At 70.2% G+C, this 56,761-nt stretch carries 50 protein-coding genes and 1 pseudogene; 29 read left to right on the top strand and 22 right to left on the bottom strand.

Annotated features, from left to right (window positions below):
- Positions 1 to 77: 77 nt before the first annotated feature.
- Complete coding sequence (locus tag AB0N06_RS17870) at positions 78 to 665, bottom strand: 2-oxo-4-hydroxy-4-carboxy-5-ureidoimidazoline decarboxylase (protein WP_366135661.1); 588 nt, start codon at positions 663 to 665, stop codon at positions 78 to 80.
- 257 nt (positions 666 to 922) lie between these two features.
- On the opposite strand from AB0N06_RS17870, the gene AB0N06_RS17865 reads away from it, so the two are divergent.
- Entirely contained in the window at positions 923 to 2,533 is a 1,611-nt protein-coding gene (locus tag AB0N06_RS17865) for a glycoside hydrolase family 20 protein (RefSeq protein ID WP_366135626.1), read from the top strand.
- 314 nt (positions 2,534 to 2,847) lie between these two features.
- On the opposite strand, the gene AB0N06_RS17860 is transcribed toward AB0N06_RS17865, so the two are convergent.
- Together AB0N06_RS17860 and AB0N06_RS17855 are read right to left on the bottom strand one after the other, a co-directional pair.
- Positions 2,848 to 3,069 carry a DUF397 domain-containing protein gene (locus AB0N06_RS17860; protein ID WP_366135625.1) on the bottom strand — a complete coding sequence of 74 codons (222 nt, stop codon included), beginning with the start codon at positions 3,067 to 3,069 and terminating at the stop codon, positions 2,848 to 2,850.
- On the bottom strand, positions 3,050 to 3,904 hold the full coding sequence (locus AB0N06_RS17855) for a helix-turn-helix transcriptional regulator (RefSeq protein ID WP_366135624.1): 855 nt from the start codon (positions 3,902 to 3,904) through the stop codon (positions 3,050 to 3,052). Before AB0N06_RS17855 ends, AB0N06_RS17860 begins: the two co-directional genes overlap by 20 nt.
- Before the next feature lie 199 nt (positions 3,905 to 4,103).
- On the opposite strand from AB0N06_RS17855, the gene AB0N06_RS17850 reads away from it, so the two are divergent.
- The gene (locus tag AB0N06_RS17850) at positions 4,104 to 4,331 is read left to right on the top strand and encodes a hypothetical protein (protein ID WP_366135623.1); all 228 of its coding nucleotides are present in this window, start codon (positions 4,104 to 4,106) and stop codon (positions 4,329 to 4,331) included.
- Entirely contained in the window at positions 4,331 to 4,777 is a 447-nt protein-coding gene (locus tag AB0N06_RS17845) for an ATP-binding protein (RefSeq protein WP_366135622.1), read from the top strand. Before AB0N06_RS17850 ends, AB0N06_RS17845 begins: the two co-directional genes overlap by 1 nt.
- A 258-nt stretch (positions 4,778 to 5,035) precedes the next feature.
- Here AB0N06_RS17845 and AB0N06_RS17840 read toward each other — a convergent pair whose 3' ends face one another.
- Entirely contained in the window at positions 5,036 to 5,440 is a 405-nt protein-coding gene (locus AB0N06_RS17840) for a PIN domain nuclease (RefSeq protein ID WP_366135621.1), read from the bottom strand.
- Entirely contained in the window at positions 5,437 to 5,673 is a 237-nt protein-coding gene (locus AB0N06_RS17835) for a type II toxin-antitoxin system VapB family antitoxin (protein WP_366135620.1), read from the bottom strand. Before AB0N06_RS17835 ends, AB0N06_RS17840 begins: the two co-directional genes overlap by 4 nt.
- A 598-nt stretch (positions 5,674 to 6,271) precedes the next feature.
- Between AB0N06_RS17835 and AB0N06_RS17830 the strand changes: the two genes are divergently transcribed.
- Together AB0N06_RS17830 and AB0N06_RS17825 are read left to right on the top strand one after the other, a co-directional pair.
- The gene (locus AB0N06_RS17830; protein ID WP_366135619.1) at positions 6,272 to 7,003 is read left to right on the top strand and encodes an RNA polymerase sigma factor; all 732 of its coding nucleotides are present in this window, start codon (positions 6,272 to 6,274) and stop codon (positions 7,001 to 7,003) included.
- Positions 6,982 to 8,109, top strand: coding sequence for a hypothetical protein (locus AB0N06_RS17825; RefSeq protein WP_366135618.1), 1,128 nt, complete (start codon positions 6,982 to 6,984; stop codon positions 8,107 to 8,109). Before AB0N06_RS17830 ends, AB0N06_RS17825 begins: the two co-directional genes overlap by 22 nt.
- Positions 8,110 to 8,297: 188 nt before the next feature.
- Here AB0N06_RS17825 and AB0N06_RS17820 read toward each other — a convergent pair whose 3' ends face one another.
- Positions 8,298 to 9,149 (bottom strand): L,D-transpeptidase family protein, encoded by an 852-nt coding sequence (locus AB0N06_RS17820; RefSeq protein WP_366135616.1) that lies wholly within the window; start codon positions 9,147 to 9,149, stop codon positions 8,298 to 8,300.
- A 284-nt stretch (positions 9,150 to 9,433) separates the two neighbouring features.
- On the opposite strand from AB0N06_RS17820, the gene AB0N06_RS17815 reads away from it, so the two are divergent.
- Both AB0N06_RS17815 and leuE read left to right on the top strand, forming a co-directional pair.
- Positions 9,434 to 11,014 carry a methylmalonyl-CoA mutase family protein gene (locus AB0N06_RS17815; protein WP_366135615.1) on the top strand — a complete coding sequence of 527 codons (1,581 nt, stop codon included), beginning with the start codon at positions 9,434 to 9,436 and terminating at the stop codon, positions 11,012 to 11,014.
- 115 nt (positions 11,015 to 11,129) lie between these two features.
- Positions 11,130 to 11,825, top strand: a complete 696-nt coding sequence (gene leuE / locus AB0N06_RS17810) for a leucine efflux protein LeuE (protein WP_366135614.1) — start codon at positions 11,130 to 11,132, stop codon at positions 11,823 to 11,825.
- A 90-nt stretch (positions 11,826 to 11,915) separates the two neighbouring features.
- Here leuE and AB0N06_RS17805 read toward each other — a convergent pair whose 3' ends face one another.
- Complete coding sequence (locus tag AB0N06_RS17805) at positions 11,916 to 13,073, bottom strand: acyltransferase (RefSeq protein ID WP_366135613.1); 1,158 nt, start codon at positions 13,071 to 13,073, stop codon at positions 11,916 to 11,918.
- Positions 13,074 to 13,285: 212 nt separating this feature from the next.
- On the opposite strand from AB0N06_RS17805, the gene AB0N06_RS17800 reads away from it, so the two are divergent.
- On the top strand, positions 13,286 to 14,833 hold the full coding sequence (locus tag AB0N06_RS17800; protein ID WP_366135612.1) for a hypothetical protein: 1,548 nt from the start codon (positions 13,286 to 13,288) through the stop codon (positions 14,831 to 14,833).
- Complete coding sequence (locus AB0N06_RS17795) at positions 14,830 to 17,187, top strand: glycosyltransferase (protein WP_366135611.1); 2,358 nt, start codon at positions 14,830 to 14,832, stop codon at positions 17,185 to 17,187. The genes AB0N06_RS17800 and AB0N06_RS17795 overlap by 4 nt, the downstream gene beginning before the upstream one ends.
- Positions 17,188 to 17,290: 103 nt before the next feature.
- Here the strand turns inward: AB0N06_RS17795 and AB0N06_RS17790 are convergent, their stop codons facing one another.
- Positions 17,291 to 18,664, bottom strand: coding sequence for a polysialyltransferase family glycosyltransferase (locus AB0N06_RS17790; RefSeq protein WP_366135610.1), 1,374 nt, complete (start codon positions 18,662 to 18,664; stop codon positions 17,291 to 17,293).
- Positions 18,661 to 19,644 (bottom strand): glycosyltransferase family 2 protein, encoded by a 984-nt coding sequence (locus tag AB0N06_RS17785; RefSeq protein ID WP_366135609.1) that lies wholly within the window; start codon positions 19,642 to 19,644, stop codon positions 18,661 to 18,663. The genes AB0N06_RS17790 and AB0N06_RS17785 overlap by 4 nt, the downstream gene beginning before the upstream one ends.
- A gap of 209 nt (positions 19,645 to 19,853) precedes the next feature.
- On the opposite strand from AB0N06_RS17785, the gene AB0N06_RS17780 reads away from it, so the two are divergent.
- The 12 genes from AB0N06_RS17780 (at position 19,854) to AB0N06_RS17725 (ending at position 33,987) form a co-directional block, all read left to right on the top strand.
- Positions 19,854 to 21,212, top strand: coding sequence for a DUF6716 putative glycosyltransferase (locus AB0N06_RS17780; protein WP_366135608.1), 1,359 nt, complete (start codon positions 19,854 to 19,856; stop codon positions 21,210 to 21,212).
- A 20-nt stretch (positions 21,213 to 21,232) separates the two neighbouring features.
- The gene (locus AB0N06_RS17775; RefSeq protein ID WP_366135607.1) at positions 21,233 to 22,495 is read left to right on the top strand and encodes an acylneuraminate cytidylyltransferase; all 1,263 of its coding nucleotides are present in this window, start codon (positions 21,233 to 21,235) and stop codon (positions 22,493 to 22,495) included.
- A 12-nt stretch (positions 22,496 to 22,507) separates the two neighbouring features.
- Entirely contained in the window at positions 22,508 to 23,443 is a 936-nt protein-coding gene (locus AB0N06_RS17770; protein ID WP_366135606.1) for an N-acetylneuraminate synthase family protein, read from the top strand.
- Between the two features lie 11 nt (positions 23,444 to 23,454).
- Complete coding sequence (locus AB0N06_RS17765; protein WP_366135605.1) at positions 23,455 to 24,510, top strand: hypothetical protein; 1,056 nt, start codon at positions 23,455 to 23,457, stop codon at positions 24,508 to 24,510.
- A 148-nt stretch (positions 24,511 to 24,658) separates the two neighbouring features.
- A complete protein-coding gene (locus tag AB0N06_RS17760) occupies positions 24,659 to 25,075 on the top strand; it encodes an SgcJ/EcaC family oxidoreductase (protein WP_366135604.1) in 417 nt (138 codons plus the stop codon).
- Positions 25,076 to 25,401: 326 nt separating this feature from the next.
- A complete protein-coding gene (locus AB0N06_RS17755; protein WP_366135660.1) occupies positions 25,402 to 26,673 on the top strand; it encodes an amidohydrolase in 1,272 nt (423 codons plus the stop codon).
- 138 nt (positions 26,674 to 26,811) lie between these two features.
- On the top strand, positions 26,812 to 27,855 hold the full coding sequence (locus AB0N06_RS17750; RefSeq protein ID WP_366135603.1) for a BMP family ABC transporter substrate-binding protein: 1,044 nt from the start codon (positions 26,812 to 26,814) through the stop codon (positions 27,853 to 27,855).
- A gap of 352 nt (positions 27,856 to 28,207) precedes the next feature.
- Positions 28,208 to 29,800 (top strand): ABC transporter ATP-binding protein, encoded by a 1,593-nt coding sequence (locus AB0N06_RS17745; protein ID WP_366135602.1) that lies wholly within the window; start codon positions 28,208 to 28,210, stop codon positions 29,798 to 29,800.
- On the top strand, positions 29,797 to 30,912 hold the full coding sequence (locus AB0N06_RS17740; RefSeq protein ID WP_037688347.1) for an ABC transporter permease: 1,116 nt from the start codon (positions 29,797 to 29,799) through the stop codon (positions 30,910 to 30,912). Before AB0N06_RS17745 ends, AB0N06_RS17740 begins: the two co-directional genes overlap by 4 nt.
- Positions 30,909 to 32,198, top strand: coding sequence for an ABC transporter permease (locus AB0N06_RS17735; RefSeq protein WP_366135601.1), 1,290 nt, complete (start codon positions 30,909 to 30,911; stop codon positions 32,196 to 32,198). The genes AB0N06_RS17740 and AB0N06_RS17735 overlap by 4 nt, the downstream gene beginning before the upstream one ends.
- The gene (locus AB0N06_RS17730; protein ID WP_114246244.1) at positions 32,195 to 32,593 is read left to right on the top strand and encodes a cytidine deaminase; all 399 of its coding nucleotides are present in this window, start codon (positions 32,195 to 32,197) and stop codon (positions 32,591 to 32,593) included. Before AB0N06_RS17735 ends, AB0N06_RS17730 begins: the two co-directional genes overlap by 4 nt.
- Before the next feature lie 116 nt (positions 32,594 to 32,709).
- Positions 32,710 to 33,987, top strand: a complete 1,278-nt coding sequence (locus tag AB0N06_RS17725) for a thymidine phosphorylase (RefSeq protein ID WP_366135600.1) — start codon at positions 32,710 to 32,712, stop codon at positions 33,985 to 33,987.
- Between the two features lie 114 nt (positions 33,988 to 34,101).
- On the opposite strand, the gene AB0N06_RS17720 is transcribed toward AB0N06_RS17725, so the two are convergent.
- On the bottom strand, positions 34,102 to 35,082 hold the full coding sequence (locus AB0N06_RS17720; protein ID WP_366135659.1) for a hydroxyacid dehydrogenase: 981 nt from the start codon (positions 35,080 to 35,082) through the stop codon (positions 34,102 to 34,104).
- Between the two features lie 122 nt (positions 35,083 to 35,204).
- Positions 35,205 to 35,339 (bottom strand): annotated as a pseudogene (locus AB0N06_RS17715) (carbohydrate ABC transporter permease); the annotation flags it as partial.
- 293 nt (positions 35,340 to 35,632) lie between these two features.
- Here AB0N06_RS17715 and AB0N06_RS17710 point away from each other — a divergent pair.
- Positions 35,633 to 37,585, top strand: a complete 1,953-nt coding sequence (locus tag AB0N06_RS17710) for a DUF2264 domain-containing protein (protein WP_366135599.1) — start codon at positions 35,633 to 35,635, stop codon at positions 37,583 to 37,585.
- A gap of 111 nt (positions 37,586 to 37,696) precedes the next feature.
- Here the strand turns inward: AB0N06_RS17710 and AB0N06_RS17705 are convergent, their stop codons facing one another.
- Positions 37,697 to 38,755, bottom strand: a complete 1,059-nt coding sequence (locus tag AB0N06_RS17705) for a substrate-binding domain-containing protein (protein WP_366135598.1) — start codon at positions 38,753 to 38,755, stop codon at positions 37,697 to 37,699.
- A gap of 485 nt (positions 38,756 to 39,240) precedes the next feature.
- The gene (locus AB0N06_RS17700; RefSeq protein WP_366135658.1) at positions 39,241 to 42,507 is read right to left on the bottom strand and encodes a S8 family peptidase; all 3,267 of its coding nucleotides are present in this window, start codon (positions 42,505 to 42,507) and stop codon (positions 39,241 to 39,243) included.
- Positions 42,508 to 42,847: 340 nt separating this feature from the next.
- Here AB0N06_RS17700 and AB0N06_RS17695 point away from each other — a divergent pair, with 340 nt between their 5' ends.
- On the top strand, positions 42,848 to 43,201 hold the full coding sequence (locus AB0N06_RS17695) for an STAS domain-containing protein (RefSeq protein WP_366135597.1): 354 nt from the start codon (positions 42,848 to 42,850) through the stop codon (positions 43,199 to 43,201).
- Positions 43,202 to 43,270: 69 nt separating this feature from the next.
- On the opposite strand, the gene AB0N06_RS17690 is transcribed toward AB0N06_RS17695, so the two are convergent.
- The 3 genes from AB0N06_RS17690 to AB0N06_RS17680 form a co-directional block, all read right to left on the bottom strand.
- Entirely contained in the window at positions 43,271 to 44,260 is a 990-nt protein-coding gene (locus AB0N06_RS17690; RefSeq protein ID WP_366135596.1) for a sigma-70 family RNA polymerase sigma factor, read from the bottom strand.
- Between the two features lie 124 nt (positions 44,261 to 44,384).
- The gene (locus AB0N06_RS17685) at positions 44,385 to 45,104 is read right to left on the bottom strand and encodes a L,D-transpeptidase (protein WP_366135595.1); all 720 of its coding nucleotides are present in this window, start codon (positions 45,102 to 45,104) and stop codon (positions 44,385 to 44,387) included.
- Positions 45,105 to 45,190: 86 nt separating this feature from the next.
- The gene (locus tag AB0N06_RS17680; protein WP_366135594.1) at positions 45,191 to 46,495 is read right to left on the bottom strand and encodes an MFS transporter; all 1,305 of its coding nucleotides are present in this window, start codon (positions 46,493 to 46,495) and stop codon (positions 45,191 to 45,193) included.
- A gap of 62 nt (positions 46,496 to 46,557) precedes the next feature.
- On the opposite strand from AB0N06_RS17680, the gene AB0N06_RS17675 reads away from it, so the two are divergent.
- From AB0N06_RS17675 to AB0N06_RS17665, 3 genes are all read left to right on the top strand, one after another.
- Complete coding sequence (locus tag AB0N06_RS17675) at positions 46,558 to 47,511, top strand: LysR family transcriptional regulator (protein ID WP_366135593.1); 954 nt, start codon at positions 46,558 to 46,560, stop codon at positions 47,509 to 47,511.
- A 255-nt stretch (positions 47,512 to 47,766) separates the two neighbouring features.
- Entirely contained in the window at positions 47,767 to 48,075 is a 309-nt protein-coding gene (locus AB0N06_RS17670; protein ID WP_366135592.1) for a hypothetical protein, read from the top strand.
- 193 nt (positions 48,076 to 48,268) lie between these two features.
- The gene (locus AB0N06_RS17665) at positions 48,269 to 49,060 is read left to right on the top strand and encodes a hypothetical protein (protein ID WP_366135591.1); all 792 of its coding nucleotides are present in this window, start codon (positions 48,269 to 48,271) and stop codon (positions 49,058 to 49,060) included.
- A 137-nt stretch (positions 49,061 to 49,197) separates the two neighbouring features.
- Here AB0N06_RS17665 and AB0N06_RS17660 read toward each other — a convergent pair whose 3' ends face one another.
- Positions 49,198 to 49,959 carry an alpha/beta hydrolase gene (locus AB0N06_RS17660; protein ID WP_366135590.1) on the bottom strand — a complete coding sequence of 254 codons (762 nt, stop codon included), beginning with the start codon at positions 49,957 to 49,959 and terminating at the stop codon, positions 49,198 to 49,200.
- A 103-nt stretch (positions 49,960 to 50,062) separates the two neighbouring features.
- Between AB0N06_RS17660 and AB0N06_RS17655 the strand changes: the two genes are divergently transcribed.
- On the top strand, positions 50,063 to 51,217 hold the full coding sequence (locus tag AB0N06_RS17655; protein ID WP_366135589.1) for an adenosine deaminase: 1,155 nt from the start codon (positions 50,063 to 50,065) through the stop codon (positions 51,215 to 51,217).
- A gap of 134 nt (positions 51,218 to 51,351) precedes the next feature.
- Positions 51,352 to 51,642, top strand: a complete 291-nt coding sequence (locus AB0N06_RS17650) for a hypothetical protein (protein ID WP_366135588.1) — start codon at positions 51,352 to 51,354, stop codon at positions 51,640 to 51,642.
- Positions 51,643 to 51,749: 107 nt separating this feature from the next.
- Here the strand turns inward: AB0N06_RS17650 and AB0N06_RS17645 are convergent, their stop codons facing one another.
- From AB0N06_RS17645 to afsQ1, 5 genes are all read right to left on the bottom strand, one after another.
- On the bottom strand, positions 51,750 to 51,953 hold the full coding sequence (locus AB0N06_RS17645; RefSeq protein ID WP_366135587.1) for a PspC domain-containing protein: 204 nt from the start codon (positions 51,951 to 51,953) through the stop codon (positions 51,750 to 51,752).
- A gap of 94 nt (positions 51,954 to 52,047) precedes the next feature.
- Positions 52,048 to 52,602, bottom strand: coding sequence for a VanZ family protein (locus AB0N06_RS17640; protein ID WP_366135586.1), 555 nt, complete (start codon positions 52,600 to 52,602; stop codon positions 52,048 to 52,050).
- Between the two features lie 196 nt (positions 52,603 to 52,798).
- A complete protein-coding gene (locus AB0N06_RS17635) occupies positions 52,799 to 53,422 on the bottom strand; it encodes a hypothetical protein (RefSeq protein ID WP_366135585.1) in 624 nt (207 codons plus the stop codon).
- Positions 53,422 to 54,960 carry a HAMP domain-containing sensor histidine kinase gene (locus tag AB0N06_RS17630; RefSeq protein ID WP_366135584.1) on the bottom strand — a complete coding sequence of 513 codons (1,539 nt, stop codon included), beginning with the start codon at positions 54,958 to 54,960 and terminating at the stop codon, positions 53,422 to 53,424. The genes AB0N06_RS17635 and AB0N06_RS17630 overlap by 1 nt, the downstream gene beginning before the upstream one ends.
- Positions 54,957 to 55,634, bottom strand: a complete 678-nt coding sequence (gene afsQ1 / locus AB0N06_RS17625; RefSeq protein WP_208857454.1) for a two-component system response regulator AfsQ1 — start codon at positions 55,632 to 55,634, stop codon at positions 54,957 to 54,959. The genes AB0N06_RS17630 and afsQ1 overlap by 4 nt, the downstream gene beginning before the upstream one ends.
- 181 nt (positions 55,635 to 55,815) lie before the next feature.
- On the opposite strand from afsQ1, the gene AB0N06_RS17620 reads away from it, so the two are divergent.
- Positions 55,816 to 56,604, top strand: a complete 789-nt coding sequence (locus AB0N06_RS17620; protein WP_366135583.1) for a SigE family RNA polymerase sigma factor — start codon at positions 55,816 to 55,818, stop codon at positions 56,602 to 56,604.
- Positions 56,605 to 56,761: the final 157 nt, after the last annotated feature.

Genomic DNA, 56,761 nt, shown 5'->3' with positions numbered 1-56,761 from the left:
GCACCAGACGCCTCCTGGCCCGCCCTACGGGCGGACGACGCTCCTTTCGAAACACGCCCTGGGGCCTCTCGTTCGGATCATGCCGGCCCGGCGCCCGTCACCAGCTCGATGATGCGGCCCCGGGCGAGCCGGCGCATCTCGTCCGCCGTGACCACCCGCTCCTCGTCGGGGTCGTGGCCCAGCCTGGCCCGGATGCCTGCCAGTACCTGGTCCGGGTGCTCGGCGGGGCGGAAGGCGTCGAGGCAGATCACGAAGACATGGCCGAAGCGGCTCTCGTACGCGGCATGCGCGGCGCTCAGCGCGAGGTGCGCGGAGTGCGGTGCGGCGTGGTGCAGTCCCGGGGAGACCTCGGCGGCGAGCGCCTCGGCGAGATCCGCGGGCGCCATGTCGTACCCCGCCTCGTCTGCGGCGGCGAGGAGGGCGTCCAGATCGGGGTACGGGCGGTGAGCGGCCAGCCGCTGCGCCCAGCGGGCACTGCCGCAGCAGCCGAGCAGCGCGGCTTCGGCGTCGGCGGTGGGTGTGGTGTTGAACCGGTCGAGGCCGAGGGCGCGGGCACTGACGCAGGCCCGGGCCGGGCCGCGGCTCTGGGCGGGGAGCGCGGGCGGGCCGACCCGCCGCTGCGGTGGTTCCGGGAGGCCGGCGTGGGACTCGCTGGGCCTGGACAGCGTGGGACTCCTCGAAACATTGGCATCCCTGTGAGCCTGGTGCGGTGAGGGGCCCGGAAACCAGGGAGACGCAGGGTGAAGGGAGGGACGAATGTGCCCCCACGCTATCGGGGCCAGGCGACGGTCGTGCGACGGATGCACGAATTTCACCCGGAAGGGAGAGTTTCGGAACGTCTGATGGACGACTCGTCGAGGAGAATGCCCGGCTATCTCCTTATTTCTTCCCTTTACTCGTCACCACCGGAGGATTCTGACCGATGTCGCCCTCACGCGGAGCCCTCGCGGCCGGTGCGGCCCTCGTCGCGGCAGCCGCCGTGACGATCACCGTCGTCGTCTGGCCGGAAGGTGCGGACACCGGACGCACGGGGGAGGCGTCCGTGGCCGGCGTCTCCTCGAACGCCTCCCTCTCCCCCTCGCCGACCCGCAGCTACCCGCTCTCCAGGGCGCCCCGGACCATCCCCGCCGTACGCGAGCACATTGCCGCCCGCGGCCCCGGCTGGCGGCCGGGCCCGACCAGCGGCGTCGTGATCGCCGGGGGCAGCGGATCGCTCGCGGACGAGGCGCAGCTGCTCGCCAAGGAGCTGAAGATCCGTTACCGGGGCGCCGTCCCGGCCCGTGCAGGCGACGTCGAGCTCGCCCTCGGCGCCCCCGGTGACGGGGCCCCGGAGTCGTACACCCTGAAGACCCACGACCGGCGGGTCGTCATCACCGGACCCGACCAGGCGGGTGTCTTCTACGGAACCCGCACGCTGAAGCAGTCGCTGCGGGCCGACGGCATGATGCCCGAGGGCGAGGTGCGTGACCGTCCCGACCGGCCGCAGCGCGGACTCAACCTCGACATCGCGCGCAAGTACTACACGGTCGGCTGGATCGAGGACCGGTTGCGCGACATGGCCGACCTCAAGCTCAACCAGCTCGGCCTGCACTTCTCCGACGACCAGGCGTTCCGGATCCAGTCCGACGCCCACCCCGAGGTGGTGTCGCCCCAGCACCTCACCAAGGCGGAGGTCCGTCAGATCCTCGCCCTCGCGGGCCGGCTGCACATCGACGTGGTTCCCGAGATCGACTCCCCGGGCCATCTGGGCGCCGTCCTGCGCGCCCATCCGGACCTCCAGCTGCGCAACACGGCGGGCGTGCGCTCGATCGGATCGCTCGACATCTCCAATCCGGGCGCGGCGAAACTCATCGACCAGTTGATCGGCGAGTTCGCGGAGCTCTTCGGCGGTGCGTTCTGGCACCTGGGCGGGGACGAGTACCGCGCGCTGATGGTGAAGGACCCGGCCGCCTCGTACCCGCAGCTCCAGCGCGCAGCCCAGCAGAAGTACGGACCGGCGGCCGGGATCAAGGACCTCGCCACCGGCTGGCTCAACGACCGCGCGGCGGTGGTGCGCCCGCACGGGCAGCAGCCCAAGGCCTGGAACGACGGCTTCTTCCGCGGCGGAACCGTCCAGGCCGACAAGAACATCGAGGTCGAGTACTGGACGGGCAAGGAGTACGGTGCCCGGCCGCCGGAGGAGTATCTGGGCGAGGGCCGGCGCGTGGTGAACCTGAACGACGAGTTCCTCTATTACGTGCTCGGTCAGCCCCATGCGTTCGTCTACCCGACCGGGAAGCGGATCTACGAACAGTGGACCCCGCTCGTCCTGCGGGGCACGCAGCCGGTAGCGGCCCGCTACTCGAAGCAGATCCTGGGCGGCCGGTTCGCGGTCTGGGGCGACCTGCCGCAGGCGCAGACCCCGGCGCAGGTGGCGGCGGGGATCCGGATGCCGCTGCGGGCCACGGCCCAGAAGCTGTGGGATCCGAGGAGGCCGACGCTGAGCTGGGGTCAGTTCCAGGCGCTCGCCGCGAAGATCGACAAGGCGGGCTGAGCGGGCCGGACCGGTAACGGCTCGGTGGTGCGCACGGGTCCACAAGCTCGATCGATTGACGCAGTGAACTGCGCGTAGTCGTTGTGCATGGTTGTCGTCCGGGGCCGTAAGCGAACCCCGGACGGTAGGAGAGAAGCCCGGCCGGTCCCCGGCGGGGGTGCAAGCGGCATGACGGCCTGTGGAGTCAGATGAGCGCAGATCGTATGGCTGAACGCCGAGGCGATCCTTGAACGTAGTCAGTACTCCTGAGGCCGTACCCATGACCAGGGGGCATGGGTACGGATCCCCGGGCGACGCGGCGTTTCGGGCTGGTCCTACGCAGTTTGGCGGTCGGGTGCGTCCTTGAGGGACGTGACGAACGACGTCCAGGCGGGGGCCGTGACCGTGAGGACCGGGCCGTGGGTGAGCTTGGAGTCGCGGACGGGGACGATGCCCGCGAGGCCGTCGGCGACCTCCACGCAGTCCCCGCCGCTGCCGTTGCTGTAGCTGCTCTTGCGCCAGACAGCCGTGTTCAAGTCAATCCCGATGCTTGCCATTTCGACCATCCTCAGCCGCTTGCTCGATCAGGGCGAGGGACGCCTTCGGCGGCAGTGCGGCGGCCCTGAGCAGATCGTACGACCTGCGGTACTCCTTCACGAGAGCCGGATCGTCGATGGTGTCGCCACTGTGCAGAGCCTCCGTGTAGACCAGAGGCGGGGCGTCAGGAAAGGTCATGAGCTTGGCCGTGCCCAGCATGAAGGGGTGTGGCCCGCAATTCCACGGAAGGATCTGGGGAACGATCCGGCGGCGCGTTGCCAGCGCCGCGATGCGCTCCAGCTGTTCGGTCGCCTGAGCAGGTGGCAGAATCGGCTGGCGCAGCAGCGACTCGGGCAGGATCGCCCAGTATTCCGGGGTCTTGTGGTCATCCTCGAAGAGGCTGGCCCGTGCCATCCGGGCGGTGACCTTCTCCTCCACATGGTCGTCGGGCGCCAGCGGGTGCGTAGCCCGGACCACCGCCCGCGCGTACGCGTCCGTCTGCAGCAGACCGGGAATCAGAGTCGGGCACCACTCCTCGATGGTCTCCGCGTGCTTCTCAGCCTCCAGCACGCGCTCGAAGTAGCTGGCATGGCCGCGCCTCTTCGCCTTTCGTACGTCCTCGCAGCGGCGCCGGAAAAAACCGTCGGTACCCAGCGCCCGGTCCACGTGCTCGGCCAGTTCGGCCGGCATGCGGCGCTGTCCGCGTTCGATCTCGCTCAGGTGGCTGGGGCCGTAGAAACTGCCCTCCACCAGCTGCTGGAGGGTCAGTCCGGCCTCTTCCCGTTTCCAGCGCAACTCCTTGCCGTAGAAGGTGGGGACGCTTGCCGACCCGTCGATGTCCTTGCGCTGTCCCATCGTTCACCGCCATTGGTGTCGTTGCCGCCCGTTTCACGGCGTGTCCGCCCGAGTTCCGGGGATTCCCGCGCCGATGCCAACACGCGAGGGCATACGCGCAGTTCACGGCCGGGAGCCCGAAGCTCTTTCACGGTAGGCCGCGGCGCTTCAGAGTGTGAGTGATTCGTCACAGAGCGCACTGGAAGGTGTGACACCCCCCATGAACGACCACCCCCACGACGACACGGATACGGATGCCGATGTGCAGGACTGCGTGAACGACCTGCGGGCCGCCCTCGCCGCCCACGGCGTCACGCTGCCCTCCCTCGGCATCGACCTGCTGACCTTCGCCGCCCGCTACCGCACTCCGCCGCTCGTCACGCTGGGCAAGTGCAACCTGCCCACCGCACGCGCTCTGGTCGCCGCGCTGCGTAAGGGAGTCGCGTGATGCGAGAACCGCTGATCCTGGAGCTTCTCGCCACCCCCGAGGCTGTGTCCGAGGTGCGCCGCGCCTTGCGCGCGTACCTGGGCGGCCCCTGTGCCGACCTCGAGTTGTGTGCCACCGAGCTGATCACCAACGTCATCCGCCACCTCGGCGAGGGCGTCCCCGTAACGGTCCGCGCCTCGTGCGACCAGGGCCGTACGCGAGTGGAGGTCACCGACCCCGACCCCCGGGCCCTGCCCGTCCTGTGCAGGGCGGCCGGCGACGACGAGACCGGCCGCGGCCTCACCCTGCTCGATGCCCTGGCGCTGCGCTGGGGCGTGGAGCAGGGCCCCGGCACCAAGACGGTGTGGTGCGAGCTGCCAGGCGGCGACCGCACGCCTCCCGGTGAGCCCTCCGCGGGCATTCGGGTCGATTCGACAGGGATGTCCGTGGGCGTGATCGCAAGGTGAATGCTGCTGTACAGTCCGCCTGGTTCGGCGTGGCATGGCGGCGGAGGCGCTGCACTCGCAGGGCGTCAGTACCAGCAGCAAGGGCGCCAAGGAGAACGAGGAAATCTACGTCGTCGACGGCACGGCGTACCTCAGGAGAGCGGGTGCACCGTGGAACAGGGCACGTTCAACGGGAAGATCGAGCTTCCCGCCGACCTGCGCTGACCCGGTGGTCTGCTGGTGCGACGTGGTCGGCCGGCTGAATCCGGCGGGTGACTGCTACCCGCCGATGCGGCGCACCGGCTGGCCCGTGACACGGGCAATCGTCTCGAAGTCGGCATCCTGGTGGAGGACTGTGAATTTGTGATGTCGGGCAGTGACGGCGACGAGTAGGTCAACGGGGCTGGCGCACTGATGCCACCCGCTGTCCGCGAGGCGTTGCTGCAGATCTGCGGAGTCGTCCCATGCGGAGTCGCGCATCGAGTAGTAGGGGAACGTCTCGCGGAGCAGACCAGCGGCTTCGTAGTACGCCGCACGGCCGCCGACTGCCCGCAGATATTCCTGCCGTACCGGCTCGCAGAGCCCTACCAGCCCTGCGGTGACGAGCTCGTCCCAAGCGGGACTCGCCTGACGCCGGTAGAAGCGCACCAGGGCGCTGGTGTCGATCAGAAACAGCTCGCTCACGCGGCGGACCGTCCGCCGTCGTCGGGGCTTTCATGGCCGGGGTCGATGACCGAGAAGTCGATCTCGCCATCGGCGACCATCTGCCGCATCCGCTCCACCGCTGCCGCGCGACGCCGCCGATCAGCGATTTCGCGCAGGGCCGCGTTCACGGTGTCCTTCTTGGTGGTGGTACCCAAATGTCGTGCAGCCTCTTGCAGGGCTTCGTCGTCCAAGTCGATCACGGTGCGGGACATGGGCACCCCCAGGATTCGTATATACGTTTCGAAAAGAAGATATCACGAGCGGGTGTCGCGGCGCTCAGCTGCAAGAGGGTGCCGCCCTGATCACCCGCCACCGTGCGTTCGACCACGCGCCCAGGACAACCGGGACGCGAACGGGAAGGCGGAGAAGGCCGTGCGCGGGGAGAAGAAGGGTGTGCCGTCGCCGCCGAAAGGAAGCGGGTCCCGGACCGGGAGCGGTGGCAAGGACGGGACTGCCGACGACTGAATCGCCGCGGCGCCGGACGGGTCTTCAACAACGGCCGGACCATCGGGCCGTACCGCAGAGGGAAATCCCGAGGATGACCGAAAAGCCGGGGAGAACGAGGACGACCGGGGCCGCCACCCCCCACAGGAGAGGCCCCGGTCGTCTTCCGCGGGGCCGCAGGACGACCCCGTACTCTTCTCAGCGCCGTGAGTGCGTTTTCTGTCACACCTCACTGTGTCCGAGGACGTTGCGGGTTGTACAAGTCATGGACGTGGCCCCTGCGAAGGACGTAGCGTGCGGAGTCGCGCAGGGTGGCGCGGTAGTGGTGACCAGCTGTGATTCAGGACAGCAGGGTGGGTTGAGGGAGTGCTGGGGGACGACGCGGAGCTGACCGCCGCGGTGCTCGCGGCGCAGGACGGGGACGAGGACGCCTTCCGTTCTGTGTACCGCGCTGTGCAGCCGCGGCTGCTGGGCTACATACGAACGCTGGTGGGGGAGCCGGACGCCGAGGACGTGGCGTCCGAGTCCTGGCTGCAGATAGCGCGCGACCTCGACCGGTTCAGCGGAGACGCCGACCGGTTCCGCGGCTGGGCGGCGCGGATTGCCCGTAACCGGGCTCTGGACCATCTGCGAATGCGCGGCAGGCGCCCCGCGATCGGCGGCGACGAGACCGAACTGTCGGAGAAACCAGCCGAGTCCGACACCGCCGACGAGGCGATCGAGGCCCTCGCCACCGGTCGTACCATGTCCCTCATCGCCCAACTGCCGCAGGATCAGGCCGAGGCCGTCGTGCTGCGCGTGGTGGTCGGCCTGGATGCGAAGAGCGCGGCCCAGACGCTGGGCAAGCGGCCGGGAGCGGTACGTACCGCCGCGCACCGTGGACTGAAACGGCTGGCGGAGCTGCTCCGCGTGGACAGCGACGACGGCGACGACGACGGCGGCGAGGAGGGCGCGGCGCGGGGAATTCCGCCGCACGGGAGCGCGTCAGGGCATGCGGCGGAACTCGGCGCCGTACCCGCGCAGCGCCCTTCCCGGACCGGTCTGGCGACCTCCGCCGGTGTGACGGATTCGCGTCCGTGGACGCAGAGGGACATGTGATGGCCGACGAGCAGGACGCATGGCTTGACAGGGACGCGACGGAGCGACTGCTCCGCGGCGAACCGGTCGATCCCGGCGAGGGCCATGCGCGCGCCGCCGCCGAACGGCTCGCGGCCGCGCTGGGCGCGGCTGCCCGCAGTGCCCGCCCGGCCACCGGTGAACTGCCGGGCGAGGCCGCCGCGCTGGCCGCGTTCCGGGCGGTCCCGCGCACCGCGCGTACAGGGACGCGGGCGACGGCATCGGCGGACGTCCGGTCGGCGGGACACGCCGCGAAGGGCAGCGGGCCGCAGACGCTCGGACCGGTGCGTATCGGCCCTTCGTCCTCCCGGGACGGCAGCACGCGTGCGCCGCGCTGGAGCCGTCCCGTCCGATTCGGTCTTGCCGCCTCCCTCGCCGGCTGCGCGCTCGGCGGGGTGGCCGTCGCGGCAGGTACGGGCGTGCTTCCCGGTCCGTTCGGCAAACACGCCAACCCGCTGCCGGCATCCTCGGTGTCGGCGTCCGCGTTTCCGCAGGAACGGGGCTCCGGGGACGCGTCCGGCAGGACGACCGCCCCGCCGTCGGGATCGCCGGACGGGAACCCGTCCCCGGATTACTCCGGTGGAACCCACCAGGGCGAGGACGAACGGGACGGCACGTCCGGCCCGGTCGGAACGCCGGACGGGGGCGGAGCCCGGAACGGCGGGAGCACCGACCCGAGTTCCCCGGACGCGACCGGCAGCAAGGGCACGCCCGGCGGCCAGGACGACACGTCGGGTGTCTGGTTCGCCCGGACCCTCAAGGCGTGCCGCGACTACCGCGACGGCAAGCTCGACGACGCCCGCAGGCGCCGCCTCGCAGAGTTGGCCGACGGCGCCGACAACCTGGACCGGTTCTGTCAGCAGATGTTCGACAAGGCCGGTGACGAGGACGACCAGGGGAACGGGAAGAGCGGCGCAGGCGAGCAGAACGATGCCGGCGCCGACGCGGCGGACCGGGCCGACGGCAGTGCGAACGCGCGCCAGTCGCTCTGGTTCGAGCCCGGTACCCCGGCCCCGTCGGCCTCGGTGTCCCCGACCGGTGTCGCCTCCCCGGAGGCCACGGCTCCGACTGTCCCGGTCGACGGCTGAGCCGTTCCGGCCGCTCCGCCGGCACCGGGTGTGACACTTTTCGACCCGTCGACGCTGTACAGAGTGAGCCGACTGGTCATCGGCAGCGCACAGAGCCGGGGTTCCCCCCGTACCTTCGGCTCAGCGCACCTGGCGCGGGCGGGACACGTTCCCCCGGTCCCGCCCGCGCCCCCTTTCCTCGCCTCCGCTCACCAGTAGATGACGACCTTGTCGCCGTTGCGGACCTGGTCGAAGAGGGCGGCGATCTTTCCCTCGTCCCGGACGTTCACGCAGCCGTGCGACGCGCCGTTGTAGCCGCGGGCCGCGAAGTCCGCCGAGTAGTGCACCGCCTGACCACCGCTGAAGAACATCGCGTACGGCATGGCCGTGTGGTAGATCGTCGACACGTGGTGCCTGGACTTCCAGTAGATGGAGAAGGTGCCTTCGCGGGTCGGCGTGTACTGCGAGCCGAACCGCACATCCATCGAGGAGACGACCCGGCCGTCGATCATCCACGACAGGGTCCGGCTGTTCTTGCTGATACAGAGCACCCGCCCGGTCATGCAGCGCTTGTCGGGTCTGGCGGCGGGCCGGGAGGTCGGCGGGTTCAGCTCGGCGGCCGTCGGCTTCCGCGTCATGGCGATCAGCTTCTGCCAGGTGACGGTATCCGTTCGGCCGGTACGGGACAGACCGCGCTTGCCCTGGAAGGACTGCACGGCGGCGACGGTGAGCGTCCCGTAGTAGCCCGTCGGGCTGCGGTCGAAGTGGCCGATCTGACGGAGCCGGGCCTGCAGCTCCCGAACCTGCTTGCCCTCGGAGCCGGTGGCCATCAGCGTCCTGCCCTGCGGAGCGGGCTTCGGTGCGGCGGTCGCCGACGGCGAGGGCGCGGCGGTCGGCGGCAAGGAGGTCGGCGGCGAGGAGGTCGCGGCGGGCTTGGCGTCGTCGGCCGCCGGGGCCGAGGTCTTCGGCGGGGACGAGGGCTTTGCCGCAGAACCGCCGGAGGCATGCGTCTGGCAGCCCGCGGTCGTGGCGGCCAGCGTCAGGACGGTTACGGCGGTCACCGCCGTAGTGGCTGCCCGGTGTGCCGTTCCTCCGCCGTGCTGGGTTCTGGGTATCCGCATCAGCCTCGGCCCCCTCATTCCTTCGTTGTCTCTTGGGACGGATTCCCGCTCTGCCCGGTTGCGAAAGCCCGCGCATGATGGTGAGTGCGGTGGCGAAGGCCGTAGGACGCACCCTGTGAGCAAGGTCCCAGCCGGTGCCCCTCCACCGGTCGCGCGCCCGCCGCTACAGTCCGTCGCGAGGGCCGTTGGTTACCAGTCAGTAGCTTCAGTGGGAGGCACAGCAGATGACGCGCGAGTCGGAGTCGGGACTGCCCATCGAGCCGGTGTACGGGCCGGACGCACTCGACGGATGGGACGCCGACGACAAGCTGGGAGAGCCCGGTGTCTACCCCTTCACGCGTGGCGTGTACCCCACGATGTACACCGGCCGGCCGTGGACGATGCGGCAGTACGCCGGCTTCGGCACGGCCTCCGAGTCCAACGCCCGCTACAAGCAGCTGATCGCCAACGGCACGATGGGTCTCTCCGTCGCCTTCGACCTGCCCACCCAGATGGGTCACGACTCCGATGCGCCGATCGCGTCCGGTGAGGTCGGCAAGGTCGGGGTGGCGATCGACTCGATCGACGACATGCGGGTGCTGTTCGGCGGCATCCCGCTGGACAAGGTCTCCACGTCCATGACGATCAACGCCCCCGCCGCCCTGCTGCTCCTCCTCTACCAGCTGGTCGGCGAGGAGCAGGGCGTCCCGGCGGACAAGCTGACCGGCACCATCCAGAACGACGTCCTCAAGGAGTACATCGCCCGCGGCACGTACATCTTCCCGCCCAAGCCCTCGCTGCGGCTGATCGCCGACATCTTCAAGTACTGCAGCGCCGAGATCCCGAAGTGGAACACCATCTCGATCTCCGGCTACCACATGGCGGAGGCCGGAGCCTCGCCCGCGCAGGAGATCGCGTTCACCCTCGCGGACGGCATCGAGTACGTCCGTACTGCCGTAGCGGCCGGCATGGACGTCGACGATTTCGCCCCGCGTCTCTCCTTCTTCTTCGTCGCCCGTACGACCATCCTCGAGGAGGTCGCCAAGTTCCGTGCCGCCCGCCGGATCTGGGCCCGGGTGATGAAGGAGGAGTTCGGCGCGAAGAACCCCAAGTCGCTGATGCTCCGCTTCCACACCCAGACCGCGGGCGTCCAGCTCACCGCGCAGCAGCCCGAGGTCAACCTGGTGCGTGTCGCGGTCCAGGGGCTCGGCGCGGTCCTCGGTGGCACGCAGTCGCTGCACACCAACTCGTTCGACGAGGCGATCGCCCTGCCGACCGACAAGTCCGCCCGGCTCGCGCTCCGTACCCAGCAGGTCCTGGCGTACGAAACGGACGTCACCGCCACGGTCGACCCGTTCGCGGGTTCGTACGTCGTCGAGAAGATGACGGACGACGTCGAAGTCGCAGCCCTGGAGCTGATGAGCAAGGTCGAGGACATGGGCGGCGCGGTCGACGCCATCGAGCGGGGCTTCCAGAAGAACGAGATCGAACGCAGCGCCTATCGCATCGCCCAGGAGACGGACAGCGGGGAGCGCGTCGTCGTCGGCGTCAACCGCTTCCAGCTCGACGAGGAGGAGCCGTACGAGCCGCTCCGCGTCGACCCGGCGATCGAGGTCCAGCAGGCGGCCCGGCTGACGAAGCTCCGCGCCGAACGGGCCCAGGACGCCGTCGACGAGGCGCTGGGACGGCTGAAGAAGGCGGCCGAGGGGACGGACAACGTCCTCTACCCGATGAAGGAGGCGCTGGCGGCGCGGGCGACGGTCGGCGAAGTCTGCGACGCGCTGCGGGAGGTGTGGGGGACGTACGTGCCGACGGACGCGTTCTGAGCGGGGTCCGCCTGCACGGATGATCTCCCGCCGGCTCGACGGCGAAGGCTGAGCCCCGCACCGTCCGCTGAGACACCTGGACGGAGTGCCGTACCCACGTGCGACACTCCTGTGCATGCTGGGTGTCACTGACCTTCCGACCTATCTCGTCGGCCTCGTGCTGATCGTTCTGCTGCCGGGGCCGAATTCGCTGTACGTGCTCTCGGTCGCCGCCCGCCGCGGTGTGCGGACCGGGTATGTGGCGGCTGCGGGTGTGTGGACCGGTGACACCGTGCTGATGACGCTGTCCGCGCTCGGCGCCGCATCCCTGCTGCAGACGACGCCGGTGCTGTTCGCCGTCGTCAAGTACGCGGGCGCGGGCTATCTGACCTGGCTGGCGATCGGCATGCTGCGGGCCGCGGCGTCCATGTGGCGCGAGCGGCACCGGCAGATCGCCGAGCTGGCGGACGAGGCCGCCGGACCGGACGAGGCAGCCGGACCGGGCGGGACGACGACGGCCGCCGGGGCGGTGGAGCGGCCGTACCGGCGGGCGCTGGTGGTGAGCCTCTTCAACCCGAAGGCGATCCTGTTCCTGATCTCCTTCTTCGTGCAGTTCGTCGACCCCGGGTACGCCTATCCGGCGCTGTCCTTCCTGCTGCTCGGGACGCTGCTGCAGATGGCGAGCTTCCTCTACCTGTCGGCGCTGATATTCGGCGGCACCCGGCTGTCCGCCGCGTTCCGCCGCCGCAAGCGGCTGTCGGCCGGGGCCACTTCGGCGGCGGGTGTGCTGTTCCTCGGGTTCGCGGCGAAGCTCTCGCTCAGCAGCGTGTGAGGCGGACGGGCGGCCGGTTCAGGGTGAGTCCGGCGGGCTGCGGCAGTGTCGCGGGGATCGAGGCGCGGTACGGGTCGCGCTGAGCGGTGATCAGGCGGGGCGGCCCGCACCGCCCGTCAGTGATCTGCGCAGCCGCGGTGTGAGCCACCGCTCCACGTACCGGTGCAGCAGCCAGGCCAGCCCCAGCATCAGCACCACCGTGAGAACCACCGTCGCCCACGCGGGGACCCCGAGGCGCTGATGGAGCATGTTCACCGCCACCCAGCCCAGATGCTCATGGACCAGGTAGAAGGGGTACGTCAGAGCTCCCGCGACGGTCAGCCACCGGTGGTCGAAGCGGGCCAGGGCGCCCAGCGCGATGGCGGCGACCGCAGCGAAACCGGCGGTCACGATCGCGATGATGACCAGTGACGAGCGGTACGAGAAGGCGTGCGGGCCCGCCGGGTGCCACAGATCGGCCACCGCGAAGTGCTGGCCGAGCAGCCAGCTGACGCCGACGATGCCCCAGGCCGTGGCGTCCCGCCGGTTGCGGTGGACCAGGTAGAGCCCGATGCCGCCTATGAAGAACGGGGCGTACGCCGGCATCAGGACCACGTCGAGCAGTGGCTCGCCGGATGCCTTGCCGAGCGCCGCTGCCAGCGTCCACGCGGCGCAGAACATGACGATTCGTCGCCGGTTGGCCCCCGGCAGGACGACACACACGGCGAACAGGGCGTAGAACCGGATCTCCGCCCACAGCGTCCAGCACACGCCCAGCACCCGGTCCACGCCCAGCGGCTGCTGCAGCAGCGTCAGGTTGACCAGCGCGTCGCTGGGCGAGACCGCCTTGTACGCCACCGTCGGCAGCGCGAAGACCAGGGTCACGAGGACGACCGACGCCCAGTACGCGGGCAGCAGCCTGGCCGCCCTCGAAGCGAAGAACGACGCGAGCGAACGGCCCCAGCCGCTCATGCAGATCACGAAACCGCTGATGACGAAGAAGATCTGTACGCCGAGACAGCCGTAGGCGAACCACGTGTGGGCGGACGGGAACAGGGAGGCGGCGGAGACTCCCCACGCCGTGGTGATCTCACCGCCCCGGCCCCCGTAGTGGTACGCCGCGACCATCAGCGCGGCGACCAGCCGCAGCCCGTCGAGGGCCCGCAGCCGGGGTGCGGGGCGCGCCTGTGGTGACCGGGGCCCCACCTGCGCGCGGGCGGTGGAAACCCGCTCGATCGTCCTGCCCGGCATCTCCGGAGTGATGGTCACTGACGCCCCTTCCAACAGCGGCGAGGCTCAGGCTAGGGCGCCGACGGCTCCGGAACGGGCGGGAAGGGAGCAGTTTCCCGTGCTGACAGGGCGAGTTCATCTCGCGGCCGTTCAGGTTTCTTAGCGTGCTACGGAACCTCACACGGTTGCCGAACATCCGTACCTCTTCTCACGCCCCCTTCCCCCCACGGGCACCACACGCTTGGAGCGCCATGACGAAAGCCCGCACCCGCTGGCCACGGCAACGTGACGCGGAGGACTCGGCCTCGCCCGAAGGCGGAACGTCCCACCTCGCCACCGTCCTCCCGACGGAACTGGAGACCTGCCTGCGCGCCTGTGCCGCGCACAGCGGGAAGCTGGTCGCCGGGCTCGACCGGCGGCGTACGGCGCTTGCGGAGGCGCTGCGGAACCTGCTGGCCACCCACGCCACCATGGAGCAGACGGCCGCCGCTGCCTCCCCGCTCCCGCTGCTGCGGCGCCCGGGCAAGGGCGGGTCAGGATCCTCGCTCGTGCTCGGCGACGCACTGCTCGACCCGCTGCTCGCGGTCGGCAACAAGGCGCTGGACTGCGGTTACGAGGACGAGCTGAAGCTCGCGATCCTCATCACGGACACCGTGCTCACCCAGCGCAGGCGCTCCCGCGCCGGCTGGCGGCTGCGGGCCCGGACGCTGGAGGCGATGGGAGCGGAGAACGCCGCGGTCGAGGCGTACGAGCGCTACCTCGGGCTCACCGACGAGGACGGCTTCGGTGTGGCGGCGAAGATCGCCGGCCTGCGGGCCGGTGCCGAGCGCCAGGACGAGCTCCTGCGGAAGCTGGAGCGCGACTGCCCGGAAGCCGGCGAGTTCACCGGCCGGTCCGTCACCGAGTCCTGGGCCGAAGGCCTGGAACTGCAGGCGCGCGGCGACTGGCGCGCGGCCCGGCCCCGGCTGATCGGCGCGCTGCTCACCCAGGACCGGGCCGGAGCCCCGGTGCCGGAGATCCAGGAGGCCGCGTCCCAGTACCTGGGCCTCGCGATGGAGGCCGGCGGGCTGGCGGGCAGCGGCGCCGGCGGTTCCACCGGCCCCACCGACCTCGCCCTCCTCACCGACCTGATCGCGCTCTACGCCGAGCAGCGCCGGACCCGGAGGCGCGGCTCGATCGGTGACCCCACCTTCGGCGACGTCGAATGGACCACGCTCGGCGAGTTCCGTAACCGGATAGCCGGCAAGTCGATCTGTCTGATCGCCAACTCGCAGCGCGTCGGCAGCAGTTCGATGGGAGCCGAGATCGACGCGTACGACCTGGTCGTCCGCTTCAACTCGTACCGGATCGACCCGTCGGCGACCGGCAAGCGCACCGACATCCACGCCACCATCCACAAGCACGGCTTCAACTGGGACCGGAAGGTCGACACCCGGCTGGTCTTCGGGGGGCTCTCCGGCGACTGGAAGTACTCGCTGCGCAACCGGCTCGTACCCGGCGCCCAGAAGTACCTCGGCGACGAATCGCTGCGCTGGCCGCTGCGGGACATCGGCAAGGTCGGCGCCGACGTCTGGCCGGCGATCCCCACCAGTGGCTTCAACATGCTGTGGCTGCTGGACTACCTGGACGTCAGCTCGCAGCTCGACCTGATCGGCTTCGACTTCTACGAGAGCGGCGCCTACCGCCTGCCCGCCGCGATGAAGATGCCCATCACCTCCGTGCACGAGTACACCAGCGAAAAGGCGTGGGTCATGGAACGCGCCCAGAGCGTCACCGATATGAGGATCAGACTGCGATGACGACGCCCACCGCGACCACCGCGTACGCACCCGTGCCCGCGCCCCGGACCCCCGCGCCCGCGAATGCGCTCACCGGCAAGCGCCGCGTCGCCTTCGCGAGCTTCGTGGACGAGAACTACCTGCCCGGCTTCCTGGCTCTGCTGCGCAGCCTCGCCCTGTCCAACCCCGGCGTCTGCGAGGACTTCCTCGTCCTGCACGACGGACTGCGCCCCGCCTCCGTCGCCCAGATCCGGGCGCTGCACCCGCGCATCGATTTCCGCCGGGTGGACGCCGAGCACTACGACTCGTACGCCAAGGGCGACCAGGACAACTACCTGGTCCGCAAGGCGTACTTCATCCTCGACGTGTTCCGGGTGCGCGACTACGACACCGTGATCACCCTGGACACCGACATGGTGGTCCTCGGCGATCTCGGCGAACTGCTGAAGCTGCGCGACGGCCTGGCCGCTGTGCCGCAGTTCTTCTACGGGCAGCACAAGCTCAACAGCGGGCTGCTGGTCATCCAGCGCGAGTACCTGAGCGACGCGTTCTGCGCGAAGATCGACGAGGTCGGCCGCGCGGGCACGTACGAGCTCGACAAGCACGACCAGGGCATCCTGAACGCTGTCCTCGACGGTGACTTCGTGCAGCTCGACGCCCGCTACAACTTCGTCAAGCGACGGCTCTCCGGCGACCTGCCGGTGCCCGACACCACCGCGATCCTGCACTTCACCGGGCGGCACAAGCCCTGGCAGGGCGGCGAGGCCGGCTACGGCCAGGCCGAGGACCGCTGGCGTGAGTTCGAGCTGTCCGGCGCCGAGTTCCACGCCGCGTACCTCGCGCTGCCCGGCACCAAGCACCATGACCTGCTGGTGCACTACGGGACCGCGCACGTCCGCCGCACCGGCGACCCGGAGAGCGCCCGCCGGGTCGCCGCCGCGCACATCGCCGCCGGTGAGTATCAGGAGGCGGCCGACCTGCTCGGCGGCGTCCGGATACCCGTCGATGACGCCTGGCCGCACGAGGTGCTCGGCCACGCGCTGATGAGCGTCTCCCGTTACGAGGAGGCCCGCGCCCAGCTCCTCCTCGCCACCGCCGCCCCCAACCGGGCCGCGACCTCCTTCGCGCGGCTCGCCCAGATCGCCTGGATCCACGGCGACGACGCCACGGCGGCGGCGTACGCACTCGAAGGGCTCGGCGTCGACCCGACCCACCGGGCGAACCGGCTGATGCACAAGCGCACCAAGGACCTGCCCACCCCTGCGGAGGGACCGGCCGCCGAGCAGCTCGCGCATGTCGCCTTCTACATGGAGCGGCAGGGCAACGCCGGGGACAAGCTGCTCCCGGAGAGCGTCCGGCTGGCGTTCGGCCAGGACACCGGCCCGGCCCGCTGGCACTCGGTCCACGCCCACCGCCTCTTCGACGAGGCCGCGCTGGAACGGGTCAACGCCCGGCGCGGACTGGTCATCGGCGGCGGCGGCCTCTTCATCCCGGACACCGCGCCGAACGGCAACAGCGGCTGGCAGTGGAACGTCCCCGACAAGCTGCTGGAGCGGATCGACGTACCCGTCATGGTGTACGCCGTCGGATTCAACGCCTTCGACGGCCAGGCGTACGGCCATGGCCGGGACCGGTTCCTCTCCTCGCTGCGGAAGCTGGTGGAGCGCGCCTCGTTCTTCGGGCTGCGCAACCACGGCTCCATCGAAAAGGTCCGCGAGCTCCTGCCGTCGTCGCTGCACGACAAGGTCCGCTTCCAGCCCTGCCCGACCACGGTCACCCGACAGCTGGTGAAGGGGTGGACCGACCCCGTGCAGCGCGAGAACACCGTGCTGATCAACGCCGCGTACGACCGGGCCGGACTTCGCTTCGGCCATGACTACGCGCACTTCCTCGCCGAGATGGCCACCGCGGTGAAGGAACTCGGCAAGCGCGCCGAGGTGAAGTGTGTGGCGCACTCGCTGGACGACGAGCGGATCGCCTTCGACCTGCGGCGCGAGCACGGCATCTCACTGCCGGTCATCCCGATGTACGACTTCGAGAACCATGAGATCCGGTCCACGTACGCCCGGACCAAGCTGGTCATCGGGATGCGCGGGCACGCCGGCATGATCCCGTTCGGCTGCGGTACGCCGATCATCAGCCTCATCTCGCACCCGAAGATGGCGTACTTCCTGTCCGACATCGACCGGCCGGAGTGGGGCATCTCCGTCCACGACCGGCACCTCGGGGCGCGGCTCGTGGAGCGGGCGGCGGGGCTGCTGGACGACCACGCGGCGACGGTCGCCGATGTGCACGGCAGGCAGCAGGAACTCTGGAAGGTCACCGAGGCGAACGCCGCGGACCTCCGGGTGATCCAGGGCGGCGTGCGTATCTGACGGCACGGCGAAGGGGGGCGGGGCGCCGATCAGGCGCCCCGCCCCCCTCTTCGCCCTGATCGCCGCCGGGCGGGCTCGGAACGGAGCACCCGGTCGAGCCGTCTCAGCGGAGCACAACCCGCCGCAACGTCTTCGCCCGCCGCGCAACCCTGCGCACCGCGGCGTTCCGCGGCAGGAACGCGAATTGCGCGGGCACTCCACCCGGCAGCCCCAGCGAGGTGAGCCGCTTGCGCTTGAAGTAGCGCCAGGTCGTCGCCGTGAGATGGGTGGAGAGATACCGCTCCGCGGCCGTCCGCAGCTCCGGATAGATCTTCGGCTGCATCGTGAAGCCGACCGCCGTGACCAGCTCGTTCAGCTCGACCGGTGCCACCGCCCCCGCCGCTGTGACCGCCCGCCGGTCGCCGAGGTCCGGAACCAGGGCGTCCACCAGCGTCACCGGAACCCGGTTGCTGTTCTCGAACGGCGACAGCCGGTCCAGCAACATCTCCGTACCGACCCGGGCGACCGGCAGACCGTAGAACGCGGACGCCGTGAGCAGCGCGGTCGAGAAGCAGCCGACGACCAGCGCCGGCCGCATCCGCTGGTACAGCACCTCGGCGAGCACCGGCGCGGTCAGCACCCCCGAGTCCAGCACGGTCAGCTCCGCGCCGAGCTTCTCCGCCTCCGCCTCCATCGTCCGCGACCACTGCGCCGGCGCCGTCGGGTGCGGCTTGAACACCAGCCGCGTGTGGCCGAGTTCGACCGCCCCGCGCATCATGCGCAGATGCAGCTCCTCCTCCTCCGCCGCGCTGATCAGCCCGAGCGCGGAAAGGTACTGGCCGAGCAGCAGCGCGGGCGCCCGGACGGACGGCACACTCCCCACCACATCGCGGGCGTCGGCCAGTTCACCGAGCACCGTGAGGAACGCCTCGGTCGGCACGACCTGGGGCGCGACCCCGAACTCCGTGAGCAGCAGCGGCTTCAGTCCCGGCACGAGGTCGAGATGGAGCAGCCGCCGCACCCGGGTGCCGGTCAGCGGGTCGATCTTGTTCCTGGTCGGGCCGTAGCTCATCAGCCCGTCCGCGTACACGTCGATCGGTGCGCCGGTGAACATCTGGGCGACCGCCATGGCCGGGTTGACCTGGATCGACTCGATCGCGAGCTCGACGGTGTCGTCCCCGAGTCCCCACGCGAGGCGCAGATGGCGCTCCCACAGCGGCACGTCGTCCGGGCGCGGGGCCCAGCCGCTCGGGTGGAACGGGGCGATGGTCTCGTTCCACGACACCACGTCGTCGAAACGGCCGCGCAGCGCGTCGAACCCGGGCATCGCGTCGACGGCGGGTGTCGTCTCCGGAATCGCCGCATTGTTCGAGACGAGCAGGATGCGGCGGTCGGCGTCCGCGAAGGCGCCCGCGTCCAGCGCGGCCGCGAGGGTGGCGGCGCCGTAGAGGGTGGAGGCGAGGAAGATCTGCGTCGTACGGGTCCGGCTGCTGCTCATGCGGCCGCCACCTCCTTCGCGGCGACCGGGCGGCGACGCAGCCGGCGCAGCAGGGTCGCGCGCTGTACGTCCATCGCGTCCAGGGCGTCGTCCAGCACGTCCTGCGGCATCCGCTTGAGTGCGGCCGCACTCATCGACTTCAGGGCCCGGGCCACGGCGGGTTCGAATCTCTCCATCGAACTCATGTGATGAAAAATGATGGCGCAATAGGTGCGGACCGCTTTCTGCAGAAGGACCTGCGCGTTGGGGTCCTCCGCCGTTTCTCGTACCACTTGGTCGAATGAGCGAATGAAATCGAGCTGGCGTACGTCACCGATCTGCGTCAGTGACGAGGCGACGCCGCGCCGGTAGAAAATGCCGAGAAAACCGAGTACCGCGAAGGAATCCGCCTCGCGGTGCAGCCGCCAGATCCACGGCCGGTCCTCGGCGGTGCGCAGACCGTCCGTGAAGTGCAGCAGTCCGCGGTCCAGGAGCCGACGGTGGTAGAGGCCCGCCCAGGCGTACGGGTAGTCGACCGAGGTGGTCCGCGCGGCGGGCAGGATCGCGTCCCGCGGGTCCATGACCTCGTCGCGCCGGCCGTGCGGCACGCGGTGCACCGTGCGCGTCCTGCCGTCGACCTGCACATGGTCGGTGCGGACGAAGTCGCAGCCCAGTGCCTCGGTCCGGGCCAGCAGCCGGGAGAGGTACCCGGGGGCCAGCCAGTCGTCGCCGTCCAGGAAGGCGAGGTACTCGCCGCGGGCCGCGTCCAGTCCGGTGTTCCGGGCGGTGGCCAACCCGCCGTTCTGCTTGTGTCTGCTGACGACCACCCCCGGAATCTCGTCCTCCGCGCGGCGCAGTATGTCCGCGGTCCCGTCGGTCGAACAGTCGTCGACGAGGATGAATTCGAAGTCCTCGCGGGCGTTGGCCCGCAGGCTTCTCAGGGTGTCGGGGGCGTATGTCTGCACGTTGTAGAACGGCACGATGACGGAGAGCTTAACCACCCGTCTCACGCTAGGCGGGCGCTCGTCATTTGCCCTGGCCCCAAGAGGGACGGCAGGTGAACGGCGAATGTCGGAACGATGAACCAGGCTGAATCCGCAGCGACAAGGGGCCTTTTGTGAAGCTGATTCGCCAAGCGTCGGCGGGCTGTTAACCATCTGTTGCCATCACGTTGGGCCATGAATTGAAATGCCTTCCTAACTTCTAGGACGTGCCCCCACGTACCAGCAAGACCTCGGCGCTCCGGGTCGCCGTACTCGCCGACTCGGACACCCGGTGGAAATGGGGCGCGCTCACCGCGCGCCGCCTGACCACCGGGTCCCCGGACGCGCCCCGCGCAGCGGAACGGCCGGTCGAGATCAGCGGACTGCTCCTGCGCGGCCGGGCCACCCCGACCGCCCGGCAGCTCGCCGAAGTCGGAGACGTAGGGGTCGAGACCGGCCGAGTGCGCGAAGTGACGGCCGTCGAGTTCCTGCACACCGTGCGGGACGAGGGGTACGACGTCGTGGTCCTCGCTCTCGTCGGCGGCGCGGTCCAGGCCATGCTGCACGGCCTCGCCGCCCTGCGACTGCCCGCCAGGCCCGTCGTCGTCACCGGCTATGTCGGTGTCGTCTACGAGAAGCTCGCCGACGGTCTGCTGCTGCGGCACGGCGCCGACGTCGTCCTCGCAAACTCCCGCCACGACGCGGAGCGTTTCCGCGCCGTGTACGAGGGAGTGGGCGCCGATGCCTCGGCCGTCACGGAGGCCGCACTGCCGTTCCTCGGCGGCGCCCCGCACCGGCCGCAGCAGGGCCGCGACACCGTGGTGTTCGCCGCCCAGCCCTCCGTACCGGCGTCCCGCGCCGACCGTACGTACCTGCTGCGCAGGCTCGTCGAGCACGCCAGGCTGCACCCGGACCGTGAGGTGCTGCTGAAGCTGCGCTCCAAGCCCGGCGAGCACACCACACACATCGAAGAACTCCCGTACCAGCGGCTCGCGGAGAAGCTGCCCGGCGGACTGCCGCCCAACTTTCGCCTCGTGTACGGACACATGGGCGAGGTCCTCGACCGCACCGACCTGCTGGTCACGGTCTCCTCGACCGCCGCGCTGGAGTCCCTGCACCGGCGCATCCCCACCGCGATCCTCAGCGACCTCGGCGTCCGCGAGGCCCTCGGAAACCACCACTTCATCGGCTCGGGCCTGCTCACCTCGTGGGACCGGCTCGACGGCGGCTCCCACCCGGAGCCCGACGAGACGTGGCTGGCCGGCCAGGGCGTCGCCGCCGACGGCACCTACGACTCGGCTTACGAAACCGCACGGGCCCGCGTCGAGGCGCTGCTGGCCACGCCCCGCCTGCCCGACCTCGCCCCGTACTACACCCCCGCCACCGCCCCCGGCTACCTGCCCGGCATCCTCGCCCGCCACCACCTGGCCCCCGACGGCCACCCGCTGCCCGGCGCCGCCGCGCCGCGCGAGACCGGCGGGGTGCGGGGCGTGGTCCGCGACGCGGTACGGGAAGCCGCGCGCGGCGCGTACCGACAGGGCGTCCAGCGGGTCGCCCCCGTGATCCGGCGGATGGGCGAGCTGTGACAACCAATCCAGGAGCAGAGATGACGCCGACCTCGGCACCCAAGCCGGACCCGACCGTGCTCGCCGTGATCCCCGCCCGCGGCGGATCCAAGGGCGTCCCGGCCAAGAACCTCGCCCAGGTCGGCGGCATACCGCTGGTCGCCCGCGCGGTCCGCGCCTGCCTGACCGCCCGCGAGGTCACGGACGTCGTCGTCACCACGGACGACGCGGCGATCGCGGAGGCGGCCCGGGCGGCGGGCGAGGCGCTCGGCGCCGCCGAGCGCGTGCACTGCGTCCAGCGTCCGTCGGCCATCGCGGGCGACACCGCGACCAGCGAGGCGGCGGTCCTGCACGCACTCGACGCGTACGAGGCGATGCACGAGCGCATCGCCGACGTGGTGCTGCTCGTCCAGTGCACCAGCCCGTTCGTCACCCGCGAGGACATCGACGGCGTGGCCGCCGCGGTCGCCCGCGACGGCGCCGACACGGCCGTCACCGTCGCCCCGTTCCACGGCTTCATCTGGCGCGACGGCAGCGCGGTCGAGGACGACACCTACGGCGTCAACCACGACAAGGCCGTCCGCCCGCGCCGCCAGGACCGGCCGCAGGACCTGCTGGAGACCGGTGCCGCCTACGCGATGGACGTCGCGGGCTTCCGTACCCACCGGCACCGCTTCTTCGGCCACACCGCGCTGGTCACCACCGACCCCGCCCGGGTCCTGGAGATCGACGACCCGCACGACCTGGCCCGCGCCCGCGCCCTCGCACCGCTCCTGGACCCGTCACCGCTGCCGACCCGCGAGGACATCGACGCGGTCGTCCTCGACTTCGACGGCACGCAGACCGACGACCGGGTCCTGATCGACTCCGACGGACGCGAGATCGTCGCCGTCCACCGCGGAGACGGTCTGGGCATCGCCGCCCTGCGCAGGGCGGGCCTCGACCTCCTGATCCTCTCCACCGAACAGAACCCGGTCGTCGCCGCCCGCGCCAACAAGCTCAAGGTCCCCGTCCTGCACGGCATCGACCGCAAGGACCTCGCCCTCAAGCAGTGGTGCGACGAGCACGGCATCGCCCCCGAGCGGGTGCTCTACGTCGGCAACGACGTCAACGACCTGCCCTGCTTCGCCGTCGCCGGCTGGCCCGTCGCCGTAGCGAGCGCCCATGACTCGGTACGCGCCGCGGCGCGCGCCGTCACGACCACCCCCGGCGGCTTCGGCGCCATCCGCGAAATCGCGGCGTGGCTGCTCGGGCCCACCCTCACCGGCCACCTTTCCACCCCCACCAAGTCCACCACCAAGTAAGGAAACACCCCCATGAGCACCTCCCGTCTGCGCACCCTCGGCACCCGCACCGCCGGCCCGGGTCAGCCCGTCTACATCACCGGTGAGATCGGCATCAACCACAACGGCGACCTCGACAACGCCCTCGCGCTGATCGACGTGGCCGCCGAAGCCGGCTGCGACGCCGTCAAGTTCCAGAAGCGCACCCCGGAGATCTGCACCCCGCGCGACCAGTGGGACATCGAGCGCGACACCCCCTGGGGCCGGATGACGTACATCGACTACCGCCACCGCGTCGAGTTCGGCGAGGCCGAGTACCGCGCCATCTCCGACCACTGCGCCGAGCGCGGCATCGACTGGTTCGCCTCCCCGTGGGACACCGAGGCCGTCGCCTTCCTGGAGAAGTTCGACGTCCCCGCCCACAAGGTCGCCTCCGCCTCCCTCACCGACGACGAGCTGCTCCGCTCGCTGCGCGCCACGGGCCGCACGATCATCCTCTCCACCGGCATGTCGACCCCGCGCCAGATCCGCCACGCGGTCGAGGTCCTCGGCTCGGACAACATCCTTCTCTGCCACGCCACGTCGACGTACCCCGCGAAGGCCGAGGAGCTGAACCTCCGGGTCATCAACACCCTCCAGCAGGAGTACCCGAACGTCCCGATCGGCTACAGCGGCCACGAGACGGGCCTGCAGACCACCCTCGCCGCCGTCGCCCTCGGCGCCGCGTTCGTCGAGCGCCACATCACCCTCGACCGGGCCATGTGGGGCTCCGACCAGGCCGCCTCCGTCGAGCCGCAGGGCCTGACCCGACTGGTCCGCGACATCCGCACCATCGAGGCCTCCCTCGGTGACGGCGTCAAGAAGGTGTACGAGTCCGAGCTCGGCCCGATGAAGAAGCTCCGCCGCGTCGCGGGCGTCGTCGCCGAGAACACCGAGGCGGCCCCGGCCGCCGAGCCGGTCGCGGTCTGACGGGCCGACCGGTGAACCTCGCCTTCGTCGAGAGCCCGGTCCAGCTCCTGAACGTCCTGGAGTGGGCCTTCACAGAGGGAGGCGACGACCATGTCCTGGCGGACATAACGGTCGTCGTCCTCCCCCCGGTCGACCCGATGTCGCGCGGCCAGCTGCGCCGGATGGCGGAGCTGGCTCGCGACGAGGGCGTCAACGTCCGCTGGCAGGAGGCGCGCGGCGGGGCGAGCGCGCCGCTGAAGACCCTCCGGGCCCTGACGGGACTGCTGCGCAGGGCGGACCGGATCGTGATCGGCGACCCGTTCTCCCGCTACGTGCAGCTCCTCCTGTCCACGGTCCGCGCCCGCCGGCTCACGGTGGTCGACGACGGTACGGCCACGATGGAGTTCGTCGCCCAAATCGCCCGTGGCGAAAGGCTGGTGCGCTGGCACCGGCGGGGCAGCTCGGGCCCGCGCGACCTGATCCTGGCCCCGGTCACGGCCGCCGCCCGCCGCCGTTTCACCCCGTCCGCGACCCGCGAGGTCGAGGTGTTCACCGCCATGCCGGTCGAGGCTCCGGCCGGCGTCACGGTCACCCCCAACACCTTCGCCTGGACCCGCGCCCGCTTCGGCCCGCCGCTCCTCACCAAGGGCGCGGACCTGGTCGGCACGTCCCTGGCCGAGACGGGCGTGATCGACCAGGCCCAGTACCTGGAGGCGGTCGCCGCCCTGGCCCGTACTCACGGCGCGACCCGCTACTTCGCCCACCGCCGGGAGTCCGCCGACAAGCTGCACGCCCTGGAAGCTGCCACCGGCCTGGAGATCGTCCGTCCGGATCTCCCTCTGGAACTCATCGCCCGCCGCGGCCCGATCGGCCGCACGGTCCTCAGCTTCCCGTCCACGGTGGTCCACACGCTGCCGCTGGCGCTGGCGGGCACGGAGGTCAAGGTCGCGGTCTGCGACATCGCCCCGGAGTGGCTGCGCGACACGGCGTCGCCGCGCGCCCAGGGCTTCCTGAGCGGTGTCACGGAGACGGCCCGCGACGTACAGCGCCTGGCGCCCTGGCGGGCGACGGCGATCACGGAGGCATGAGTCGTCACACCCCCACCCCCGAACGAAACGTGACACCCGCACCCTGGGGTGTCACGTTCGTGATCGACCGGGGTGCCGACGTTGTACTGACGAGCTGCCTCCACGGCTGCCTCGCAGGGGCGGATCGGTGGGTGGACCCACCAGGTCAATGCGACCCGTGCTGGACCGCCTCACCGTTGCCTGGAACGCGGGCGACGGGGCGGCCTACGGGGCCGAGTTCACCGCCGACGCCACTTACATCACGTATGTCGGCACGCTCTACACCGGGGGTGCTGAGATCGGCACCGCTCACCAGGCCCTGTTCGACGGTTTTCTCAAGGGCACCCGGCTCGCGAGCGAGATCGTGAGCATGCGCCTCACCGGTCCCGACGCCGCCCTGGTCGTCACTCGCGGTGCCGTCCACAAGGGCAGGCCGGGGAGGCTCGACAAGATCCAGACCTACGCCCTGGCCCGCCGGGCGGACGGTGACTGGAAGATCGCCGCCTTTCAGAACACCAGGAACAAGGCCCTCATGGAGGCCCTTTCCTTCAGGCTCCAGCCTGCCACCAGGCCCGCTGCTGCCTGAGCGCCGTTCCTCGCCTGCCGGGGCGATGCGGAGAGCTGCGTTTGTGCGGTGCCCGTGGGCCGGGGCGTGGCCGGGGCGAATTGGCGGGCAGCTGTCCCGGGGTGGGGCGGGGCGGCCAGGACGGGTCGCGAGGGCGACCGGGGGTGCGTGGCGGGTGGCCCCGTCTCTCTTCGTGTGCCGAGGAGCAAAAAGGGCGAGTGTACCCACCTCGTTACCGCCTCACACGCGACGACCCGGTCATTTATTCGTCTATGTGGCTGAACTTTTCTTGTTTCATGGTCAGTTGACGGGGGGAGGCGCCTACCCTTCACTAGGTGAACCAGTCGATGTCCCGCGATTCCGATGCCGGCCTGCCCGAGGACGCCGCCCTGCCCGGCAGGCTGCCCGAACCCCTGCGGGCCGAGCTGATCGCGTTCCGGCGCGACCTGCACATGCACCCCGAGCTCGGCAACCAGGAGTTCCGCACCACCGCTGCGCTCAAGGCGCGGCTGGAGAAGGCCGGGCTCCGGCCCCGGGTGCTCGCCACCGGAACCGGGCTCCTGTGCGACGTGGGCACATCGGGAGGGGCGCGAAGCTCGGACAAGGGTGGTGGTGGGCGACGGGCGGGCGGTGGCACCCGTCCCATGCTCGCCCTGCGCGCGGACATCGACGCCCTGCCCATTCCGGACACCAAGGACGGGGTCCCGTACCGGTCCACCGTCCCCGACCGGGCGCACGCCTGCGGGCACGACATTCACACGACGACCGTCCTCGGCGCCGGGCTCGTGCTCGCCGAGCTCGACCGGCAGGGGCTGCTGCCGCACCCCGTGCGGCTGATCTTCCAGCCCGCCGAGGAGGTGCTGCCCGGCGGTGCGCCCGATGTGATCGAGGACGGAGTGCTGGAAGGCGTCGGGCGGATCATCGGGGTGCACTGCGACCCGAAGGTCGACGTGGGGAGGATCGGGCTGCGGGTCGGGGCGATCACCTCCGCCTGCGACCGGCTGGAGGTCACGCTCGACGGGCCCGGCGGGCACACCGCCCGGCCGCATCTGACCACCGACCTGGTCACCGCCGCCGCCAAGGTGGCCACCGAGGTGCCCGCGCTGCTGGCGCGGCGGGTCGACGCGCGGGCCGGGCTCGCCGTGACCTGGGGGCGGCTGGAGGCCGGGCACGCGTGCAATGTGATCCCCCAGCATGCCGAGCTGTCGGGAACGGTCCGCTGCCTGGATCTGGCGGCATGGCGGGAGGCGCCGGACCTGGTCCACGCCGCGATCGACGAGGTGGCCGGAATGCACCGGGCCAAGTCGGTGATCGACTACATCCGCGGGGTCCCGCCGGTCGTGAACGATCCGGCCGTGACCGATCTGCTGGCCGCCGCGATGGCCGGGCGCCGCGGATCGTATGCGATCGAGGACACGGAGCAGAGCCTCGGCGGGGAAGACTTCTCCTGGTATCTGGAGCGCGTCCCGGGGGCCATGGCGCGGCTCGGGGTGCGCACGCCCGGTGACACCCGGCGTCTTGATCTGCACCGGGGTGATTTCGACGCGGACGAGGAGGCGATCACCGTTGGCGTGGAGCTTTTCACCGCCGCGGCTTTGCTCGACGGCAACCGTTCGTAACCGGACAGGTCACCTCAGGTTCGCGACGATCCGATAACGGCTTCCGTACAGGGCTTTATCTGACATCTACGCGCGTTACGATCTCGGCGAAACCAGCGCCGGAAGAGGCGCTTCGGTCAGGTTTGAAGGAGCCTTCCCTTGCGCCGGGTATCCAAGATCACCGCTGCGTGTGCCATCACCGCGGCTTTCGCGCTCACCGCCACCGCGTGCGGCAGTTCGTCCGACGAGAGCACCAGCTCCAAGGAGAAGGGCCAGATGAAGATCGGCATGGCCTACGACGTGGGCGGCCGGGGCGACAACTCGTTCAACGACTCCGCCGCGCGTGGTCTGGACAAGGCCAAGGCCGAGTTCAAGGCCGACACGAAGGAGCTCACCGCCAAGAACGGTGAGACCCCGGCCGACCGTGAGCAGCGTCTGCAGTCGCTCGCCGAGGGCGGCTACAACCCGGTCATAGCCATCGGCTTCGCCTACAAGGACGCGGTCGACAAGATGGCCGCGAAGTACCCGAAGGTCAACTTCGGCCTGGTCGACTCGGTCTCCGACGCGAAGAACGTCGACTCCATCGTCTTCACCGAGGAGCAGGGCTCGTACCTCGCCGGTGTCTCGGCGGCGCTGAAGTCGAAGGACGGCCAGGTCGGTTTCATCGGCGGTGTGGACCTTCCGCTGATCAAGAAGTTCGCCGCGGGCTTCCAGCAGGGTGTTCTGGACACGAACCCGAAGGCCAAGGTGCAGATCCAGTACCTGTCCACCGGTTCGGACCTGTCCGGCTTCGGCAGCCCCGACAAGGGCAAGGAAGCCGCCAAGGGCATGCTCGACAAGGGTGCGGACGTCATCTTCGCCGCCGCGGGCGGCTCGGGTGCCGGTTCGATCGAGGCCGTCGCGGGCAAGAAGGGCGCCTGGTCCATCGGTGTCGACTCCGACCAGGCCCTGGACCCGGCGCTGGCGAAGTACAAGGACACGATCCTGACCTCGGTCGTCAAGAACGTCGACGGCGGTGTCTACGACCTGATCAAGTCCGTCAAGGACGGCAAGCCGGTGGCCGGCGTCCAGTCGTACTCCCTGGCCAAGGGCGGCGTCTCGCTGACCACCACGGGTGACCACATCAAGGACATCCAGACGCAGCTCGACGCGGCGAAGAAGAAGATCGTCGACGGCACGGTCACGGTCAAGACCACGACCTGATCCGACCCGTCGATCGGGGCCCGGGCGAGGGGGTGCCCGCGGCGTTCCGCCTGGCCGCCCTCGGGGCGGACGGCGGGATGTCGCGGGCGCCCCCTGGCTGCTTCGGCTGCTCGGCCGGGCTCGACTCGCGTACGCCTTCCGGCCGGGCCCGGAACGTAGTCGTACGCGCACTGTTGGTCACCCGCTATCGGGTGGCCAACGATTCGGTGGCACTACGCGCGTAGCGCATGCCGGGCGCGGTACCTTTTTCCGCCCCCACCGCATCCCGCCCCACCGCCTCCGCCCTCCGCCCTCCGCCCTCCGCTCCTGCCAAGGAGAGTGCGCCATCAACGCGTCCAGCAGTCCCCATGCCGTGGAGCTCCGCGGCATCACCAAGCGGTTCCCCGGGGTCGTGGCCAACCACGACATCGACATCACCGTGCGTCGCGGCACCGTCCACGCTCTCGTCGGCGAGAACGGTGCCGGCAAGTCCACTCTGATGAAGATCCTTTACGGCATGCAGAGGCCGGACGAGGGCACCATCGCGGTGGACGGCGAGCAGGTCTCGTTCCACAACCCGGGTGACGCCATCGCGCGCGGCATCGGCATGGTGCACCAGCATTTCATGCTCGCCGACTACCTCACCGTCCTGGAGAACGTCGTCCTCGGCTCCGAGAAGCTGTACGGGATCGGCGACCGGGCCCGCGCAAAGATCAAGGAGATCTCGGACGCGTACGGCCTCGGTGTCCGCCCGGACGCCATGGTCGAGGACCTCGGCGTCGCCGACCGCCAGCGCGTGGAGATCCTCAAGGTCCTCTACCGCGGCGCCCGCACCCTGATCCTCGACGAGCCGACCGCCGTCCTCGTGCCGCAGGAGGTCGACGCACTCTTCGACAACCTTCGCGAGCTCAAGGCCGAGGGCCTGACCGTCATCTTCATCTCGCACAAGCTGGGCGAGGTGCTGTCGGTCGCCGACGAGATCACTGTCATCCGGCGCGGTACGACGGTGGGCACCGCCGACCCGAAGCGCACCACGACCAAGCAGCTCGCGGAGCTGATGGTCGGCAGCGAACTGCCGTCGCCGGAGACCCGCGAGTCGACCGTCACCGACACGCCGATGCTCACCGTCGACGACCTGCGGCTGACCGCCACCGACCCGGACGGGGTGGTGCGTGCCGTGCTCGACGGCATCACCTTCACCATCCACAAGGGTGAGGTCCTCGGTATCGCGGGCGTCGAGGGCAACGGCCAGTCCGAACTGGTCGACGCGATCATGGGCATGCGCCACCTCGACACCGGCGTACTGACCCTGGACGGCGTCGACATCTCCCGTACGCCGACCCGCAAGCGCCGCGAGGACGGCATGGCCGTCATCCCCGAGGACCGCCACCGGCACGGACTGCTGCTGGAGGCCCCGCTCTGGGAGAACCGCATCCTCGGCCATGTCACCGAGCGCCCCAACAGCAAGGGCGCGTTCCTCGACCTCAAGGCCGCCCGCGCGGACACCGAGCGGATCGTGCGCGAGTACGACGTTCGTACCCCCGGCATCGAGGTCACCGCCGCCTCGCTCTCCGGCGGCAACCAGCAGAAGCTGATCGTCGGCCGCGAGATGAGCCACGCCCCGAAGCTGCTGATCGCCGCGCACCCCACCCGGGGCGTGGACGTCGGCGCGCAGGCGCAGATCTGGGACCAGATCCGCGACGCGCGCCGCGAGGGCCTGGCGGTGCTGCTGATCTCCGCCGACCTGGACGAGCTGATCGGGCTCTCCGACACCCTGCGCGTCATGTACCGCGGCCGCCTGGTCGCGGACGCCGATCCGGCGACCATCACCCCGGAGGAGCTCGGCTCGGCGATGACGGGAGCGGTCTCCGGCCGTCTCGAAGCGCCCGCCGAGCCCGGGACGGATGCGGAGTCCGGTGCGGACGCCGCCGACAGCGACCCCCGGGACGGGGGAGAGGACCGATGAAGAAGTTCGACAAGGAGCGGCTGCTCCTGGGGATCGCGGCCCCCGTACTCGCGATCGTGGTCGCCTTCCTGGTGACCGCCCTCGTGCTGGCCGCCACCGGCAAGGAACCGTTCAGCGCGTTCGGCATCATGTTCGACTACGGGGTGAAGTCGGACAGCCAGGTCTACATCCTCAACAAGGCGACGACGTACTACCTCGCGGGTCTCGCGGTGGCCGTCGGCTTCCGGATGAACCTCTTCAACATCGGAGTCGACGGCCAGTACCGCCTCGCCGCCTTCTTCGCCGCCGCCGTCGGTGGCGCGCTGACCCTGCCGGGCGCCCTCCAGATCCCGCTGATCATCCTCACCGCGATGATCGTCGGCGCGATGTGGGCCGGTATAGCCGGTGTCCTCAAGGTCACCCGGGGCGTCAGCGAGGTCGTCTCGACGATCATGCTGAACGCCATCGCGACCGCCATCATCGGCTATCTGCTCCAGCAGGGCCGCCTCGGTCACCTCGACGAGGCCGGCACGAAGATCTCCACCACCCCGCTCCCGGAGTCCTCGCACTTCTTCGAGTTCCCGACCACCCCGACGCCCGTCTGGGGCTTCATCGTGGTCGCGGTCGTCGCGGGCATCGCCTACTGGTTCACGCTCTCGCGCACCCGATTCGGCTTCGATCTGCGTACGGTCGGCCAGTCCGGCTCCGCGGCCGAGGCCAGCGGCGTCAACGTCAAGAAGATGGTCGTCACGTCGATGCTGATCTCCGGCGCGGTGGCCGGCCTGGTCGGCATGCCGACGCTGCTCAACGACAGCTACGAGTACAGTGGCGACTTCCCCATCGGCATCGGCTTCACCGGTATCGCCATCGCCCTCCTCGGCCGCAACCACCCCATCGGCATCGCGCTCGGCGCGCTGCTCTGGGGCTTCCTGGAGCGCGGTACCGGAAAGCTCGAGTTCGAGGGGTACGACAAGGAGATCGTCGGCGTCATCCAGGGCGTCATCGTCCTGTGCGTCGTCATCGCCTACGAAGTCGTCCGTCGCTACGGACTCAAGCGCCAGCAGAGCAAGGTCGGCGCGGAACTCGCCGCACAGGCCGCCCGTAACTCCGACCAGCAGGAGGTGTCGGCGTGACCGCCACGGCGACTTCCACCCCGCCGCCCGCGGCCCCCAAGGTCTCCGGTGGCAAGGGCGGCCTCACCCGCCTCTCCTTCCCCGTCGTTCTGCTGATCGTCGCGGGCGCGCTGCTCGCGCTGTCCGCGGTACGCGCCATCACCGGCGCCCAGGACGTCACCTCGGCCGGGCAGATCAGCGCGGCGCTCGCGATGGCCGTGCCGATCGGGCTCGCCGGTCTCGGCGGCCTGTGGGCCGAGCGGGCCGGTGTGGTCAACATCGGCCTCGAAGGCATGATGATCCTCGGTACGTTCTTCGGTGCCTGGGCCGGCTGGCAGACCGACCCCTGGCTCGGCGTGCTGGCCGGTGTCATCGGCGGCATGCTCGGCGGGCTGCTGCACGCCGTCGCGACCGTCACCTTCGGCGTCGACCACATCATCTCCGGTATCGCCATCAACATCCTGGCGCTCGGGTTCACCACCTACTTCGCCAAGCTCTGGTTCAACACGGGCGAGGCGGCGGCCAAGGGCGGCAGCCCCAAGCAGTCGCCACCGTCCGACGACATCACCTCGGTGACGATTCCCGGCCTGTCCGACTGGCTGCACTCGATCGAGAAGCACCACTGGTTCTTCGTCTCCGACGTGGCCGGTGTCCTCGGCGGTCTGGTCACCAATGTGTCGCTGCTGACGGTTCTGGCCGCGGTCCTCTTCGTCGTGACCTTCTTCGTCCTGTGGAAGACCCCGTTCGGGCTGCGGCTGCGTTCCTGCGGCGAGAACCCGATCGCCGCCGAGTCGCTCGGCGTGAACGTCTACCGCTACAAGTACATCGCGGTGATCATCTCCGGCGGCATGGCCGGACTCGGCGGCGCCTTCCTCTCCCTGGTCACCTCGCACATCTACAACGAGGGCCAGACCGGCGGCCGGGGATACATCGGTCTCGCCGCGATGATCTTCGGTAACTGGCGGCCCGGCGGACTCGCCATGGGCGCGGGCCTGTTCGGTTTCGCCGACGCGCTCCAGCTGCGCAACGGCGGCGAGTCCGTCCACGCGCTGCTGCTCCTGCTGGTGGTCGTGCTGGCCGCGCTCGCCGCCTGGAAGCTCTACCGCAAGAGCTTCGTCCAGGGTGCGGTCAGCGCCGTCATCGCCGCCGTCGTACTGGTCTGGTACCTCGCCACGGACACGGTACCGACCGAGTTCGTGAGCGCCACCCCGTACATCGTCACGCTGCTCGTCCTCTCGCTCTCCGCGCAGCGGCTGCGGATGCCGAAGGCGGACGGCATGCGGTACCGGAAGGGTCAGGGCAAATGACGGCCGCCGCGGAGGTCGACTGGGCGGCCCTGCGGAGCGCCGCACGGTCCGTCATGACGCGTGCGTACGTTCCCTACTCGCACTATCCGGTCGGCGCCGCGGCACGCGTCGACGACGGCCGTACGGTGTCCGGCTGCAACGTCGAGAACGCCTCGTACGGCATCGGGCTGTGCGCCGAGTGCGGCCTGGTCTCCCAGCTCCACGCCACCGGTGGCGGGCGGCTGACCCACTTCACCTGTGTGGACGGGGCGGGCGAGATCCTGGTGCCGTGCGGCAGGTGCAGGCAGCTGCTGTACGAGTTCGGCGGGCCGGAGCTGATCCTGGAGACGCCGGACGGCTTGCGCACACTCGACGAGATGCTGCCGCAGGCGTTCGGACCGGACCATCTGAAGTAGAACTGCTGTGGCCCTCCCGTCCGTTGGGAGGGCCACACCCGTATCCACCCTCTATGCGCGTAGAGTCATTCAGGACTCTTGCGCACGTACGTACCGGCCGGAAGGACACCCAGGACATGGACGCCATCTCCGTCATCCGCACCAAGCGGGACCGAGGCGAGCTGACCCCCGAGCAGATCGACTGGGTCGTCGACGCGTACACCCGCGGCGAGGTCGCCGACGAGCAGATGTCCGCGCTGGCCATGGCGATCCTGCTGAACGGTATGAACCGTACGGAGATCGCCCGCTGGACCGCCGCCATGATCGCCTCCGGCGAGCGGATGAACTTCGACGCGCTCTCCCGGCCCACCACCGACAAGCACTCCACCGGCGGCGTCGGCGACAAGATCACCCTGCCGCTCGCCCCGCTGGTCGCCGCCTGCGGCGCCGCCGTGCCGCAGCTCAGCGGCCGCGGTCTCGGCCACACCGGAGGCACGCTCGACAAGCTGGAGTCCATCCCCGGCTGGCGTGCCCACCTCTCGAACGAGGAGATGCTGAGCGTCCTGGACACCACCGGCGCGGTGATCTGCGCCGCCGGTGACGGGCTGGCCCCCGCCGACAAGAAGCTGTACGCGCTCCGCGATGTCACCGGCACCGTCGAGGCCATCCCGCTGATCGCCAGCTCGATCATGTCCAAGAAGATCGCCGAGGGCACCGGGGCGCTCGTCCTGGACGTCAAGGTCGGCTCCGGCGCCTTCATGAAGACCATCGAGGACGCGCGCGAACTGGCCTCCACCATGGTCGCGCTGGGCAGCGACAGCGGCGTACGGACGGTCGCGCTCCTCACCGACATGGCCACCCCGCTCGGCCTGACCGCGGGCAACGCCCTGGAGGTGCGCGAGTCGGTCGAGGTGCTGGCCGGCGGCGGCCCGAAGGACGTCGTGGACCTCACCCTGGCCCTCGCCCGCGAGATGCTGGACGCGGCCGGACTCAAGGACGCCGACCCGGAGAAGGCCCTGGCCGACGGCTCCGCGATGGACGTCTGGCGCCGGATGATCTCCGCCCAGGGCGGCGACCCGGACGCCGCGCTCCCCGTCGCTCGCGAGCAGCATGTCGTGACGGCGCAGTCCTCCGGCGTACTGACCCGCCTGGACGCGTACGACATCGGCGTCGCCGCCTGGCGCCTCGGTGCGGGCCGGGCCCGCAAGGAGGACCCGGTGCAGGCGGGCGCGGGCATCGAACTGCATGCCAAGCCCGGTGACACGGTCACGGCCGGACAGCCGTTGCTGACGCTGCACACCGACACCCCCGAGAAGTTCGACTACGCGCTGAAGGCCCTGCCCTCCTCGTACGACATCGCCCCGGAAGGCACGGAGTTCACACCGACTCCGGTCGTGCGCGAGCGCATCGCGTAGGGCGCCGGGCGGACGGCGACGGCCCGCGAGGGCACTCGTCTGCGAACGAAGACCAAGAACCCGCCGGGGCTCCTGAAGAGCTCCGGCGGGTTCTTGTCGCGGCACGGCGCGTGATCAGGCGGTCCGGTGGATCTCCTCACGTTGGACCGGGTATGCGAAGGGCTGGCCGGCGGTGTAGCGGGCGAGCTCGTCGGCGGCGGCCGCGGCCATGCGATGCAGCTCGTTGCCGAGCGAGCCGGCCGCGTGCGGGGTGAGCAGGACGTTGGGCAGGTCGTACAGCGGTGAGTCCGCCGGCAGGATGTCGGGTTCGGTGACATCGAGTACCGCGTCGAGCCGGCCGGAGGCCAACTCCTCGACCAGGGCGTCCTGGTCGACCAGGGATCCGCGCGAGGTGTTGATCAGAGTGGCGCCGTCGCGCATCAGGGCGAGCAGATCCCGGCTGATCATGTGCCGGGTCTCCGGGAGCTGCGGGGCGTGGACGCTCACCACGTCACCCTGTGCGCACAGTTCGTCGAGCGGTACCAGTCGGGCACCCAGGGCGGCGGCCTCGTCCTCGTCGACGTACGGGTCGTGGAGCAGCAGCCGGAGGTCGTAGGGGCGGAGCAGTTCGATCACCCGGCGGCCGATCCGGGAGGCGCCGACGATGCCGACGGTGCGGTGGTAATTGCCGATGTCCTGATACTCGGACTCCCAGTCGAACGCGCCCTGCCGCTCGCGGTAGTCCCCGCTGATCCGCAGCAGTCGCTTGTTGGCGAACAGCACGGCGGCGACGGTGTACTCGGCGACAGGCAGGGCGTTGACCGCGGCGGCGGAGGTGACCTGGACGCCCCGCTCCCAGCAGGCGTCGGTGATGTGGTGTTTGACGGATCCGGCGGCATGGAGCACGGCCCGCAGCCGGGGTGCGGCGGCGAGCACATCCTCGGTGATCGGCGGGCACCCCCAGCTGCTGATGATGACCTCGGTCTCGGCGAGGGCGGTGAGTGCCTCGGGACTGGTGAAGTCGTCGAGGACGAGCGACGGGTCGAGGTCGGCCAGCCGGGTGAGGCGGCCCAGGGTGGCGCGGTCGATCAGCCGGACCGCGAGCCGGGAGTGCATGGCCAGCACGGCTCGGGGGCGATGGCCCGGTGTCTGTGGGGTGCGCGGGGCCGCGTCGGGCGCGGTCGTCCGGTGGGGCACTCGGTTCTCCCGATGGTGGTCGAAGCAGCGGTGAGGGAAAGTCACTTGACGCTGCCCGCGGTGAGGCCGGCTTTCCAGTGCCGCTGGAGGGCGACGAAGGCGACCACCAGCGGGACGACCGCGAGCAGCGAGCCGGTGACGACCAGCGGGTAGAAGTCGGGGAAGGCGACATGGCTCGGCTCCTGTGCAGGGGGCAGCGTGCCTGAGAGGGAGGGGCCCGATCGGCGGACGGTCGCTGACCGGTGAGGGTGACGCCATAGTGCGACCGGCTCCGATCGCAGTCAAGAGATTGCGATCAAATGATCCAATGTGATCAATGGTTGATGGTCGCTCGCGGGGAGGTCCCCATAATTCAGGCGATTGAAGGCAAATGGGGAGTGGAGCGCAGATCATTCGGTCGGAACTTCTTGACGTTCGATCTAGTCGTCCCTAGATTCGGTCCGCCTGATCGGACCAAGGAGCACCCGTCATGTCCTCGATCCCGCTTCCGCCGGAAGACCGCGCGCTCAGCCCCTACACCGGCTGGACCAGAGCGCACTGGGAGGCGGTGGCCGACGGGCTGCTGATGGCGGCCCTGCGCCACAGCGGTCCGGAGCATGCCCTCATCTCCCTGCCCGGCCCCCGCCCGAGCTTCTCGGGGACACGCTCGGACGCGCTCGAAGGGTTCGCCCGCACCTTCCTGCTGGCCGCCTTCCGAGTCGCGGGCGCCGGCGGCGACGATCCGCACGGCTTCCTGCAGCGCTACGCCGAGGGCCTGGCGGCCGGGACCCGGACCCCGACCACCGACCGTGACCTCACCCGACGCGACCCCGTCTCCTGGCTCGCCATCGGCGACCGCAACCAGCCCATGGTCGAGGCCGCGTCGATCGCGCTTGCCCTCCGGCTCACCCGGCCCTGGCTCTGGGACCGGCTCGACGAGCAGGTGCGCGAGCGGACCCGGGCCTGGCTGACCGACGCCCTGCACCACACCCCCGTCGACAACAACTGGTGGCTCTTCCCGTTCACGGTCGGGGGCTTTCTCGCCGACATCGGCGCGGACCAGGACGGTGCGGCGCAGGCTGCCGTCGAGCGCGGGCTGACGAAGATCGAGCAGTGGTACCTCGGCAACGGCTGGTACACCGACGGCCGTCCGCGCGCCTTCGACCACTACAACGGCTGGGCCTTCCACCTCTACCCCGTCCTGCACGCCCACCTCGACGGCGACACCCACCTGCTCGACGTGTACGGTCCCCGCCTCGCGACGCATCTCGACGGCTGCGCCCGCACCTTCGGCGCCGACGGATCCCCGATGCACCAGGGCCGCTCCCTCACCTATCGCTTCGCCACCACCGCGCCCCTGTGGGCCGGCGCACTCACCGGCCACACCCCGCTGACACCCGGCGCGACCCGCCGTATCGCCTCCGGCGTGCTGCGCCACTTCGTCGACCGCGGAGCCCTGGACGCGGACGGTCTGCTCACCCTGGGCTGGCACGGTCCCCATCTGCCGCTCGTCCAGGAGTACTCGGGACCCGCCTCGCCGTACTGGGCGAGCAAGGGATTCCTCGGACTCCTCCTCCCCCCGGACCATCCGGCGTGGACCGCGGTCGAGGAGCCCGCCCCGGTCGAACGCGCCGACGCCGTCGTCCCGCTTCCGCAGCCCGGATGGCTGATCCAGTCCACCGCCGCCGACGGGATCGTCCGGCTCCACAACCACGGCAGCGACGACCAGCCCGCCGACCGGGTGCAGCCCGACAACCCGCTGTACGCCCGCCTCGCCCACTCCACCGCCACCGGTCCGGTCCTCGACGGCACCCCTGACAACCATGTCGGCGTGCTGGTCGAGGGCGAGCTCAGCGAGCGCGGCCGGATCCGGCCCCTCGGCGCGGGCGACGGCTGGGCCGCCTCCGTCCACGCTCCCCGCATGCGAGGCGCCGAACTCCCCGGAGTCACCGTCACCTCGGTGGTCCTGGCCGCAGGTGCCGAAGAAGTCCACGCGCACCTGGTCACCGGGGCCGAACCCGGCATCGAGTTGCGGCACAGTGGCTGGGCGGCGGCGGGCGCGACCATCGAAGAGAGCACGGACGCCCTGTCCGCCCGGGTCGTGGCCACCACCTCGGACGGCACGCGGCTGCTCTCGTCGATGGAGAACGTCCACGGCTTCACCGAGGCCGGCACCCACCCACTGCCGAGCGGCACCGCCTACGGAACGGTGGGCGCCGTACCCGCCCTCGGCGGCCGCACGAGCGGCGGGGACTCGCTGTTCGTCGGCACGGTGAGGTTGTCCGGAGCCGGCACCGGAACCGGAGCCGACCTCCAGCCCCACGCCGCACTCCATGTGCACGTCGAGGGAACCCGGATCCGGGTGCGCCGCTCCGATGACAGCGAGCTGGAGGCCTTGCTCGCACCCGAGGCCGTCACCGTGACCGTACGCACGGCAGGGTGACCGCCGTGCGACTCGCCGCCTTCGAGGCGCCCTGGTTCCCTGATGCCGCGCCACTTCCGGGCCTGCTCGGCCCCGGGGCGGAGCTCCTCGGCCGTCCCGCCTGACGGGCAATCAGCCGGCGCCGCCGCAGGAGCTGCGGATCTCGAGCTCCGGCAACAGCTCCACATGGTGCACCGGCAGCCCCGCGTCGCCGCTGCTCAGTCGGCGCAGCAGCAACTCCAGCGCCGTTCCGCCGACCGCCCGCTTCGGCGGGGCCACGGCCGTCAGCGGCGGCGCGGCCAGGGCCGCGAACACGTCGTCGTACGAAATCACCGCCACGTCCTCGGGCACGAGGAGGCCACGGGCGCGCAGGATCGGGACGAGCTGGATGGCCTCCTTGTCGTTGTGCACGAGCACCGCCCGCACCCCTGCCGCGACACCCTCGGCGATCCGCGCCGCGATGGCCTCGGAGTCCTGGCCGGGGTGCTCGATGTCGATCACCGGTTGCGGCTCCAGGCCCAGCAGCCGGACGCCCTCGGCGTAGCCGGCCCGTACCTGGAACGCCGTCCAGGTGTCCTGCCGGGCGGCGAGCATCACCGCGTCGTGGCCGAGTCCGGCCAGGTGGCGCAGCGCGAGGATGACGCCGTGGCGGTGGTCGGACGCGACCGAGTCCAGGCCCGCACCGACGCTGTCGGCGGGGGCGCGGCGCTCCACGAGAACGGTGGGCAGGGGGAGTTCGCTGATCCAGGCGCCGACGCCGCTCGGGCCCTCCGGGGTCCAGTTCGGAGTGACCAGGAGACCGTCGACGCCGGACTCGAGCAGTTGCTCGACCTGGGCACGGTCCTCGGCGGCCCCGTACGGCGCGATGCCGAGCACCAGGCGCGCCCCGGCGGCGGTCGCAGCCGCGCGGGCGCCGTCGATGATCTCATCGAAGTACGAGCCGACGGTGGGGACGAGCATGCCGATCACCCGGTCGCGGCCCGAAGGAGCGGGGGCAGCCTCTCCGCGCGGCAGCGACACGGCACCGTGCGAGCGATGCAGCAGCCCGTTGTCGGCGAGCGCGGCGATGTCCCGGCGTACGGTGACGGCGGCGAGCCCGAGACGTTGCGCGAGGTCCACCACCCGGACCGTACCGAGTTCGCGGACGGTTTCGAGGATCCGCACCCGACGTTCCTCGGCTGTGAGAGTCATCGCTTCCCCTACCTGGCGCGCATGCGCGGTGCGCGGTCCTGTCACGGTGCGCGGTCCCTGCTGGATCAATTTGTATCATTCGATCGACCTGATGCGGAGGGCGTGCGGTGCCGCAGGACCCATCGAACGAGCGAGGGCCCGTGCCCGGCAGTCTCCGCTGCCGGGCACGGCCCCCTCGGTGAGGGGGCCGAGGCTCAGCCGTTACCGATGGCCGTGTGCCGACTGCGGTCGGGCTTCCATCCGCTCCCCCGTTCATAGAGTGTCACCGCCGCTCGGGGCGGCTCCCCGGAGCGCAAGCGGCGTACAGCCTGGCTGTCGTGGGGTGCACGGTCAAGCAGCGGAAGGGGGTGCGCCGCGCATTCTCGTCTGTCGCGCCCTCGGATCCCTCACGCCCTGGAGCGCGAACGGCCCGCCGGGGTGGAGGAATCCGCCCCGGCGGGCCGCTCTCGTGCGGGCGGTGCGCCTATCGGCTCACCTGTGCATGCCTACTTGCCGAAGTACGCGTTGTAGATCGACACCGACGACGTGTTGCCCTGCTTGTCCGTGACCTTGGCCTTGAAGGAGATCGACTTCCCCTTGGCCGGGTTCTTCACGGAGATCTTGCCGGACTTGACCGTGACCTTGTTCCAGGTCTTACCGGCGTTGTAACTGACATACACCGTCAGCGACTTGAGGTTCTTGCCGGCGGCCGCGCCCTGCACCTTCACCGGCACCGACGCGGTCCGGCCGGCCGTGACCTTGCTGGCAAGGGTGACATGGGGCGTGAACCGCACCGTGGAGGCGGGAAGTTCGGTGAACTCCCTGGTCTTCTGCGACCGGAACGTCCAGCTCGCGTCGATCCGGGTGGAGACGGCGGAGATCCTCACGTTGCGCTGTACCGAGGTGGTCACCTTGTAGTCGGCGGCGCCGGACGGCACGGTGAAGGCGCTATCGCCCTCCAGCGGGTCCTTGTTCTGGGCGAACTTGGCGCCGTTGCGGTACAGGACGGTCTTCACCGAGCTGTACGCGGACCCGCCGATGTTCCCGCTGCCGTCGGCCACGAGCGGCAGGGCGCCGAGGATCTCGTTGTCCTTGCGGAAGAACCCGTACCCCTCGGTGAGCGCGGGGCCGAACACCGCGGTGTTGACCCGCTTTTGGTACGTCTTGCCCGCCTTGAGGGTCTGCGCGTCACCGAGCGAGTAACCCGCCTCGTACTGCGGGAAGCGCCCGCCCTCCTGTGCGAAGTCGAAGTTCCACTTCACCTTGTCGGCGGTGGAGACATAGACGGTGTGGGTCCCGGGGGCCGGCTGCCCCGTCGACGTGGCCCAGCCCCCGTCCACGCCGGGCAGCGTGCCCCAGGCGGTGATCGATCCGGTCTTGCCCTGGCCGGACGCGCCGAGACCGATCGTGACCTTCGCCAGCTGACTGCTGGTGAACTTCCGGGTGTAGCCGGTCGCCGCCTGCGTCACCGGACCGCCGACCGCCACGTCGTAGCGGGTCGAGGATCCCTTGGCCCAGGTGCCCAGCCAGTGCTGGGAGAGCGAGCCGTCGGTGACCTTCGGGCCGACGTGCGCGGTGCGGAAGCCCTTGTACGAGTTCAGCAACCAGCCGTAGCTGAGGCCGAAGTCCTGGCTGTCGAGCTGGAGGTCGGGGGCGGCCAGCAGGGACGTCGTGCCGGTGGCGGGAAGCGTGAACGTCACCGGCTTCGTCTTCCGGGCGTCGAGCGTCACGGTGAGGTTCTTGGTGACGTCCAGCTTCGGCTGTGTGATCCAGTCGACGCCCTTGGCGGGGTTGCCCGGGGCGACGTAGACGGCCGAGTTCAGCACGTAACCGCCCTTGGGGACACGGACCTTGGCCGTCCCGTCGGAGCCCGTCGGGTTCAGCCAGATGCCGGCCGCGGTGCCGGAGATACCGGAGAGGTCGTTGTCGTAGTAGGTGGCGGGCTTGCCGTCACGCCCGATGTTCTTGATCGTGAGGTCGTACGACTCGATCTCCCGCTCGACCGCGGCCGCGGTGCGGACGCTCTGGCCGCCGCCGGTGGCGACGACATACGCGGCGTAGGTGCCGTCCGCCGCGCCGCCGAGCTTCGTGTTCACGGTGAGCGGTACCTCGGCCGTGCCGCCCGCCGGGACGGTGACATGCTCGGCGCCGAGGGTGAAGAAGCCGGCCGGGGCCGGCTTGCCCTTCGGGCCGGTGGCCGTCAACGCGAGGTCGAGGGTGACGTCGGTCGTCCCGAGGTTGCGGTACGTCACCTTCTTGGTGACCGGGGCGTCATCGGTGTGCGGCCACTGCTGCACCCCGAAGCCGACCGAGGCCGGGTCGGCGATGACGGTCTGGGCGATCGCCCTGTCAACGGCGATCCTGCCCGTGCCCTGCTCGAACGGCGTGTACGCGCCCGGCGTGGTGGAGGCCGCCAGCGCGCCCTTCAGCTCGGTGTACTTCCACTCCGGGTGCTCCTGCTTGAGCAGCGCCGCGGCGCCCGCGACATGCGGGGTCGCCATCGACGTGCCGGAGATCGTCAGATAGCCGGGCGGGTTCTGGCCGACCTCCTGGTCGATCACGGAACCGGGTGAGGCGGCCGCCGTGATGTCCACGCCGGGAGCGGTGACATCGGGCTTGATGCCGCCGTCGCCGACGCGCGGTCCGCGGCTGGAGAATTCCGCCAGCTTGTCGTTGTCGTCGACGGCGCCGACGGTCAGTGCCGCGTCCGCACTGCCCGGGGAGCCGACCGTGCCTGCGCCGTCGCCCTCGTTGCCCGCCGCGATGGCGAACAGGACGCCCTTGTCGGCCGACAGCTTGTTGACCGCTGCTTCGAGTGGGTCGATGCCGGGGCTGTCGGGGCCGCCGAGACTCAGGTTGATGATATCGGCGCCCTGCGCGACCGCCCACTCCATGCCGGCCAGGATCTCGGAGTCCTCACCGAAGCCGTCGTCGTCGAGGACCTTGCCCTCGAGCAGCTTGGCGTCCGGTGCGACCCCCTTGAACCTGCCGCCGGACTTGGCGCCCGTACCGGCCGCGATCGAGGACACATGGGTGCCGTGCCCGAACCGGTCCTTGGTGTCGGGCGACGCGGAGAAGTTCTTCGAGTCGAGGATCTGCCCCTTGAGGTCCGGGTGGGTGGCGTCCGCACCGGTGTCCAGGACGGCGATCTTGATGCCCTTGCCGGTGTAACCGGCCTTCCAGGCGGTCGGCGCACCGATCTGCGGCACGCTCTTGTCGAGGCTCGCCCGGCGCACCCCGTCCAGCCAGACCCGGTCGATGCCGGCCGCGGTGGTGCGCCGGCCGCCCTGGGAGGCCTTGCTGGTGAGCGCCTGCCAGATGTCCTTGGCGTCGCTCTTCGGAGTGGTCACCGACTGGGCGTTCAGCGACTTCAGGGTCCGGACGACCCGGGTGGCGCCCGCGTCCCGGACGTCCGCCTTCGCGGCGGCGGCCTGCGCACCCTTGTAGCCGACGATCAGCTTCAGGCCGGTGCGCTGGGCCCGGCGGTTCTCCGGACGGTCCAGCTCGGTGACGTCGAACAGCCGGCGGTCCAGCTTGCCGGAGCTGATCAGCCGGTGGGCGTCGGCCGGTATGAGCAGGGTGTGCCCGTCATGTGTCTGCCGCTGCACGGGTATCTGCTCGCGGCCCTTGGCGGGACGGAAGCCCACGACACGGCCTTTCGCGTCCACCGAGACCCGGTCGCCGGTGATCAGCGTCAGCTGATGCCGGGTCACGGACTTGGTTCCGGCGGCCGGACGGGCCTGCTCCGGCTGCGCCATGGCCGGGGTGGTCATCCCGGCCGCGAGCGCCACGGCGGCTGCCGTGGCGATGGTCGAAACACACGCGTTTCTCACGTGTCTGCGCAACTTTCCCCCTGGAGAATCAGGCGGCCTCCTGAGAGGCCACTGGTCGGTCGGCACCGAATGGGTCGCCGGTGCCTACCGGTTCACTTACCTAGAGGGGGAATTGATCGAGATGGTTCACAGAAATCGTACAGATGACTGGAGTTGACGGAAGTTCATCGGTTGGTGCCCGTACCGGCCGGGCGGTCGAAGGACGGGTGGGAGCAGTCACCGGGCGGATACGGGGCGTGCGCCGGGCCGGGGTGCCGGGAAAGCGCGCAAGCGGGCAGCGATGAGTTCCGGCCGCCGGACCGGTCTCCCTGATGTGGAATCCAAGACCCCGATCGTTCTCGTCGTCACCGGCCGCATCACGCGGGCCGGGGTGCCAGGACTCTGCGCCGAGCTGGAGGCGCTGCTCTACGACCCCGAGGGGGCCGTCCGCGACCCGGACGCGGAGGTGGACTGTGATGTGGGCGGGGTCGTCCAGGCGGATCTGGCCCTGGTCGAGGCGATAGCGCGGCTGGGGCTCATCACGCGCCGGGCGGGCGGGCGACAGCTGCGGCTGCGCAATGTGCCGCCCGGACTGCAGCATCTGATGGACCTGGTGGGGCTGGCCGATGTGATGGACCTGGGGGACAGGCCCTGAGGTGCCCGACCCCGCTCCCCGGCGTCAGCCGGCCCGATGCAGACCACCGCCACCAGCGGGGCCGCCGCGTCACGCCGATTCGGCCTCGAGGTGGTCGGGCAGGCCGAAGAGTGGGAACCAGCGGGGCGCGTCCAGGAAGCAGTGCAGGCCGGTGATCGCACCGTCCGAGACGTCGATGACCTGCACCGCCCACGGCACGAATCCCGGACCGTCCGGATCCGGCTTGTAGTGCGCGAACGCCGGGGTGCCGTTGGCCATGGTCGCCACCAGGCGGGAACCCTCGCAGCTCGCACCGAGGGTGGTCATGAAGCCCGTGATGTCGTCGTGCCCCTGGAGCCAGAGGTCGAACGGCGGCATGGTCATCACGGCGTCCTCGTGGAGCAGCGCGGTCAGCGCCGCCATGTCGTAGCCCTCGAACGCCGCGACGTACCGGTCGAGGAGCTTGCGCTGCTTCTCGTCGAGCGGATCAGCGGTGTCGGTGGCCGCGCTCCGATGGTCCGTGAGCGTGGCCCGCGCCCGCTGCAGGGCGCTGTTGACCGAGGCGACCGACGTGTCGAGCAGCTCGGCGACCTCGCTCGCCTTCCACGCCAGCACCTCGCGCAGGATCAGCACGGCACGCTGCCTGGGCGGCAGATGCTGCAGCGCGGCGACGAACGCCAGCCGCACCGACTCCCGCGCCACCGCGGCCTCCGCCGGGTCGGCCACCGACGGCAGGATCCGCCCGTCCGGCATCGGCTCCAGCCAGGTGTTCTCCGGAAGCGGGTTGAGCGCGGCCTGGGCGAGCGGTGTCGGGTCCGTCAGGTCGACCGGGCGGGCCCGCTTCTTCCCCGCGTTCAGCATGTCCAGGCAGACGTTGGTGGCGATCCGGTACAGCCAGGAGCGCAGCGAGGAACGGCCCTCGAACTTGTCGAAGTTCCGCCAGGCGCGCACCAGTGTGTCCTGTACCGCGTCCTCCGCCTCGAAGGCGGAGCCGAGCATGCGGTAGCAGTAACCGGTGAGCTCGACCCGGTGTCCCTCCAGACGGCTGTCGATATCCGCTGGTGCCGTCAGATCACTCATCGTTCCACCCCTGTTGTGCCGTGACGCCGCTCACTTCGGCACTTCGGAAGCTACCGCAGGCCACTGACAACGGGTGCGGGAAGCGCCGGAGCCGCCCGCTCTCCGGCCGCGTCCCCGACTTCGGTCACGTTCCGGGCTTGCGCCCGTACACGTACACGTCGTCGCCGTTCTTCAGCAGGTTCCAGTACGTCCTCGCGTCCGCGTCCCGCATATTGACGCAGCCGTGTGAGCCGGGCGGGTTCCACATCTTCAGATTCACCGAGTGGAACGCCTGCCCGCCGTCGAAGAACTGCGAGTACGGCATCCACACGTGGTAGACCGTCGACCAGTGCTTGATGTGCCGCATGTAGATCTTCTTCGAACCGGTGCGCGTCTCGTACCCGTTCCGCCCGCTGCGGATCGGCACCGGACCGAACTTCAGCTTCGACCCGTCCTGGATCCAGCTCAGTTGCCGGGTCAGGTCCACACACGCGATGCGCCCCTTGTTCGTGGGGCACTTCTTGTCCTTGTTGGGGTTCGTGCCGGCCGCCTTCTGGGCCGTGAGCGTCTTCATCGTCCGCCAGGTGACCGGTCCCGCGTACCCGATGTCAGGCGTGACCCCGTAGGTGCGCTGGAAGGACTGGATCGCCTTGCAGTCGGCGGCCGACTGCTTCCCGTCGACCGGCCGGTTCAGATAGTTCTCGACCTGCTTCTGGTACGGCCCGGTGGATGTGGTGCAGGAGGACGCCGCCTGCGCCGCCGTGCCACCGCCCAGGACGAGCGCCGGCGCCACCGTCAGCCCGGCGACGGACAGCGCGACCGCGCGCCGCGCCCGGACTCCCCGTATTTTCCCTACGACTGCCATGTACGCCGACTTCCCTTCGCGCCGAGTTGCGTTGATTACGCCTGATAGACGCGCGAGGGGAGTCGGTGGTTGTGCGGGTGTATGTCTCAGTTCTGTACTGAAGCCATCGGGACGAGGCGCCGCCGCTCGGCGCGGGCGACCCGCGACCCGTACAGCGTGATCGAGACGACGCCGAGGACCGCGAGCAGCCCGAGTGTCACCGTGCCCGCCCAGCCACCGGAGTGGAAGGCGATCGCGCCGAGCGTGCCGCCCGCGCTGGAGCCCAGGTAGTACGCGGACTGGTAGAGCGCCGATGCCTGCGCCCGGCCGGTCGTCGCGGTCCGGCTCACGGACGACGAGGCGACCGCGTGCCCGGCGAAGAAGCCCGCCGTGATCAGGACCAGACCGAGAAGTACGCCGGTCAGCTGGTCGGCGAGGGAGAGCAGCAGACCGGCGGTCGTGGTGGAGACGGCCAGGTAGAGGGCCCCCCGGCGGCCGAGCCGTGCGACCAGCCTGCCCGCCGCCGCCGACGACACCGTACCGACGAGGTAGACCAGGAAGATCGAGCCGATGACGCCCTGCGGGAGGTTGAACGGCTCCCCGACCAGCCGGTAGCCGATCACCGTGTAGACCGCGCCGAACACCGTCATGAACAGTGCGCCGATCGCGTACAGCCTGCGCAGCAGCGGGTCGGCGAGGTGCCCGCCCACGGTCTTGGCCAGGGCCTTCGGGTTCAGCGTGCCGGGCGTGAAGTGACGGGCCCTGGGGATCATGAAGTGGAAGACGACCGCGCAGGCCACGGCCAGCAGCCCGACCGCGCCGAGCGCCGCCCGCCAGCCCCACAGCTGGGCGATCCAGCCGGTGAGGATGCGGCCGCTCATGCCGCCGATGCTGTTGCCCGCCACGAACAGTCCGATCGCGGCGACCAGCGCCTTTGGCCGCACCTCCTCGGCGAGGTACGCCATCGCGGAGGCGGGAAGTCCGGCGAGGGCGGCGCCCTGGACGGCGCGCAGGGCGATCAGCCAGCCCAGCGAGGGGGCGAAGGGGACGAGAAGCCCGACCAGTACCGCGACCGTCAGCGACGCGGTCATCATCTGCCGCCGCCCGAACCGCTCGGAGAGCGCGCTCATCGGCAGCACACACAGCGCCAGCGCACCCGTCGCCGCGGAGACCGTCCAGCTGGCCTGTCCGGCCGTGGCGCCGAATCCGGCGGAGACGGCGGGCAGCAGCGCCTGGGTGGAGTAGAGGAGTGCGAACGTCGCGACACCGGCGGCGAAGAGCGCGAAGCTCATCCGGCGGTAGCCGGGCCGGCCGGGCTCCAGCCGGTCAGGGGAGGAGACGGGCGCGACGGGCGATGACGGGGCTGAGGCGTCCAGCGTGAGCGTGGACGCCTCGGTACTGGCAGGAGGCATGCATCGAAAGTAGATCTCTCTGATTCATGCGTCCAATGCACGAACTTGCGATAATCAATCCCATGGCGCATGAACGCAGCTCACAGCCTCGACTGTCACCGAGTAGTTACGAAGAAGACATTCGCGCAGTGCTCGCGCCCCGGCTCGCGTACTTCGAGGCGGTGGCCCGCCACGAGCATGTGACGCGCGCCGCGCACGAGCTCGGTGTCCCGCAGTCCACGCTGTCGCGGGCCATGGTCAGGCTGGAACAGGATCTGGGGGTCGCCCTGTTCGCCCGCAAGGGCCGTACCGTCTCGCTCACCCCCGCCGGCCGCACCTTCCTGGGCTCTGCCGAGCGTTCCCTCACCGAGGTGGAGCGGGCCGCGGACTCGGTACGGGCGGACGCCGACCCGACGGCGGGCAAGGTCGCCTTCGGCTTCCTGCACACCATGGGCTCCGAGACCGTCCCCGCCCTGCTCCGCTCCTTCCGCGCCGACCACCCCCGGGTCCGCTTCCAGCTGGTGCAGAACTACGGCGAGGCGATGATCGAACGCCTCCGGGCCGGCGGCCTCGACCTCTGCCTCACCTCCCCCGTCCCGGACGCCCCCGACCTGGTCGCCCGCCGCCTCGACGAGCAGCGGCTGCGTCTGGTCGTCCCGGAGGACCACCGCCTCGCCTCCCGCAGGCGGATCCGTCTGGTGGAGGCGGCGGACGAGGCGTTCGTGACCCTGGAGCCCGGTTACGGCCTGCGGCGGATCACCGACGATCTGTGCGCGCAGGCGGGCTTCACGCCACGTGTCGCGTTCGAGGGCGAAGAGGCCGAGACCCTGCGCGGCCTGGTGGCCGCCGGCCTCGGCGTAGCTCTGCTGCCGCCGCCCGCGGTGGCCCGCCCGGGCGTGGTCGAACTGACGGTCACGGCGCCCCGCGCGGCCCGCGAGATCGGCGTCGCCTGGCTGGACGGCCACCCGGACACACCCCCGGTGGCGGCGTTCAAACAGTTCCTGCTGTCGCGCCGGGGGCACTTGTTGCCCGACTGACGGGTGATAGGGCGTGTGTGCGAAAGTCATGCACCACATTCCAGGTGTCCAAGGATCGGGGCTGCGGTGCGGAGACCTTCCAAGCGGGTGTGCATGGGTGCGGTTGCTCCGCTCTTCCTCGGCGGGTGCGGATACCTGATGTGGTTCGGCCTGCACTCCCCGTCGTGGACCGACGTGGGCACCCACTGCGAGCGAGCCACCCGCGAGGACTCCGCTGCCGCCGCTGAGGCATGGAACGTCGTACTACCCGAAGGCGTGACCGACGTGTACCGCTGCACCGATGGGCCCGGCGGCGGTCCGGCGGGAACTGCCCACTTCGCCTTCCAAGTCCCGCGAGGTCGGGTGAGCGCGTATTTTGCGCAGATGGGCGTCGAATCCCTGCCGGGATATGACGTGCGCGCCGATTTCTCGGACTTCTCCGTGAAGGCCGGGCACGATGTGGCGACCGTGAATTCGTACGAGGCCGGCTCCATAACCAAGGGTTTCTTCAGCCACACCTTGTTGGCGGATGAAGACGCCGTCGATGTGGCCACCGTCTACGTGGAAACCGTCTCGTCGGGCTGAGGGGAAAGACAGGCCGAGCTGGACGGGGCACACAGATGTTCAACCAGGCGGCACTGTTCCAGGAGTTCACGACGCGGCAGGTGTCCCAGTTGGCCAGCACATACCAGAGGGGCGATTTCCGGCCACAACACAACACCCCTTACGCTGCAACACATCGGTCACCAACAGTCGGCCGGGACAGAAGGGCGACAACATGACCTCCGAGACCAACGCACTGGGCACCATCGATGCCACAACTGCCTTGCTGCAGGCTGAACTTCCCCGCCTGGAACAGCACCAGCAAGCCCTGGAGAAAGAACTCGCGACTGTCAACGAACGTCTGGAGTCGATGCGGACTGCTCTGACAGCTCTGCGTGCGCTGTCTTCTGCTCCTGTTCCCTCCTCGAACACGGAGGCGCAGGACGTCAAGGCAGAGGCCGACGCTGAGGCGGAAGCGGAGAGCGTTGTCGCTCCGAGGATTCCGCGGCAGGCGCAGGAGTCCGTGGACTCCGCCGTCGAGGCAGCGGCCCCGCAGGAGCAGGCAGCGGCCCCGCAGGAGCAGGCAGCGGCCGCCCCTGCGCGCCGCGCCGCCCGGAAGGCGTCTGTGCCCAAGGGCCGCAAGCAGGCTTCCGCCAAGCCGAAGACCGAGCGCGGCCAGGCCAAGAAGGCCGTCGCCGCCAAGTCCGCCGAGCCTGCCAAGAAGGCCGTCGCCGCCAAGGGCGCCAAGTCCGCCGCGACCGCCAAGCCCGCCAAGGCCAAGGCGCCGAAGAAGACCGCGACCGCCGCTCCGGCCGTCGACGACAGTGGCAGCCTCACCGAGATGGCCATGAAGGTGCTGTCCGGGTTCGGCGACACCCCTGTCCGTGCCCGTGAGGTCACGGAGGCTCTGGGGCGTGAGCTCACCCCCAACAGCATCAACACCGTACGCAGCACCCTCGACCGGCTCGTCGCCACCTCCCGGGCGCACCGCGCCGGCCGGGGCCTCTACCAGGCCCCCGCCAACTGACGCCTCCCGCAGGAGAGCTGTCCGGACGCCCCCGTCACGACCCCGAGTCGTGACGGGGGCGAGTGTGATGTCTTCATCACTTCGCCTCGAAGAAGTCGCTGGACGGTCTCCTCCGGCTGAGGTCGGGTCACCGCCCCTCACCGCCCGAGCGACCGCCCGAACCCCGCCGCCAGCGGCATCCGCAGCCCCAGCGGCGGCGGCGCCGCCAGCGCGTCGGCGACCGGTCGCGCGTATGCCCGGCCGAACAGTGAACCCCGCACGAAGTCCGTGGCCAGCGCCACCACTTCGGACCGGTGCTGGCGCAGCGAATGGCCGTCCGAGTGGACTTCGAAGCGGCAGGTGTCCCGGTTGGCCTTCTTGGCGCGCTGGGCCAGCCGGAACGACAACTCCGGGTCGGACCGGTTGTCGTTCGTGCCGTGGACGAGCAACACCTGGCGGCCCAGCAGGTGCTTCACCGGTTCCGGTTCCGCCGAGGCTTCCCCGGGCAGCCAAGGTGCCATCGCCAGAACGGAGTGGACCGCCGCGTGGCCACCCGCGCGCAGCGCCGCCCGGCCGCCCATGCCGTGGCCGGCCAGACAGACGGGGACGTCGCCGTAGCGTCGCACGACCTCCTCCACCGCCCACTCCGCGTCCGCCGCGAGCTGTGCGTCGGTCGCGTTCCAGCCGCGGCAGCGGTAGCGCACGACATGCGCGGCGAGCCCGTCCTCCTGGCCGGCGCGGGCCAGGGTGCGGGCCAGCGGCAGCTGGAGGGCGTACGACAGAGGGGAGGCTCGGCGGTGCGAGTCGGCCTCGCCGTCCGGGAGCAGCAGGACCACTCCGCTGACCGCAAGTTGTGCTCCGGCCGTCTTCACGGCCCGTCCCAGCCTCGGACCAGGCAGGGGAAGTGCGCGCTGTCCCATGGCAGAACAGTGTCAGAAGAAGAGATGTACGCCACCCCTATTCGCGGTCACTGTTACGCATCGGCGCGCGACGCTCTACGCGCGTAGGCGTTAGAGTGCCCAGATGATGAGCCCGACCCTCCATGTGCCCGGCGCCGACCAGATCCGACGCGCCCCCAAGGTGCTGCTCCACGACCACCTCGACGGCGGTCTGCGCCCCGGCACGATCGTCGATCTGGCCCGTGACGCGGGCTACGAAGCCCTTCCCGAGACCGAGCCGGACAAGCTCGGCATCTGGTTCCGCGAGGCGGCCGACTCCGGCTCGCTGGAGCGTTACCTGGAGACGTTCGCCCACACCTGTGCCGTCATGCAGACCCGGGACGGCCTGTTCCGGGTGGCCGCCGAGTGCGCGGAGGACCTGGCCGCGGACGGTGTCGTGTACGCGGAGGTGCGGTACGCCCCCGAGCAGCACCTGGAAGCCGGGCTGACCCTCGAAGAGGTCGTCGAGGCGGTCAACGAGGGCTTCCGTGAGGGCGAGCGCCGGGCCCGTCAGGACGGCAACCGGATCAGGGTGGGCGCCCTGCTCACCGCGATGCGGCACGCCGCCCGCTCCCTGGAGATCGCCGAACTCGCGAACCGCTACCGCGACCAGGGCGTCGTCGGCTTCGACATCGCGGGCGCCGAGGCGGGCTTCCCACCCACCCGCCACCTCGACGCCTTCGAGTACCTCAAGCGCGAGAACAACCACTTCACCATCCACGCGGGCGAGGCCTTCGGCCTGCCGTCGATCTGGCAGGCGCTCCAGTGGTGCGGCGCCGACCGCCTCGGCCACGGCGTCCGCATCATCGACGACATCGAGGTCGCCGAGGACGGCAGCGTGACGCTCGGCCGCCTCGCCTCGTACGTACGGGACAAGCGCATCCCGCTGGAGATGTGCCCGACCTCCAACCTTCAGACCGGCGCCGCCGCCTCGTACGCCGACCACCCCATCGGGCTGCTGCGGAGGCTCCATTTCCGCCTCACCGTGAATACGGACAACCGGCTGATGAGCGGTACGAGCATGAGCCGCGAATTCGAGCGGCTGACCGAGGCCTTCGGATACACACTCGACGACATGCAGTGGTTCACAGTCAATGCGATGAAATCGGCGTTCATTCCTTTCGATGAACGTCTCGCGATGATCAATGATGTGATCAAGCCCGGATATGCCGAGCTGAAGTCCGAGTGGCTTTTCGAGCAGACCGCTGCGACCAGCGGCTCTTCGTCCCCCGCGGGCTGATTCGCGGTCTGCGTCGAACAGCCGGGACGATCACATCCCGGCCGTTCGGCCTATCCGGCATGTTTGCGGGACCGGCCATGGGCTGACTAGTTTGCGGAGCCGCTCACATCCCCTTCCCCAAGGATGAATTCCACATGAAGCAGTCTGCTGCCAGGACTCTCGGTGTCGCCGCTCTCGGCGCCGCTTTCGCCGCTGCCGCCGCCGGTACCGCTTCCGCGTCCGCGCTGCCCGCCGCCGGCTCCGCGCTGGGGACCGCCACCCAGAGCCTGCCGGTTCAGGACACGGCCACCAAGCTCCTCGGCAGCGGTCAGACGAAGGTCGTCCACGACGCCACCTCGCCGCTGGGGGGCCTGCTCGGCGGACTGCCCGCCGGCGGCGTCAAGGCCAACGGTCTGTCGACCCACAGTCTCCCGCTCGGCGGCTGACCCTCCCCAGCACCCACGCACGTGGGGCGGACACCCTGACCGGGTGTCCGCCCCACGTGTGCGTCCAGGGACCAGGGGATGTCCGGCCAGGATCCGCCGGACGTCCCCTACCAGTCGGTCGCCGCTGCCGACGTCTCGGCCGGCAGCAGCAGCCACAGCGCCAGGTAGAGCAGGAACTGCGGGCCGGGCAGCAGGCAGGAGACCAGGAAGATCACGCGCATGGTCCCGGCGGACGTGCCGAAGCGCCGTGCCAGCGCTGCGCACACTCCGCCGATCATGCGTCCGTCACGGGGGCGGGCAAGTGCGGCCATGGTGGGCTCCTTCGTGAACCGTCTGCTGGGGAGCAGCTCCGTCGTGCTCCCGATGTCTCCATGATGGCTCCGTGAACGGGGGCAAAGCGTCGCTCTACGGTGCGATACCGACCCTGGAAATCGTCGGGGTCGACCCCTGAGAGCCTTCCTCCCTCTGGCGGGGAATCGCCCCCCGCACCAGTTGCCCCTGCTTCCGGCGGCGCAGCCGCTTCCGGAACACCGGCACCACCAGCAGGTGGGCCAACGCCACCCCGACCGTGTTCAGCAGCAGCGAGTCGACATCGACGACCTGCCCCGGCACCCCGGTCTGCGCCAGCTCGATGGTCAGCGAGATCAGCGACCCGGCGGCGACGGTACGCGCAAGCGAGGCCCACGGGGAGACGTAGAGCCGGCCCCCGGCCATCGGCAGCAGCACTCCCAGCGGTGCAAGCAACAACAGTCCTTCACCGATCCGGTGCGCCGCCTCGACCGGGCCGAGGGACAGGTCCGCCTTGATGCCGGCGAGCGGTTGAAGATTCGCGGCTGTCACCCATGGGACGTCCAGCGGGCGCAGAGTCAGCCACCCGACCAGCAGCAGATGCGCGAGGAGGAGAAACCCCCCGGCCGCGCGGAAGCGGATGACGGCCTGGCCGTCCGAACCTTGACCCACGCCCCCCAAGACGCCCCTGCCGGCGGGATCGGTTCCGCCCCCGCCCCAGGAAACCCGGGCGGGGGAGGCCGTCAGGGCGTGTGTCGAAAGTCCCGCCTGCCAGGCGACGCCTGGCCCGCCCTACGGGCGGACGACGCTACTTTCGAAACACGCCCTAGCTAGTGCCGCGACGGGGCAAACCTTGCCGGTCGCGGCACTAGGGAAGCTTGAGCGCGGCGAGCGTCGGCACGGACTTCGGCCGGGCCTTCGTCTCCGAAGTACACAGATAGCCGCGCGGTGGGTAGTTCCCCGGTCCGCCGAGCATCACCGTGCCGTCCGAGGCGAGCGACTCGCTCTCCGAGTAGGTGCACACGAGCTGCGCCAGCGCCTCCGATGTCAGGTCCTCCGGCTGCTCGCTGAGCCGCAGCGCGGTCGCCGGATCGCCCCGACGCGGCTCGCTGACCCGGAGCGTCGTCGGCACGGTTGTGGAGAAGCCGGCCTGGCGCTCATCGCCGGTCGGTTCCCGCCGCAGCTCGTCGAGGAGCGCCTGCGCCACCCGGATCCGGTCCGACTTCGCGTCGTGGACCTGCACCGCGCGGTCCACCGTGACCAGTTGTGAGGCGCACATCAGATAGATCTGGACCGGGATGCCCTTCAACGCCTCTGTGCTGACGTCCTCCGCGGACATCGAACACGGAACCCGCGACGGCGCGGCCCCGGCGTCGACCGGCACCGAGGTGGTCCTGATCCCGCACCCGGCGGCCAGCACGGCACAGACGGCGGCGCCGGCCAGCGCCCCGGCCGAGCGGCGCGCCCTGTGCGTACCACGGTTGCTGCGCATCACGTCGCGTCGCCCTCCTCGTCCTGGACCTCCGCGTCGTGATCCTGCGCGGTGCGGGTGAGCTTTTCGGCATCGCGCGGCAGCCGCAGGACGAACACCGCGCCGTCGCCGTCCGGCGAGTTCGCCGCGGTGATGTCACCGCCGTGGATGTGCGCGTTCTCCATGGCGATCGACAGACCCAGCCCGCTGCCCTCCGAACGCGGCCTGGACGCACTGGCCTTGTAGAAGCGGTCGAAGACGTGCGGCAGGACGTCCTCGGGAATGCCGGGGCCGTGGTCGCGCACCTCGATGACGAGTTCGTCGCCGTCGGTCCGTACCGCGACCCGTACCGGCGAACCGCCGTGCTTCAGCGCGTTGCCGATCAGATTGGCCAGGATCACATCGAGCCGGCGCGGATCGAGGCGGACCATCAGGCCGCGCTCGGCGTCCAGATCCACCGCGTCCAGCCAGGCTCGGGCGTCGATGCAGGCGGTGACCTGGTCGGCGACATCGACCGTGTCGAGGACGAGCCGGGCGGTACCCGCGTCGAAGCGGGTGACCTCCATCAGGTTCTCCACCAGGTCGTTGAGCCGCCGGGTCTCGCTGACCACCAGGTGAACGGCGGGCGCGATCATCGGGTCGAGGCTGTCGGCCTCGTCCTCCAGCACTTCGGCGACCGCGGTGATCGCGGTGAGCGGGGTCCGCAGTTCGTGCGACATGTCGGCGACGAACCGGCGGCTGGACTCCTCCCGCGCGCTCATGTCAGCGACCTTCTTCTCCAGCGAACTCGCGGCCTTGTTGAACGTGCGTGAGAGATCGGCGAGTTCATCGGTGCCGGACACCACGAGGCGGGTGTCGAGTTTTCCCTCGCCCAGCTTGCGTGCCGCGTCACCGAGCCGCTGCACCGGCCGCAGCACCGTCGTCGCGGCGGCCTGTGCCAGCAGCGCGGAGCCGACCAGGGCGAGAGCCGTGGCGATCCCCAGCGACCACGCAAGGGAGTTGAGATCCTGCCGTTCCTGGTCGAGCGACTTCAGCATGTAGCCGGTCGGACCACCACCGATGATTTTCGTGCCGGCCACCAGGTACGGCGTACCGCGGATCGAGGTCCGCTGCCAGAACAGGTGGTACGCATACTTGTTGCCCGCCTCCACCGGCTGCTTCCGGTTGACCTGCCGCTGCAGCGAGATCGGCACGTTGTCGAGTGTGAACGAGTCCAGGTCGGAGTTGCCCACGATCGGCTTGCCGCCGTCACGCCTGTCGACGAGCAGCACGCTGTAGCCGGGGCTGCTGCTCGCCATCTGCACGGCGGTGTTCTGCAGGTCGTCCTTGGTCGGGCGCAGCGGCAGCGAAGCCGCCCGGTTCTGCATCTCCTGCCGGAAGTCACCGAGGGCCGCATCCTGCGTCCGCGTCAGGACCGCCTCGCGGTTGAGCCAGTACGCGATTCCCGAGGCCGACACCGCTGCGGTCAGCGCCACCAGCGCGAACACGATGACGAGCCGCAGCCGCAGACTGGTCCAGCGAAGTCCTGCGAGCAGACTGCGTTTGGCCTCAGCACTCACTGAGGCGAGTCCAGCCGGTAGCCCACGCCGCGTACGGTACGGATCAGGGTCGGCGAGGACGGCACGTCCTCCACCTTGGCGCGCAGCCGCTGTACACAGGCGTCGACCAGCCGGGAGTCACCGAGATAGTCGTGCTCCCAGACCAGCCGCAGCAGCTGCTGGCGCGACAGGGCCTGTCCGGGGCGACGGCTCAGTTCGAGCAGGAGCCGCAGTTCGGTCGGCGTGAGCTGCAGGTCCTCCCCGTTCTTCGTCACGGTCATCGCGGAACGGTCGATGACGACGCTCCCGAACGTCGCCGAGTCCGTGGACTCGCGCTCGCCGCGGCGCAGCACCGCACGGATCCGGGCGTCGAGCACCCGGCCCTGCACGGGTTTCACCACATAGTCGTCGGCGCCGGACTCCAGTCCGACCACGACGTCGATGTCGTCGCTGCGCGCGGTCAGCAGAATGATCGGCAGCTGGTCGGTGCGCCGGATACGGCGGCACACCTCGAAACCGTCGATGCCGGGCAGCATCACATCCAGCACGATCAGGTCCGGCCGCTGCTCGCGCAGCAGTTTCAGGCCGTCCTCTCCCGTCGCCGCGGTGGCCACACGGTGGCCCTGGCGCGACAGCGAGAGTTCGAGGGCCGTGCGGATGGCGTCGTCGTCCTCGATCAGCAACAGGAAAGGCACAGAGGTCATTCTGGCCCATGGTGGAGCTTCAGTTCGACACTTGAAGCGCTCTCATACATCCCGCGCACCGGTGGGAGGACCTGTGACAGGTCTGTGACAGTCGGCGGACAGCGCCATGAAACAGTCCGGGCAAGCTCGTTGGCACAGGGAACGGACGGACTCCACCGACGGGGGGCGCGGGATGAACGCACTGCACAGCACGACCACAAGCGCAGTTGTCACGCGTCTCCACGACGTCGGCAGGGGCACCGAGAAGTCCGGCACCGGAGGGGGCGCCGCCCTGCTCGAGCGGAGCCGAGAGCTCGGGGCAGGGCGGGGGTGCGTTCGTGGCGCCGGGCGTCAGCACACGGCCTGTATGACGGTGGTCGACGCACCTGCGGGAGCCGGCGGGGGAGCCGCGTACGGGGAGGCCACGGGGGAGCGGACGTCCCGGACGGAGAGCTCGGACGCCGAAGCGGCGTTCACGGCCTACGTCCAGGAGCGCCGCGCCTCCCTGTACGCAACCGCCTACCATCTGACCGGTGACCGGTTCGAGGCCGAGGACCTGCTGCAGAGCGCCCTCTTCTCCACGTACCGGGCCTGGGACCGGATCAGTGACAAGGCGGCGGTCGGCGGGTACTTGCGGCGCACCATGACCAATCTGCACATCAGCGCGTGGCGCCGACGCAAGTTGAACGAATACCCGACCGAGGAACTGCCGGAGACGGTGGGCGACACGGACGCGATGCGCGGTACGGAACTGCGCGCCGTGCTCTGGCAGGCGCTGGCGCGGCTGCCGGAACTCCAGCGCACGATGCTGGTCCTGCGGTACTACGAGGGGCGCACGGACCCGGAGATCGCTTCGATACTCGACATCAGTGTCGGCACGGTGAAGTCGAGCATCTGGCGGTCGCTGCGGCGGCTGCGCGAGGACGAGGTGCTGAGCTTCGGCCGTGACGAGGAGGAGTCCTTCGGCGAGCTGGTGGCCTGAAGGCAGCGGGGGGATTCGGGGGGATCCGGGGACTGCTGCTCGGGGGGAAGCGGCGGGCTTAGCTTGATCTTTAAGGCTGCTGCTCGGCCCCGCCGCGTCTAGGCATATCCGTTTTGCGCTGTTTCTTGCCGACTGGGTAGCGGGGTGCGGGTGTGGA

This window comes from Streptomyces sp. NPDC051020 (assembly GCF_040683105.1).
Taxonomy (GTDB): domain Bacteria; phylum Actinomycetota; class Actinomycetes; order Streptomycetales; family Streptomycetaceae; genus Streptomyces.
This window is presented reverse-complemented; position numbering and strand designations above follow the sequence as displayed.

Coding starts and splice junctions, on each gene's coding strand:
- AB0N06_RS17635 (WP_366135585.1), bottom strand. CDS start 53,422: ATGCGCAGCAACCGTGGTACGCACAGGGCGCGCCGCTCGGCCGGGGCG.
- AB0N06_RS17695 (WP_366135597.1), top strand. CDS start 42,848: ATGAGTTCCGGCCGCCGGACCGGTCTCCCTGATGTGGAATCCAAGACC.
- AB0N06_RS17860 (WP_366135625.1), bottom strand. CDS start 3,069: ATGGCAAGCATCGGGATTGACTTGAACACGGCTGTCTGGCGCAAGAGC.
- AB0N06_RS17865 (WP_366135626.1), top strand. CDS start 923: ATGTCGCCCTCACGCGGAGCCCTCGCGGCCGGTGCGGCCCTCGTCGCG.
- AB0N06_RS17650 (WP_366135588.1), top strand. CDS start 51,352: ATGAAGCAGTCTGCTGCCAGGACTCTCGGTGTCGCCGCTCTCGGCGCC.
- AB0N06_RS17665 (WP_366135591.1), top strand. CDS start 48,269: ATGACCTCCGAGACCAACGCACTGGGCACCATCGATGCCACAACTGCC.
- AB0N06_RS17620 (WP_366135583.1), top strand. CDS start 55,816: ATGAACGCACTGCACAGCACGACCACAAGCGCAGTTGTCACGCGTCTC.
- AB0N06_RS17660 (WP_366135590.1), bottom strand. CDS start 49,959: ATGGGACAGCGCGCACTTCCCCTGCCTGGTCCGAGGCTGGGACGGGCC.
- AB0N06_RS17855 (WP_366135624.1), bottom strand. CDS start 3,904: ATGGGACAGCGCAAGGACATCGACGGGTCGGCAAGCGTCCCCACCTTC.
- AB0N06_RS17700 (WP_366135658.1), bottom strand. CDS start 42,507: ATGACCACCCCGGCCATGGCGCAGCCGGAGCAGGCCCGTCCGGCCGCC.
- AB0N06_RS17760 (WP_366135604.1), top strand. CDS start 24,659: ATGCGACCCGTGCTGGACCGCCTCACCGTTGCCTGGAACGCGGGCGAC.
- AB0N06_RS17655 (WP_366135589.1), top strand. CDS start 50,063: ATGATGAGCCCGACCCTCCATGTGCCCGGCGCCGACCAGATCCGACGC.
- AB0N06_RS17720 (WP_366135659.1), bottom strand. CDS start 35,082: ATGCACTCCCGGCTCGCGGTCCGGCTGATCGACCGCGCCACCCTGGGC.
- AB0N06_RS17845 (WP_366135622.1), top strand. CDS start 4,331: ATGCGAGAACCGCTGATCCTGGAGCTTCTCGCCACCCCCGAGGCTGTG.
- AB0N06_RS17755 (WP_366135660.1), top strand. CDS start 25,402: ATGTCCCGCGATTCCGATGCCGGCCTGCCCGAGGACGCCGCCCTGCCC.
- AB0N06_RS17645 (WP_366135587.1), bottom strand. CDS start 51,953: ATGGCCGCACTTGCCCGCCCCCGTGACGGACGCATGATCGGCGGAGTG.
- AB0N06_RS17795 (WP_366135611.1), top strand. CDS start 14,830: ATGACGACGCCCACCGCGACCACCGCGTACGCACCCGTGCCCGCGCCC.
- AB0N06_RS17835 (WP_366135620.1), bottom strand. CDS start 5,673: ATGTCCCGCACCGTGATCGACTTGGACGACGAAGCCCTGCAAGAGGCT.
- AB0N06_RS17685 (WP_366135595.1), bottom strand. CDS start 45,104: ATGGCAGTCGTAGGGAAAATACGGGGAGTCCGGGCGCGGCGCGCGGTC.
- AB0N06_RS17775 (WP_366135607.1), top strand. CDS start 21,233: ATGACGCCGACCTCGGCACCCAAGCCGGACCCGACCGTGCTCGCCGTG.
- AB0N06_RS17675 (WP_366135593.1), top strand. CDS start 46,558: ATGGCGCATGAACGCAGCTCACAGCCTCGACTGTCACCGAGTAGTTAC.
- AB0N06_RS17770 (WP_366135606.1), top strand. CDS start 22,508: ATGAGCACCTCCCGTCTGCGCACCCTCGGCACCCGCACCGCCGGCCCG.
- AB0N06_RS17850 (WP_366135623.1), top strand. CDS start 4,104: ATGAACGACCACCCCCACGACGACACGGATACGGATGCCGATGTGCAG.
- AB0N06_RS17710 (WP_366135599.1), top strand. CDS start 35,633: ATGTCCTCGATCCCGCTTCCGCCGGAAGACCGCGCGCTCAGCCCCTAC.
- AB0N06_RS17690 (WP_366135596.1), bottom strand. CDS start 44,260: ATGAGTGATCTGACGGCACCAGCGGATATCGACAGCCGTCTGGAGGGA.
- AB0N06_RS17790 (WP_366135610.1), bottom strand. CDS start 18,664: ATGAGCAGCAGCCGGACCCGTACGACGCAGATCTTCCTCGCCTCCACC.
- AB0N06_RS17815 (WP_366135615.1), top strand. CDS start 9,434: ATGACGCGCGAGTCGGAGTCGGGACTGCCCATCGAGCCGGTGTACGGG.
- AB0N06_RS17725 (WP_366135600.1), top strand. CDS start 32,710: ATGGACGCCATCTCCGTCATCCGCACCAAGCGGGACCGAGGCGAGCTG.
- leuE (WP_366135614.1), top strand. CDS start 11,130: ATGCTGGGTGTCACTGACCTTCCGACCTATCTCGTCGGCCTCGTGCTG.
- AB0N06_RS17705 (WP_366135598.1), bottom strand. CDS start 38,755: ATGACTCTCACAGCCGAGGAACGTCGGGTGCGGATCCTCGAAACCGTC.
- AB0N06_RS17800 (WP_366135612.1), top strand. CDS start 13,286: ATGACGAAAGCCCGCACCCGCTGGCCACGGCAACGTGACGCGGAGGAC.
- AB0N06_RS17680 (WP_366135594.1), bottom strand. CDS start 46,495: ATGCCTCCTGCCAGTACCGAGGCGTCCACGCTCACGCTGGACGCCTCA.
- AB0N06_RS17730 (WP_114246244.1), top strand. CDS start 32,195: ATGACGGCCGCCGCGGAGGTCGACTGGGCGGCCCTGCGGAGCGCCGCA.
- AB0N06_RS17740 (WP_037688347.1), top strand. CDS start 29,797: ATGAAGAAGTTCGACAAGGAGCGGCTGCTCCTGGGGATCGCGGCCCCC.